Genomic DNA, 57,671 nt, shown 5'->3' on the forward strand with positions numbered 1-57,671 from the left:
ACGCTAAACGACGGTTTGCTACGCTGTCAGTCTTAGCCAGTGTGATTAAAGGTTCAATTACACGGCGCAGCTCTTTTGCTTTAGGCAAAGTAGTTTTGATGATTTCGTGCTTCACCAAAGAACCAGCCATGTTGCTAAACATCGCTTTGCGATGGCTGCTGTTACGGTTTAATTGACGACCACTCTTACGATGGCGCATGACCCTATCCTTCTAACTAAACTAATATAGTAACTTAGATTACTCAGCTAGACTTGCAGGTGGCCAGTTTTCTAGGCGCATACCTAGAGATAGACCACGTGAAGCTAGCACGTCTTTAATTTCAGTTAGAGACTTCTTACCAAGGTTTGGTGTTTTCAGAAGCTCAACTTCAGTACGCTGTACTAAGTCACCGATATATTGAATTTGCTCGGCTTTCAGACAGTTTGCAGAACGTACAGTTAGTTCTAAGTCATCAACTGGACGAAGTAGAATCGGATCGAACTCCGGCTTCTCTTCTTTCTCTTCTGGCTCAGAAACATCACGTAGGTCTACGAATGCATCTAATTGCTCAGCAAGGATAGTTGACGCACGGCGGATCGCTTCTTCAGGATCTAAAGTGCCGTTCGTTTCCATATCGATGATTAGTTTATCTAAGTCTGTACGCTGCTCAACACGAGCTGACTCAACCGAGTACGCAATACGCTCAACCGGACTGAATGATGCATCTAGCAACAAACGGCCGATTGGGCGCTCATCGTCATCAGAGGATAAACGACTAGACGCCGGTACATAACCGCGACCACGCTCAACACGAATGCGCATGCTGATTTCGCTATTGTCAGCAGTTAAGTGACAAATGACATGCTCAGGGTTGGCGATAGTCACATCTCCGTCGTGCTGGATATCAGCCGCAGTCACAGGGCCTACACCAGACTTAGTCAGGGTAAGGAAAACTTCATCTTTACCTTCTAGAGATACCGCTAGACCTTTAAGGTTTAACAGAATTTCAATGATGTCTTCTTGTACGCCTTCTTTCGCGCTGTACTCGTGCAATACGCCGTCAATTTCAACTTCTGTCACAGCACAACCAGGCATAGATGAAAGAAGTATACGACGTAGAGCATTACCTAGTGTGTGGCCAAAACCACGCTCTAGAGGCTCTAAAACTACTTTAGAACGCGTTGAGCTTACAGCGTCGATATCGACTAATCTTGGTTTTAGGAATTCGGTTACAGAACCCTGCATTTTATCCTCTCTTAACTCTTAACTTTACTTCGAGTAAAGTTCGACGATTAGTTGTTCGTTAATGTCCGCAGACAGATCAGAACGCTCTGGTAGACGCTTGAAAGTGCCTTCCATTTTCTTACCGTCAACTTCAATCCAAGTTGGCTTTTCACGTTGCTCAGCCAACTCTAGAGCAGCGATGATACGCGCTTGCTTTTTAGACTTCTCGCGAATTACTACTACATCTTCAGGAGTAACTACGAAAGAAGGGATATTAACAACACGACCATTAACCATAACCGCTTTGTGGCTTACTAGCTGACGTGCTTCAGCACGTGTGCTTGCAAAACCCATGCGATATACAACATTGTCTAGACGTTGCTCTAGAAGCTGTAACAAGTTTTCACCTGTGTTACCTTTAAGGCGAGCAGCTTCTTTGTAGTAGTTACGGAATTGCTTTTCTAGTACACCGTAGATACGACGAACTTTCTGCTTTTCACGTAGCTGTAAACCGTAATCAGATAGACGACCTTTACGTGCGCCGTGCTGACCAGGTGCTGTTTCTAGTTTACACTTAGAGTCAATTGCTCTTACGCCGCTTTTAAGGAACAGGTCAGTACCTTCACGACGACTCAGCTTGAGCTTAGGGCCCAAATATCTTGCCATGTTCTTTCTCCTAACCTATTGTTATACGCGACGTTTCTTCGGTGGACGACAACCATTGTGTGGAATTGGCGTCACGTCAGTGATGTTAGTGATACGGTAACCAGCAGCATTCAATGCACGAACAGCAGACTCACGGCCTGGACCTGGACCTTTGATGAATACTTCTAGGTTCTTAAGACCGTACTCTTGTGCAGCAACACCTGCACGCTCCGCAGCAACCTGTGCAGCGAATGGAGTAGACTTACGAGAACCACGGAAACCTGAACCACCCGCAGTCGCCCAAGAAAGAGCATTGCCTTGACGGTCAGTGATGGTCACAATCGTGTTGTTGAAAGATGCATGAACGTGAGCCATGCCGTCAACAACCTGCTTTTTGACCTTTTTACGACGAATTGGTGCTTTTGCCATAACTTACCCCACCTTATTTCTTGATAGGCTTGCGAGGACCCTTACGAGTACGCGCGTTAGTCTTAGTACGCTGACCACGTAGTGGTAGCGAACGACGGTGACGTAAGCCACGGAAACAACCAAGGTCCATAAGACGCTTGATGTTTAGTGTAACTTCACGACGAAGATCACCTTCAACAGTGTACTTGCCAACTTCTTCACGAAGGATGTCAAGTGTTTCGTCATTTAACTCGCCGATTTTAGTAGTTTCAGCGATACCTGTCGCAGCTAAGATCGCCTTAGCGCGAGTTTTACCTACACCATAGATGCTTGTTAAACCGATAACAGCATGCTTATGATCAGGAACGTTAATGCCTGCGATACGGGCCACTAACATATCTCCTATAAATAAACTTGATTATCATCTTGCTGGAAAGCCCGTATAGGATACCCAACCGACATTCAAGTTTTACCAAAGAAACAGGCTAAGTAAAGTTACTCAGCCTGCACGACTTAATTTGCTTAGCCTTGCCTTTGCTTGTGCTTTGGCTCACTGCAGATCACACGTACAACACCTGCACGCTTGATTACTTTGCAGTTACGGCAAATTTTCTTAACGGAAGCACGTACTTTCATTACTCAACTCCGTAAACTGACCTTAACGGCCGTAGCCTTTAAGGTTCGCTTTTTTCAGCACAGAATCATATTGATGTGACATCATATGAGTCTGTACTTGTGCCATAAAGTCCATGATGACAACAACGATAATCAGAATCGATGTACCGCCGAAGTAGAATGGCGTTTGCCATGCCATAGTCATAAACTCGGGCACCAGACAGATAAAGGTTATATACAAAGCACCTGCCAATGTCAGGCGTGTCATCACTTTATCAATGTATTTAGATGTCTGCTCACCTGGACGAATGCCTGGAATAAAAGCGCCAGATTTTTTCAGGTTATCTGCTGTCTCACGCGGGTTAAACACCAACGCAGTGTAGAAGAAGCAGAAGAAGATAATAGCCGCAGCTAATACCATCGCATACAGTGGTTGACCTGGAGTCAATACTGCTGAGATAGCTTGTAGCACATCAGCGACCGGACCTTCACCTTGGCCAAACCAGCTTGCTATTGTACCAGGGAACAAAATGATACTGCTAGCAAAGATTGGTGGAATAACACCCGCCATGTTAACTTTTAGTGGTAAGTGCGTGCTTTGAGCAGCAAATACCTGACGACCTTGTTGACGCTTCGCATAGTTTACAACGATACGACGTTGACCACGTTCGAAGAACACAACTAGGTAAGTTACGGCGAATACGATTACCGCAATCAATAACAATGCTAAAATATGCAGATCACCTTGGCGCGCCATTTCTGCTGTCGAACCAATTGCAGACGGCAGGTTAGCTACAATACCAACAAATATTAGAACTGAGATACCGTTACCGATACCACGCTCAGTGATTTGTTCGCCCAACCACATAAGGAACATAGTTCCTGTGACTAAGCTCACTACAGCTGTGAAATAAAAGCCGAAGCCTGGATTCACAACTAGGCCTTCCATCATGTTAGGTAGACCAGTAGCGATACCTATCGATTGGAATGTAGCAAGCACAAGCGTACCATAACGCGTATACTGGCTGATTTTCTTACGCCCTTGCTCACCTTCTTTCTTAAGCTCTATCATCGCAGGATGTATGTGCGTTAATAGCTGCATAATAATCGAAGCCGAGATGTACGGCATAATACCTAGCGCCAATACCGATGCACGCTCAAGCGCACCACCGCTGAACATGTTGAACATCTCAACAATGGTGCCCTTTTGTTGCTCGAAGAATTCGGCAAGTACAGCGGCGTCAATCCCAGGGATTGGCACAAAAGAGCCCAGACGGTAAATAATGATAGCACCCAATACGAATAGTAATCGGCGCTTCAGTTCCGCAAGCCCACTTTGTGCACTTTGCATATCTTGACCTGGTTTAGCCATAGCGTACTTCCTTAGTCTTCTACCTTGCCTCCGGCAGCTTCGATAGCTTCGCGTGCACCTTTAGACACTTTCATGCCTTTAACAGTAACAGCGCGTGAAACTTCGCCAGATTTTACAACTTTTACGAACTGGATGTTCTTTTTAACGATACCAGCTGCCTGTAACGCGTTTAGATCTACCACATCGCCTTCAACTTTAGCGATTTCGAATAGATTCACTTCTTTAGACACAAGAGACTTGCGTGAAGTGAAACCAAACTTAGGTAGACGACGTTGCATAGGCATTTGACCGCCTTCGAAACCAACGCGTACTTTACCGCCAGAGCGTGACTTTTGACCTTTGTGACCACGGCCACCAGTCTTACCAAGACCAGAACCGATACCACGGCCAAGACGCTTACCAGCTGTTTTTGAACCTGCAGCAGGTGAAAGTGTATTCAAGTTCATCGAATTACCCCTCAACCTTAACCATGTAAGAAACTTGGTTGATCATACCGCGAACTGCTGGCGTATCTTCTAGCTCAACAGTGTGGTTGATACGACGTAAACCAAGGCCACGTAATGTAGCTTTATGCTTCGGTAAACGACCGATTGAGCTACGTACTTGAGTTACTTTTACTGTGTTTGCCATGGTGTCTTACCCCAAGATTTCGTCAACGCTAAGACCACGCTTCGCAGCAATACCTTCTGGAGAATTCATATTCTCTAGCGCTGCGATAGTTGCGCGAACGATGTTGATCGGGTTAGTTGAACCGTATGCTTTAGATAGTACGTTCTGTACGCCAGTTACTTCTAGTACTGCACGCATCGCACCACCTGCAATGATACCTGTACCTTCAGATGCAGGCTGCATGTAAACTTTAGAACCCGCATGGCGACCCTTGATTGGGTGCTGTAGCGTGTTACCTTTAAGTTCAACAGTGATCATGTTACGACGTGCTTTTTCCATTGCTTTTTGAATAGCAGCAGGAACTTCACGTGCTTTACCATAACCAAAACCTACTTTACCAGCGCCATCACCAACTACTGTTAGTGCAGTGAAGCTAAAGATACGACCACCTTTAACCACTTTAGACACACGGTTTACCGCGATTAGCTTTTCAGCCAATTCAGGCTGTTGTGCTTTTGCTTCTACGTTAGCCATTGTCTACTCCTAGAATTGCAGACCGGCTTCGCGCGCAGCATCAGCTAGCGCCTTCACACGGCCGTGATATTTAAAGCCACTGCGATCAAAAGCGATTTTTTCAACGCCTTTGTCAGCTACGCGCTCAGCGATTGCTTTACCAACTGCTTGAGCCGCTTCGATGTTGCCTGTGCCTTTAACTGTTTCAACAATTGCTTTTTCAACAGTAGAAGCAGCAGCCAGTACATTACCCTCAGCATTGATTACTTGAGCGTAAATGTGACGTGGCGTGCGGTGGATAACAAGACGTGTTGTGCCTTGTTCGATAATATTTCTACGAGTGCGCTTAGCACGACGTAGACGAGCTGTTTTCTTATCCATCGTCTTACCTTACTTCTTCTTAGCCTCTTTACGACGCACGTGCTCATCAGCGTAACGTACACCTTTACCTTTATAAGGCTCTGGTTCACGGTATGAGCGGATGTTAGCAGCTGTTTGACCAACTAACTGCTTGTCTGCGCCTTTAACAACAATTTCAGTCTGGCTTGGAGCTTCGATAGTGATACCTGTTGGGATCTCGAAGTTCACTGGGTGAGAAAAGCCAAGGGTTAAATCTAATGAATTGCCCTTAACTGCCGCACGGTAACCAACACCTACTAGCTGTAGTTTCTTCTCATAACCATCGTTAACACCAACAATCATGTTGTTGATTAGCGCACGTGCAGTACCAGCTTGAGCCCAAGCATTAGCAACTTCACGAGGAGCTGTAGTGATAACGTTGTCGTTTAGTGAAACTTCAACCGCATCGTTGATTGTGCGAGTTAATTCACCGTTCTTGCCTTTAACTTTGATGTCCTGGCCGTTAATTGTAACTTCAACACCGGCAGGAACATTGATTGGAGCCTTCGCTATACGAGACATAGTTCCCCTCCGATTAAGCTACAAAGCCAATGATTTCACCACCAACGCCAGCGGTACGCGCAGCGCGGTCTGTCATCAGGCCTTTAGAAGTTGATACGATAGCGATACCTAGACCACCCATTACCTTAGGTAATTCGTCACGTCTCTTATAGATACGTAGACCAGGGCGACTAACACGCTGGATGTTTTCGATTACAGCTTTGCCTTCGAAGTACTTAAGTTCGATAGTCAATTCTGCTTTTACGTCACCAGATACTGCGAAGTCAGTGATATAACCTTCGTCTTTAAGTACCTTAGCTACAGCTACTTTCAGCTTTGAAGTTGGCATTGAAACAGATACCTTCTTCGCAGACTGACCGTTACGGATACGTGTGAACAAATCCGCAATTGGATCTTGCAAGCTCATGTCTTACTCCCGTGATTCTATTACCAGCTAGCCTTTTTAAGGCCAGGAATTTCACCGCGCATCGCTGCTTCGCGAACTTTAATACGGCTTAAGCCGAACTTGCGAAGGTAACCATGAGGGCGGCCCGTGATGTTACAACGATTACGTTGACGTGAAGGGCTAGAATCGCGTGGTAAAGACTGTAGCTTTAACACTGCATCCCAACGCTCATCATCAGATGCATTAACATCGCTGATGATAGCTTTTAACGCAGCACGCTTTTCAGCATACTGAGTAACTAATTTAGCACGTTTTACGTCACGTGCTTTCATTGAATTCTTTGCCATAACCCTACCCTTACTTTTTGAATGGGAAGTTGAACGCTTCTAACAACGCACGGCCTTCGTCATCTGTTTTCGCAGAAGTAGTGATTGTGATATCCATACCGCGAACGCGGTCTACTTTATCATAATCGATTTCTGGGAAGATGATTTGTTCACGTACGCCCATAGAGTAGTTACCGCGACCGTCAAAAGACTTTGCGCTAACACCGCGGAAGTCACGAATACGTGGCATCGCGATAGAGACTAAACGCTCTAGGAAATCCCACATACGCTCGCCGCGTAGGGTTACTTTACAGCCAATTGGGTAACCTTCACGGATCTTAAAGCCAGCAACTGATTTGCGTGCTTTAGTCACTAGAGGCTTCTGACCAGAGATTGATTCTAGGTCTGCTACTGCGTTTTCTAGAATTTTCTTGTCAGCTAGGGCTTCGCCCACACCCATGTTAAGTGTGATCTTTTCGATCTGAGGGACTTGCATGACAGAGCTGTAACCGAACTTCTCTTGAAGCTCTTTTACCACTTTGTCTTTGTACACTTCATGCAGTTTCGCCATCGTCTACTCCAACTATTAAATAGTTTTACCGGTAGACTTGAAGAAACGGACTTTTTTACCGTCTTCAAATCTAAAACCTACACGATCCGCTTTGCCAGTTTCGGCATTGAAAATCGCTACGTTTGATACGTCGACTGACGCTTCTTTCTCAACAACACCGCCAGCTTGCTGTAGTTGTGGTACAGGCTTCTGGTGTTTCTTGATGATGTTAACGCCTTCAACAAATACTCGGCCAGTTTCAGTAACAACTGAAAGCACTTTACCGCGCTTACCTTTGTCTTTACCGGCTAGTACGATTACTTCGTCATCACGACGGATTTTTGCTGCCATGATCGACTCCTTATAGTACTTCTGGTGCTAGTGAAACGATCTTCATGAACTTTTCAGTACGAAGTTCACGAGTCACAGGGCCGAAGATACGAGTACCAATAGGCTGTAAGTTATCATTTAAGATAACAGCCGCATTGCTATCGAAACGGATTAAAGAGCCGTCTGGACGACGTACGCCTTTTTTAGTACGCACTACTACTGCGTTTTTAACATCACCTTTCTTCACTTTGCCGCGAGGAATCGCTTCTTTAACAGAAACTTTAATGATGTCGCCAACCGCTGCGTAGCGACGGTGCGAACCACCAAGGACTTTTATACACTGCACTTTGCGAGCGCCGCTGTTATCAGCAACGTCCAGCTGAGTTTGCATTTGGATCATCTTAATGACCTCCGGTGTAGTTACAACTCGCCTAGATTTCGTTCAAAATCAAGGCATTTAGGTTAAATTCCACTCAAAAAACTGTGATTATGTCTTTCAAGGGCGGGCAATTGTACCAGCAATGTCGCATCAAAGATAGTTCAATTTTTAATTAATTTAACGCGTTAACATGACGTACCAATTACAGTTTGGGGATATAGCGACAAGCAATCGAGAATTCAACCACTTGCGCATATATTGAACAAATTTTACAGCGGAAATTTTGTTTCGATTATTATTTACTCAGATGCTTTGAGCAAAAACATCTCGAATTTTAAATCTGAGAAACTCAAAATTTAATCAAAAACGATATTTAAAGAAAATAGTCGAGATAAATCTCGACCTACGGCTCTCTTTTACTTTTGATGTAATCACCCACATTGCTTACGGTGTCTAACCAATAACTGTTTTTAGGGTCCTGTAAGTAAGGAATAAGCTGGTCTAACATTTTGGTATCGACGGTGTACATGCCTTTTTCGCCCACTTCATGTCCAGCAAGAATTATCCAACTGTTATTTGCCCTAAGGTGCTCCAGTAACCCTTTTAGCTCTTCAAAACTAACACCGTCCATCCTAATTCCTGTGAGCTGCGCAAAGTCAGTATAAGTTGGGTGGTTAGCGGTTTCATCTAACCACGTGCGGCCACTGTCAAAATGCTTCGCAATCATCGGCACATAACTTTTTACTTCAGCGCCGCGACCAACAAAGGTATTACCGCAAGGATATGCAAAACTTCTGGGGGTTACGCCTAAATGCTTTTCAATATATTTTGTAGTGCTTACTACATCGCGTTCTATGTAGGCCAAATCAACCTGTTCGAGTCCTTTGTCCTTTTCCCTCAGCCAAGCAAAGTTGCCCGTACATAAGTGTTCACTGGTGTGATTACCTATTTCATGCCCCTGCTTCACAGCGGCTTGCCACAATGCGAGCTTTTCCTTCACCTGTGGTGGCATAACATAAAATGTGCCTTTCACCTTATGGCGATTGAGTAGCGGCACTCCCACATCAACTTGGCTTGGCCTTGCATCATCAAACGTAAGGCTTATTGCGTTACGAGCATTATTGGGGTAACTAAAGGTTTGTTTGTTATCTGCCGCTATACTAGACGTATTTACGAGCAGAGCGCTTGCCATCATGGCGGCCAAACTGAAGTGAGAAACTAAATTAGAAGATAACTTTGCCATTTGCTTGTCCTTATAGTTGTTTATCCTTATAACCTACATGCGGCTGTGAGTATGACAAAGTGTTAAATTTTCAACTTGTTATTTGCGACTAAGCCCAACGCAAATGGTACTAATTTAGTATTTTTAGCGATACACTAACCCCAATAATAAAAGAGAAAGACAGCGCTGTGTTGAAGTTAGAAGAATACTATCAGGACGTGATCTTGCTCGCCGAAGGCGGAATGAGCAAAGTGTACCTTGCTACCGACAAAAAATTAGGCCGCCGAGTGGCGGTAAAGGTGATGTCACTAACTCAGCACACGCAATCAGATGCACTCAACGAAGCCCGCCTGTTAGCGCGTTTTAACCATCCAAACATAGTACAAATTTATGATGTCTTTGAAAGCGATGGGCAAATGGCTTTGGAAATGGAATATGTGCAAGGTGCAACTTTACAGCACTACACAAAAACACACGTATTAACTACCGAGCAAAAAGTAGAGCTACTAAGCCATGTCGCCGATGGCCTGGCCTCAGCTCATGGCCAGAACATTCTTCATTTAGACTTAAAACCTGGCAATATACTAGTTAATGAACAGAGCATAGCCAAAATTGCCGATTTTGGTATTTCACAATTAGAAGACAACCAAGCCTCTCGTCCACATACCAGTTACGGTAGTCTCACAGCAATGTCACCAGAGCAACTTCGTGATGAAACGCTAGACAGTCGCAGTGACTTATTCTCATTTGGGCTAATAGCTTATCAACTGTTAGCAGGACATCATCCTTATTTCGAACAAGCTGACGATGGCAGTGACAAGTCTATTGCTGAACAGATCAAGTTCCAGCCGTTAAAAGCCAGTGCTAAACGTATTTTAGATATTCCCCCTGCACTGGCACAGCTCATTGATCGCTTATTGCAATATGACAAAAGCGCTCGTCCAAGCAGCGCTAATGAAGTCAGTCAGCAGCTAAAGCAAATTTTACACGCCTTTAGCTACGATAACAGCGAAGCGACAGTGTCACTTGAACAAATAGAGCTACGAGATAGAGCCAGAGAGAAAGCCAAAGCACGTAAAAAGCAATTAGGTATTGCAGCACTTTTCACCTTTTTAGTGTGCTTAGCCGTTGGTGGGTACTGGTATTGGCAGGAAACCAAACCCAAGATCTATATTGCAGCGCTACCAGTAGAATTCAGTGAAAGCACGCAAATATTGAATGCTCACAAACAAATTATTGAATTGGCTATCCAAGATGCAATAAAGCAGTACTTTCTCGACGATTCCAGTTACGTATTGATTGCTAATAGCGAAATAAGCCAAACACAAAAGCTACTTGGTGATACCGCGCCTTTAAAAGAAATCGGCGCAGCTTTGAATGCTGATATTCTAATATCATCCCAGTTAGTCTGTGATGTGAACAGCTGTGACATTGAATTAAGCACCATCAATGGAGCCAATGCAGCGTTAACTAATAGTGTTCGAAATGTCACTTCTAGTGAAAGTTACGGCGATGTTTTTAATGTCACATTATCCTCCTTATACTCATTAGCAAAAGAAAAGTCTGCACCTGAATTGAATGACAGAAACTTTTTGAATCAATACGCAGAGCTCTATCGTGAAGCACAGTCTGTTAATATTGAAAATCGTACAACGATTAAAAAAATAGAGTCATTAATCCGAATCTCCCCCGACTTTCTTCCTCTTTATTCGATATATACAAAGACTGCCATCAACGCGTTCAAAAATAGCTCAGACAATTTAATCTTACATTCGCTGAGTGAAGTGCTTGAATCAGCCCCTGAAAAGCTCAAAAATACGCCACTTTACCAAACACATCTTTTGCAACTTTATCAATACTCTCAAAATAATCGAGAAGCCAGAAAAGTATTAGAAGCCATCCACCGCTCCTCATTAGATGAGTTCGAAAAGCAAGGACTTATCAGCTTTTACTTGGATTTAAAAGGTGACTACGAAGCGGCATTAATACATACCACTAATGCATTCAAGCTAAGACCGACTTTGAGTATCACAAGAAATGCCGCTTTTCTAAACATACGCTTGGGTCGCTACGAACAAGCACTTAGCTATCTCGAAAAAGCACAACAATATGCACCCAATGATTTTAAAACACTCAAAACAATTGCGGATATTTATTCATTCTTGGGCAAACTCGACGAGGCAAGTGCAGCGTATAAAAAGCTAATAGAAAAAGAAAAAATCAATACGGCTACCCTGAACAATTACTCCGTTGTTTTAATGCTAAAAGGAGAGCTTATCTCCGCATTAGAATATACATCACAAGCCGTTGAACATGCGCCTAGCAAAGCTGAGTTTTTGATAAATCATGCTGATTTACTAACTTTAACTAACCAACAGCAAAAAGCGGAAGAGGTTTATTTACGGGTGCTTACTCTAGACGACTCAAAAGTCACAAAATTGGTAAAAGCACAAGCACTGGCACATTTGGGGAATTTTCAAGAAGCATTATTACTGGTAGAACAGCAAATTGCGTTAGAGCCAAATTCAGCGGAAGCCTACTATGTTAAGGCGTTGATACAAACTTTATTGCACGAAACCTATTCTGCTATTTCTTCATTACAACGTAGTTTAAATTTAGGCTGGAGTGCCGTATTTTATAGACTAGCGTGGTTCAAACCACTTTGTAACCAACCAGATTTAGCAGCACAGATAGGTCAGCTAAACTATTCCTATCTATGCCAAAAAACTTAAATCAAGAAGGTGGATCAACGTCTTCGATTACAATAACTGGATCTTGAGAAAAATAACGCATTTGTGAATCATTCTTATGTTTTGCTATGAGTCGATAAGCAACCTTAAAGTTATTGTTAGGCTGCAGGGGGATTGCAAACCCAGAGTCTAGGTGACCCGCCATTTCCTGAGCAGCGCCCTCAAGAATCGTTTTAGACGACTCAATGCTACTGATACTTACAATCATACTACGACCATCGTTAGCAACAATGCTGCTCACTTGATAGTTAAAGTTGTCTTGTGCATTAACAAATAGCGTACCGTTATCAGCGAATTGCCAACCGCTATCAAAGCTTCCAGAGTCAAGTTCATAATATAAGTTGACCGACTTTCCTGATAACTCAGAAATGTCTATAACAACTTCTTCTACATCCTCGTGTTGAAGGTTAGTGATTTTCCAAGGGGCAGTTTTCGCCGCCTCTTCAGAGTGTTCTACAGGTGGTAAAAAACCAGGAGTAACTATATAACTGAGCGACTGTTGCGTCATCTTTAATATCCTTCGTTTGTTTGCAGAGCTATTCGCACTTAATATAAGCACATCAGCTGCACCAATGCCATTACAATAGGTTACAGCAAGCAAAGCGACTACAGTGATTCACCAAAGCCGAAACCATAATCAGCAGGCTCAACTCGATGAGAAGTACTATAAAAGTCATCCGCAATACAGCCTTGCCCAATATGAAGCAAACAAACTCTACTAAGCTCTAGTTAATCGCTCATATACAAGTACGGCTACCTTTAATAATTATGCCATTGTATTGATGCTCTTAGGTGATTTAGAACGGGCACTCGCATTTGCTGAAAGAGCCACTCAGTTGGCGCCCAGCAATGTAGAAATCTTACTTAACTATGCAGACATTTACTCCCTAATGGGTGAGAAGGCGAAAGCCAGTGAAGTGTATCTGCAAATTTTAGCCAGTGCTCCAGCAAGCCAAGTTGAAGTCGTGCGCATTCAAGCTTTGGCACACCTAGGTCGGAACCAAGAGGCATTAATAGCAATTGATGAATATTTGGCAGAGTATCCCGATTCAGCTGAGGCTTTTTACGTAAAATCGCTAATTCAAACGCTGATAGAAGAAAAGTATTCCGCGATGGCTTCACTGAAAAAAAGCATTGATTTAGGCTGGAGCCCGTCTTTTTATCGCTTGTCATGGTTCAGGACACTATGTCACTCGCCATCACTTGAATTAAGAATTGGCACAGAACACTTTACCTATCTGTGCCAAGTGCAAATTACGAATTAGACTGGAGCATCTGGCTCGTCAATTATCACCCTTGGATCTTGAGAGAAATAGCGCACGGCACCATTTGCAGAATCATTTTGAGCAACAAGTCTGAACTCAATATTTGAGCTGTTATTCCTCACTAGTGTAACAACCCTCGCACCGGGGTTAGCTGAAAGCCCTTCGATATCATTTTCACTTAGCGTATTCGCAACATTCAATGCCTCAATCTTAACCTCAACCGTTAACTCATCTTTTAATGTGCTTGTAAGGTTATAATTGAAGTTATCTTGCGCCTCGATAAAGTAAGTACCGTTTTCAGCAAAGCTCCAGCCAGCTTCATCGGTAACGAGCTTATAGGTTAGAACAGCGCTTTCACCCTGAGCTAATTTAAGTTTAACTGGCTTATCGTCATATATCCAGTTGCCCTCAGCTTTTGGGGTCACCATGTATTCGAGTAAATAAGTAGGTGTACTCATTATTTTATCCTTCCTTTGTTTGTAGAGCTATCCGCATCCATTTAAGCACATGAATAGCAGTAATCCTATTGCTGTAGATTACAACTTATAGGCATAAGCCAGTCATAAGCTCACTATAACCGCATATAGATAATTAACTCGCGATGAATATAGAACAAGGGCTACCATCGGCAAGCCCTTGTTAAGCTGAAATTGATTTAAAACAAACAGATGAGCTGTTTATTGAAGCGTCATAAAGATCTATCCACCAAACAAACCTTTAAGTTTGTCTTTTACCTTATCCTTAACCTTGTCTTTGGCTTTGTCTTTTGCCGCTTCTTTTAGGTCTAGGTTAGTTTCAACTTTGTGGAATGGACCTTTGATCCGCACTGGAATTTTAAAACCAGTACTGTCATCGCTACTGGCTTGCCCCTCAATGGTATCAACAATTCCAGTCACCACACGGTAATCAACTAAAGTTTGTGGTAAATCAACGGTGCCCTTGCCTGTCACTCGAAGTAACGGGCTTGCCAATGAGAAGTCATCGTTTTGACCTACGCCTTTGGTAAAGATAAAGGTGCCAGTCATGGCTGAGAAGTCGGTTTTTTGATCTGGGTCGAAATTGGCATTGAGCCCTTGCGATACCGAAGAGAAATCGCCTTTGAGCATCTCTTTGCCCTTACGGATCATCTCAGCAAGGTTTGCGCCTTTTACGCCACCATCTTTGAACTCAAAACCTAATTTACCACCTAGAGCATTCACAAATTGCTTTTGACTAACGCCTTGTGTGTTTAACGTCCAATTAAGACTACCTTTACCCAATACTTTGTCAAAGCCAATGGCATCAGTCAGTAGTGGCTCGGCATTAATTGCCGTTAACGCAAAGTCAGTACTGATGGCATAAGGTTTTGTTGCCGCATTTACAACAACCTTACCTTTACCCTGACCTTCATAGGCTTGGAATTTATCTAGGCTCAGTGTCGCCTTACCTGAGTTAAGTACTAGACTGATTTGGTTTTCGCCAAGCTTAATTTCTCTCGCACGTAGCCCTGTAGAGGTGATCTTCACATTCGCATTGAGGCTATTAAATGCTGACAAATCAATTGCAGTGTCATCCCACACGATAGGCTGTGCTGGTGCGCCTTCTGACTCAGGTTGCGTTTGTGGTTTTTCCACAGGTTCTGGCAAATAAGGGTTAAGATCTAACATGCCAAGGTCAACACTCGCGGTAATATCAGGCTTACCTGAGAGGGTGACTTTACTTTGACCTTTTATTACCAATTCGTCCAAGGTTGCCTCTAAGGCATTGAGAGTAAAGACTTGCCCTTGCATCGTCATTTTGGCGTTTAGGCCAAAGTCGTTGAACGCATTTTCTTTGGCTTTTAGGTCAACGCCCTGCCACTTAGCTAGCGCTTTTACCGAGTCGCCAGTCAAGGCTAATTGACCGCGAATGGTTTTACCTTGCTCTGCAATTTCACCTTTATAGTCAAGGTTGAACAGCGCTGATTTTACTTGTTGTTCAACATTAAAGGTTTCACCTTCGATCGCCTTTGCGGGGTTATCGAGTGTAGTAACTAGGTTAAAAGTTTGACCTTGAAAAGTCAGCTTGCCGTCGACTTCTAATGGTTGATACAGTGACGATAACATCACGCTAATGTCTAAATCAGTTACCTGATATTCAGCGCCTGTCACACCATCAAGGTAAGTCACCGAACCACCATAAATCGCCACTTCGCCAAGGCTAACATCTAAGCCTTCCGGTAACTGCATATTACCTTGTGAACTGGTTTGCGCCGTTGGCGCGCTTTCTGCACTGGTGGGTAGCAACTGCCAGTTAGCATTACCTTGTTTGTCGGTTTCTAGAATAATTTTAGGATTATTGATCACAAAGCGCTCAAGCTTAGCTTCACCAGACAGCGCACTTAACCACGGAATATGCACGGCAAGTTGCTCCATGGCAAACATATCTGGGCGACTGCCCGTTGCCATGTTGGCAAATCGCACTTGGTTTAGCTCAATGTGCAGCGTTGGGAAAATACCGATGTCAGAGTCGCCATCGATCGACAGTTTTCTACTTGTCACTGACTCAACCTGTGACGTGACTTGGTCAATAATTGCCTGTTTGGGGATTAAAAACGGGGCTGCGATAACAAGAATAATAATAAGCGCGACAATGGCGCCTACGATTTTAACTAGCCGGTTCATTGCTTTTCCTTCGTAAGGCTTGGTTCTCTTTATGATAACGGCTGTAGTCGAATATACCATGAATAAAGGCAAATAATTTGTACTGAGCGATTGCAACCTTTTGACTAATCGGTATGATCCTCGCCCTTGCCAGTTTTTAGCGTCATTAGCTATATTTTACTGGTTGGTTTATTAATCAAACTTGGAGTATCTAACCCGCATGAAGAAACTGCTCATATCACCGTCAAACATGGCCTTGGGCGAACAAGAAAGTCAGATCTATCAAAATATCCTCAAACAGGCCACGGAGATCAGCCTTAATCTGATGGCGGTTAAGGTGGAAAATCACCCTGAAGATTTTCTTGGTTGGTGTTATGAACTGCTTGATGTGGCGAAAAATCGTATCAATTTTGATTTACTGGATGACCATCAATTACCCACAGTGAAAAAGCTACAAGATCTGCTCATCGCAGCGATTAGCTTTTTACAACTCAAAACGTTACGCATTGCGCCTTGGCCTATGGTGGCTGCATTTATTACCAGTCACAAAGAAGTGATTGCACTAGATGAGCAATTAAAACTGATTGAATACCTTAAACCAATGCGCAGCACCCCACTTAAAGACATGATCAAAGAAGATCGCCTTGCCTTTAGCGGTAAGCATGCTGCAAATTTAGATACCAGCGTGTATCAATTTGACGTAGAGTGGTTTGCCTCCACCAAAAGTGCAAAAGGCTTTCACCAGTTATTAGACGACCTTCCGGGTGCTTTTGATGAAGCGCTAGCCGCAATCCCGGCAGAAGGTGACGTGACGCTCGAGCATTACCAATCATTTATGGTCGGGTATTTAAGTGCCTTTGCTGGCAGCGAGGAAAAGCCAACGCTTGCACCAGCTACTCGCCTATTAGCAATGCGTCGCCCAGATGTGTTCACACCAATAACCTCGAGCAAGCTTGACGCTTTATGCCAAGCGCTTGGTGTTGCTAAGCTAAACAATCGCGATTTTGAGCGTTACTGGACCGATGTCGTCAGCACCATTAAAGCAATGCCATGGTATACGATGGCCGCTCCTGTGGATGAGTTTGAAACGCAACTTGCTGAAATTAAAGCGCTGCTACCATGCCTGTTTTATTACGCGGATAAAGACACCGCCACTAACTCCAATTACTTTAAGCTACTGCATAAACCTCAGCGCAGCGGCACCAGTGGTGGCAAAAAAACACTACGCCGCGGTAAAGAGTCAGCAGAAGTGTTAGTCGACCGCGCACTCGCGGATGAGTCTATTCCAGAGCATATTCGCACCAAACGTGACTCGATAGTCGCTGAAGTGGAAAAAGGCCGCAGTGTTGATGAAACCATCAGCTTAATGCGCACCATCTTTGGATAACGACTGACTCCAAACACAGCTTGCATTATTACTGTGCAGGCTGTGGTACTTTGCACCAGCCATGTGCAACACTTATGCAAATCATTATGTCCTACTTTCGAAACTCAGAAATTAAATTCCAATATTTTTAACAACATAGAATAAATTCTCCGCCATTTCCTGACATTGGCCTCCCTCTTGCACTTACTCTTTGCAGAAAATGCAATGACAACAACCGAATAATAACTCTGTGTTCAATGGGGAAAACAGAATGAAAAACAAACCTTTGCTTATGCTACTCGGCGGCCTGACTGCGTGCTTTTGTGTCTCTGCTCAGGCGGAAGTGACCGCGAATATTGCGGCAAGCTCAAATTATTACTGGCGTGGTATCACCCAGACTGATGACGGCGCAGCGGTGTCTGGCGGCTTGGATTATAGTAATGAGTCTGGGTTTTATGCAGGCACTTGGGTCTCTAACATCGACTTTGGCGACTCCGCCAGTTACGAAATGGATCTGTACGCGGGTTACGCTGGCGAAATCAAGGGCATGAGTTTTGATTTCGGTTATATCCACTACGCCTATCCCGATGCCAGTGGAGATATTGATTTTGGCGAGATTTACGCCGCGCTTGGCTGGCAATACTTTACGTTTAAACTCAGCCACCTAGCTACAGCGCAAAGCGACTCAACCACAGAAGAAGACATGCTATATGCCGAAGTGTCGGCCAGCTTCCCCATTTTTAAAGACAGTGAATTAACTCTACATATTGGTCGCTCCAGCGGAGACACAGTGCTTGAGTGGACAGGTGAAGACGATGCTTATATGGATTACGGGGTGAGTTTATCTACGCAAGGCTTTACCTTTGGATTAGTAAAAACCGACCTAGACAGTAATGACGATATCAAAGCATACGTAAGTTATGGATTAGATTTTAATCTGTGATGACCAAAGGTGAGCGGTCCTGTGACAGCCGCATCACCTTATTTTTACTTGCTGCAACACGTAGGGCCGAAAGGCCCTTTTTTTGTGGCTGAATTTATAAGGCTGTCGCGTAAATTGGCTTTAATCCACGCAGATAACACTTTATGGTACGCTATGCCCAGTAGACGCTGTCCAAATGCGATACCACTGCTCGCGACTCATGCTAAGTGACTGTGAAGCAAACGCGCTGGCAACTCGAGTAATGTTTCCCGTTCCAAGCACAGTGGCGGGTTTCGATGGATGCATGGCAAGCCATGCGTAGATCACTTGATCAATTTCAGTGCAACCAATCTCTTCACCCACTTGCTGTAGCACCGCACGCAGGCGTTTGGCTTTTTCATCTTCACTGGAGAATATTCTGCCCCCTGCTAGCGGCGACCACAGCATAGGGTTCATGCCTAGTTGTTGGCACTGATCAAGCGTGCCATCGTCAAGCGCTTTCATCTCATAAGGTGAAAACTCAATTTGGTTAGTCACTAAAGCGAAATCGAGTCTCGATTGTAATAAGGCAAGCTGGCTGGGTGTAAAGTTCGAGACCCCAAAATGCAGCACATCGCCGTTTTGTTTGAGGGTATGAAACGCATCGGCAACTTCATCAGCATCCATCAGATAATCCGGGCGATGGATCAACAGCACATCTAGCCTATCCGTGCCGAAATGCTTTAGTGATTGCTGCGCTTGGGCAATGATATGCGTCTTACTCGAATCGTAGAGGTTCGCCTTTCCCGCTAATCCCAAGCTCGGAAATGCGGGCTTAATGCCACATTTAGTGATGATCCGAATGTGCTCTCGAATACTAGGCTCAAGCGCTAAGGCTTTGCCAAACTCCGCCTCACACCGATACTCACCGTAAATATCAGCATGATCAGTATCGCGTATTCCAAGCTCAATCGCTTGCTTTAAAAAGCGTAAATTTTCTTGCGGCGTAATTTGCCAATCTAATAGCCGCCAAAACCCCAATACTAATGGGTCAAGTACGCGGGTATTTGCGTTCATAACGTAATTCCTACTTGTGCAACCACTTGCTTTGCTTTCTCGACAGCACTTTCAGCCGAGTCTGAGCGCGCTAACGCCACACCCATTCTGCGCTTGCCACTCACCTCTGGTTTACCAAATAAACGAATATCCGTTAGTGGCTCTGCAAGCGCTTGTGCAAGATTGTTGAACTGTAATTGTGTTGACTCCCCTTCGACAAGGATCACGCTAGATGCTGATGGCCCATTGAAGTGAATGGTAGGAATAGGCAAACCTAAAATTGCCCGAGCATGCAGCGCAAACTCACTTAAGTCTTGCGAGATAAGCGTGACCATGCCGGTATCATGTGGCCTTGGTGAGACTTCGCTGAAGTAAACTTCATCACCCTTAATAAAGAGTTCAACGCCAAACAGACCCCGACCGCCCAGCGCTGCCGTGACTTTTTCAGCCATCGCTTTGCTGCGCTCTAGCGCGAGTGCTGACATCTGCTGCGGCTGCCAGCTTTGCTGATAATCACCGTCTTGTTGCACATGTCCAATTGGCTCACAAAAACTCGTACCATCGATATGGCGTACGGTTAGCAGCGTAATTTCGTAGTCAAAATCAACAAAACCTTCCACAATCACTCTGCCCTGACCTGCACGCCCACCTTCTTGAGCATAGTGCCAAGCCGCTTCGATATCCGCGGCACTTTTAATCACACTTTGCCCTTTACCTGACGAGCTCATGATAGGCTTAACCACACACGGCATGCCGATACGCGCGACAGCAGCATTAAAGTCTGCCAAGGTGTCAACGAATTGATAGGGTGAAGTCGCAAGCCCAAGCGTTTCAGCGGCAAGACGGCGGATCCCTTCTCGGTTCATGGTCAGTTGAGTCGCTTTGGCGGTTGGCACAACCGTGTAACCTTCAGTCTCTAATTCCACCAGCTTATCCGTCGCAATGGCTTCGATTTCCGGCACGATATAATCAGGTTGTTCTTGTTCAATAATCGCTTTGAGTTTTTCACCATCCAACATAGACAAGGTATAGCTGCGATCTGCCACTTGCATCGCTGGCGCATTGTCGTAGCGATCTAAGACAATCACTTCTGCACCCAAGCGCTTAAATTCGATAACGACTTCTTTTCCTAACTCGCCACCACCGCAGAGTAATACTTTGCAAGCAGTTGCCGAAAAGGGCGTGCCCAGAGGTTTGATTTTCATGATGATTCCTTGGTTGGTTTGATGCCCCATGGTAGCGACTTTTTGTCATATGCAAAAGCTGAGAAGACGGCAATCCAACTCAAAATCACAAAATACACATTTCAAACACATTCTTTACATATTGTACACAAAGAGCATTTTTATATTTAAAGGATTACTTCAATGACCGCCCAGTCTCCTATTGATTACAGCACTCAGCCGCAGATCTTATTAACGCAAGCATTCAGCCAATACGCCAATAAAGTTGCACTGGTATTTAACGGTACGCAAGTCACCTATAAAGCACTTGAAGAGCAGGTAACACGAGTCTCCGCGAATATTCAGCAACAAGCGAACCTGAGCCAATCTCAATCGCCTTATGTGGCACTATATCTCGAGCGCGGCATTGATATGGTCGTGGGGATCTTAGCGGCAATCAAATCAGGATTGGGTTATATCCCTATCTCCACTGAGGCACCCAAAGCTCGCTGCGAGTTTATTCTTGAAGATAGCCAACCGGCGCTTATCGTCACCCATGGGCATTATCAAGCGCTGCCACAATTTGGCAACACACCTCAAGTGTTGATCGAATCTCCTGCAACGCAAGCCTTTGTTACTCCTGATTATAAAATGAGTGATATTGCCTATGTGATCTACACCTCGGGCACCACTGGCACGCCAAAAGGCGTAGAAGTACCTTACCAAAACTTACTTTATTTAGCCGAGTCACAAATTGGCCGCTTTGAACTAGAGCAACTTGACCGCGTTATGATGTTTGCCTCTTATATTTTCGATGCCAGTGTATTTGAGCTGCTCGTGCATATCATGTTGGGCCAAACTGTATTTGTAACGACAGAAACCGAGCGACGCGATGCCAAAGCGCTAAGCCAATTGATCTCAAAAAATGCGATTCAATTTGGCGCTATCCCTCCTGCATTGCTGGCTTTGATGGATCCCCGAGATTTGCGCTCTATGCGCAAATTAATCGTCGCAGGAGAAACCCCAAACCTAGAAATGCTTTCTCGACTTTCAGAAGTCACGCGAGTGTTTAACGGTTATGGTCCTACCGAATATACCGTGTGCACCTGCGCCAATGAATATACCAATGCCGACTCCGAATTTAATATTGGTCAACCTTTTGTGAATACCAGACTTTATGTGCTAGATGAGCAATTGCAACAAGTAGCCAATGGCGCTATCGGTGAGCTCTATATTAGTGGTGCAGGTTTGGCTAAAGGATACTTGAACCGTCCTGAACTCACAAAATCTCGATTTATCGCCAACCCCTATTATCAAGCAGAAGTCGACCCTGCGCACTTCGCTAGACTTTATAAAACTGGCGACTTAGTAAGTTTTGACGGTGATAATTATCATTTTGTTGGTCGTAATGACAACCAAATTAAACTACGCGGATTTCGTATTGAGTTAGGTGAAATAGAAAAAGTAGTTGCCCAACATGAGGCGGTAAAACTTGCAAGCTGCCAAGTAGTACAACGAGGTAATGCTAAGTTCTTGGTAGCATTTATCGTTCCTCATAGTGAACCTACAGCAGACCTTGGACAACACATCAGCCAGTTAGCAGAAAAGCTACTGCCAGACTATATGCTGCCTGATCACTATCAATGTTTAGACGCATTACCCATGACCGAAAACGGGAAGGTAGATAGCCGCGCACTCGCTAATTACGAATTAAGTAGCCAACAAGACCAACCGCAAGATCAGCTTAGCCAAGAACAGCAAGCTTTTTTAGCGCAGTTTCAAGGTTTCTGTTTGCCTGGCCTTGGCTGGCAACAAGATTTTTTCCAACAAGGTGGAGACTCCATCTCCGCAATCAACCTTAGCAACCAGTTATTTCAGCAGCTCGGCTTAAGCGTGCCAACACATCTAATCTATCGCTATCGTAGTGCTGGACAAGTATGGCAGGCAATGCAAACTCAACACTTTGAAACCATTGCGATTCCAAAGCGCGGTGCTGATTTTGAGGAAGTCGCCCCGCTATCACTGCAACAACGCGCGATTTGGTTTTTAGCCAAAGCCGATCCAAGCGATAAAGCCTATCATGCAAAGTGTACAATCACCTTCAGTGGCGATTTAAATGTACCTGCACTACAAGGTGCATTACAAGATATCGTTGATAACCATGCGATTTTCCGTACTAGCTACGACTTACATGAGCCGCTGCAGTATATTGCAAAGCACTACCAGCAAGACGTGCCTTACTTTGACTTTAGTGAGTATCAAGAAGCACAAGCATTAGCTGAGGTCGATAAACTCGTTAATGGTCATATGAATGATATTTTTGCGATTGACCAATTACCGCTGGCACGCTGGGCAATTGTAAAAATTAGCGAATGTAAACATGTACTTATTCATATTGAACATCACTTAGTACATGATGGTTGGTCTTCTAACATCTTCCTTGATCACCTATTTAGTTGTTATAAACAGCGCTTGAATGGCGCAAGCCAAGGTACTTTGCCAAAAATCACACAATACGCCGATTACGCAGCCTATCAGCATCAATGGTTGGGAACAGAGCAAGCCGAGTTGCAACGTCAATTTTGGAAGGCACAACTTCAAGACGCACCGAGCCGTATTAACTTGCCTGTTTCTCGTCTCAGCGAAACCGCAACCGAACGTGGTCGCGCACACCGAGTTAAACTGCCTCGTTCGCTATGGAACAATTTAAAAGCCTACAGCCAAACGCATCAGATCACGCCATTCGCCGTTGCCCTTGCGGCATTAAATATTGTCCTTTCGCGCTTTAGTGGCGATCAGGATATTTGTATTGGTTCTGGCGTTGCAAACCGAGGCTACACCAATGTGGATGATACCATTGGTATGCTCGTCAGCACCGTAGTGGCGCGAGTTCAGCAAACACCAGAAATGTCTGTTGAACAACTGGTACAGCATTGTTTTGAAGTCAGTAACGATATGCTGGCCAATCAAACCCTACCATTTACTGAAGTCGTTGCGGACGTAAACCCTGAGCGCATCAAAGGCGTCAACCCGTTATTCCAGATCTGTTTTAGCTTCCATGATTCACCACTCCCAGAGCTCACGCTTCCGGGATTAGGTGATATTGAGTATTTCGAGGCGATCAGCAGTCAAGCGGCTAAGTTTGAGATAAATATCGTGGTGCTTACCCGTATGGGGCAAGATCAGGATGATTCGGTCACTATGTTATGGGAGTTTGACTTAAATCGCTACGATCCTTGGTTTATCGATGCCTTAAGTGACAACTTTAGTCATATTCTCGCGCAACTTATCAGCGTTGATGGGCAATTACCACTTGAGCAGTTGAGTTTACAAAGCCATGTTGAGCGCGATGTTCAAATAGCGCAGCACCAAAGCCAAGATTTACTGTCACTATTTACGCATCACGCGCAGTCTCGCAACCAGCAAACTGCACTTATCACCAGTCAAACGGAGTTAAGCTATCAGGAGTTAAGTACTCGATCAGACAGCCTTGCTGCACATATTCTTAAGCAGTATGGCACGCTTGAGTATATCGGCCTATATCTGCAGCCCGGCATTGACACTGTGGTTGCAATGCTCGCCATCATGAAAGCTGGCACCGCTTATGTGCCGCTATCGCCAAGAGCGCCAGCTGCCCGCAATGCTTTTATTATTGACGATGCTCAGCTCAAGTTAGTATTAACTAACACCATAAGTCAGCAAAGCTTGAGCGAAAATGAGCAATCAAATTGGCCACTGTTAAACTTGGATAATACATTCGCGCCTTGCGATATTGCACTTTGCCAACCGTCGCCTGATTCTGCAGCCTACATAATTTACACCTCAGGTACGACGGGCCAACCTAAAGGCGTTATTCAAAGCCATAAAAATGTTGCGCGCTTGCTATCTGCCAGTCAACCGCTTTACCACTTTAATAGCGAAGATACTTGGGTGCTTTATCACGATACGATTTTTGACTTTAGTGTTTGGGAAATATGGGGAGCACTGTGTCATGGCGGTCGGTTGTTTATTCCAAGCTACGAAGAAGCAAGAGACAGTTTTGGTTTTGTAAAGCAGTGTGAGCAATTTGCTGTCACCGTGCTTAACCAAACTCCCAGTGCATTCTATAATTTTAGTGACGTTGCCATTTCTGCGGCGGCGTCGCTCGATAGCCTTAGCACTGTGATCTTTGGTGGTGAGCAGCTCAACTACGATAAACTGAGTCCTTGGTGGCAACGCTTTGGTCAGCGTATTCAATTGGTCAATATGTACGGTATTACTGAAACCACGGTACATGTCACCTATCAACCTTTACACCCTAACATGAATACCCAGATTGCTGACATTGGCGTGCCGCTCAATGATATGCAGGCTTGGGTGCTGGATAGTCAGTTACGTCCCGTACCTGTGGGTTGTCCTGGAGAGCTGTTTATCTCTGGTGCAGGTTTGGCGATTGGGTATTTGAACCAACCAGAGCTGAGCGCCACTCGCTTTTTCGAGCTAACGCTCAATGGCAAACTCACCCGCGTTTACAAAACCGGTGATAACGCCAGATTATTACCAAGCGGTCATTTAGAATACCTAGGTCGTTTGGATAACCAAGTGAAGATCAGGGGTCATCGTATCGAGCTTGGTGAAGTCGAATCCCAATTGCTCAGCTGTAGCGGTGTTAAAGAAGCAGCAGTGATCACCTATACACGCCAAAATCAAACGGCGCTAAGTGGCTATGCTGTGATGGAAAACCATGCTTATTTTGACGCCGAGCTATTACTTAACCATCTACGAACGCAGCTGCCAGCATATATGGTACCGGATAGCATCATCCAACTCACGGCGATGCCACTCACCGTAAACGGAAAGCTAGATAGCAAAGCACTACCGCTACCGCAGATGTCATCATCAAACCAATACGCCGCGCCGCGCACAGCACTTGAACAGACGCTTTGCCAAATTTGGCAAACCACATTAGAACTGGAACAAGTCGGTATCCATGATAATTTCTATCGTCTAGGTGGTAACTCCATCTTAGCAGTGCAGCTCGTGCGCAATGCCCAGAAATGGCACCAGATTGCGATCCCGTTATCAGCGATCATTGCCAACCCATCGATTGCGGCTCTGGCGCAATACCTAGACACCATAGAGCTGGGTGATATCACCCAATCTCAAGACGCACCTGCCACCACCTCTTCGCAGGTGATGGAGCTATAGTCATGGAGTTAACATCTTTACTGAACGACCTTCACGCGCAGCAGTTGCGCGTGTGGGTGTCTGAGCAAAATACCTTGGCACTGGGATATGAGGGTAACGTAGCGCCAACTTTGCTCACGACACTCAAAGCGCATAAAGCTGAACTATTGGCGCTACTAAGCGCCCACCAGATCTGCTCCGAAGCCGCCTTTTTAAGTTGGCCATTATTAAAGCCAGTGCCGCTTTCCAATGCCCAGGCAAGGTTGCTGTATGTAGACAAACATGCACCAAAGTCCTGTGCTTATCATATTCCAATGCTGGTTGAGCTGAATGATCCAGCGCAGCAACAAGGCATAATCTCGGCACTAGCACAGCTGCTTGTCCATCACCCTATCCTAACGAGTGTGATTGAAACCGATGCTGAGCATTTTAACTGCCGAGCAACCTTACAACCTCTTGCGGTCGAGTACCACCGAGCAACCACTTTGGCTCATGTACAAACACTGGTAAGAGAGCACATTCACACGCCGTTTGATCTCCATACTCAAGCTCCCTTTAGAGTCTGTATTATTGAGCTTGAGCAAAGGCGTTTTATGCTTTTCCTTTGGCATCATATCGTCTTTGATGCTTGGTCAATGCGAGTCATGTTGCGCGATCTAGTTAGCTTGCTACGAGGAGAAAGCATTAAGCCATTAAGCTATTTTGACTTTGCCAAGTGGCAACAAAGGCAAGAGCAAAGCGCTGCACACAATTATTGGCAAACGCAACTTGCAGGCGCTCATGCCACACAAATTGCACCACTGTTCGCTACACAAACACACGAAACCGAATCGCTCACGCACTATTTTGCACTTTCACCACAGCAAAGTCAGGCATTGCGTGCCCTAGCAAAATCATTAAATACCACAGTGTACAGCGTGTTGCTTGCCCATTACTGTTATATTTTGGCACTTCATAGCGGTGAAACAGACATTGTGATTGGTGCGCCATCGGATAATCGAGATCACCCGCAAACGCAAGAAATGATTGGCTTTTTTGTCAACACCTTAGTGCTTAGAGTGAAGCTAGATTATCGCCAAAGTTTTGCCAGCCTCGTGCAGCAAGTTCATGAGACCGTGCGCGCCGCAAAACAATACCAAAGTTATCCTTATGATCAACAAGTTGCCTGTTTGAGTGAGGGAAAACACTCACCTCAGCCAAGCCTGATGTTTAGTGTACAGAGATTTGCCAGCGAGCTTATGGACGAGTTTGCGTTACCTTTTTCAGCGGTTGATGCTTTTACTAACGAGTCTTTATATAACCCGATTAAATGTGATTTCCGTCTGGCATTTGATGATAGCAATACAAATTTGCAAGGACAGATAAGTCTTGATCCCAATAAGTTTGATGATGCGTTTGCACAGCAATTTGCCCACACCTATCAGCAATTATTGGTACAGCAGGTAGAACACAGCGACGTCGCCCTTGAGCAATTATCAACGTCTCACCCAAGTACAAAGCCACCAGCGACCACCGTTAAGCAAACTTCAACCCTATCACTATATCAACAATTTTTGGCCTGCGCCTCAGCAACTCCAGATGCACCAGCATTACAAATCAACGATGAGGTCATTACTTACCAAACACTCGCTGCGCGTGTTCAGCACCTGGTTTTGCAACTCCAAGCACAGTTAACCCACGAGCAAAATCCAGTTGTCGCGCTGATGTTTGAGCGCAGTCCAGAGATGATAGTCACCATATTAGCAACGCTTGGAGCGGGTGCTGGATATCTACCGCTCAACCCAGAGCAAGGCCAAGCACGTAGTGAGTTTATGTTGCAAGACAGTGGTGCCAACCTGCTACTTTGTCATCAAGCAACCTTGAATACGGCTATGTGTTTTAGCGCAATCACAGAGGTGCAAAACATTGACGAGTTAGCGCAACAACCAGCTCCTGTTTTCAATTCAGATCAAGCACACTCACTGTGTCATTCATCACTTGCATATATTATTTATACTTCTGGAAGTACCGGCAAACCAAAAGGCGTTATGGTAGAGCAGCGGCAAGTTCAGGCTTTGATTCAAAGCGCAACTGCGGCTTACAATTTTAACTCAAGTGAAAAAACACTGAGTCTGGCTCCGTACTTTTTCGACGCGTCCGTAGAGCCACTCTTTTTAACACTGCTCAACGGCGCTTGCTGGGTGATCATGAATGAGGCAAGTGCAAAGTCGCCAGCTATGATAAGCGATACGCTCGTTAGCCAAAAGATCAGTCACTTAGTCTCAGTTCCGGCATTTTTAAGTGCCATCGGTACGCCGCCTGACCACCATGCCCTACGGCGTGTTATCACGGGTGGCGAGCCTTGTGACCGCAATCTCATGGAGGCATGGACGCCTCTTCTTCATATTGAATATGGTCCAACCGAAACCACAGTAACCGCAACAGCAAACCACCAGCCGCTACATTCACGCTATTTCAATAATATTGGCGCACCGCTGGCTCATGTTGATATTCAGATCGTTGATGCCAACCTCAAGGCGCTGCCACCCTTTTGTCAAGGAGAGATCCTTATTGGTGGCGCGAGTGTCGCACGAGGCTATGTTAACCTTGCAGAGCAGACGGCGTCGCGCTTTATTAACTGGCACGGAACACGTATGTATCGCACGGGCGATCAGGCGCGGTATCTGGCAAACGGCGAGATCCAATTTTTAGGACGTGCCGATGAGCAGGTAAAAATTCGTGGCTATCGCATCGAGCTACAAGAAATAGAACACCTACTTAACCTGCACCCGCAAATCAACCAAGCTTGCGTCAAAGTACAGCAAAACAACCATCTCATTGCTTATTTTACTGGTGAGCAAACCCTCTCTCACACCGAGATTGTGAAGTGGCTACAACCGCAATTACCAGATTATATGCTGCCAAATGCCATTTGTTGGCTCGAACAATTGCCTGTGCTCGCCTCTGGTAAAGTGGACAGCCGCAGCTTACCGAGCGTCGCACTAGTATCACAGACACCATACCGAGCACCGCGCACGCCATTAGAGCAGCAGCTTTGTGCTTTATGGCAGGCACAGCTTGAAGTTGAGCTCGTAGGCATTGATGATGACTTTTTTGCCCTGGGCGGCCACTCTTTAAGTGCAATGACATTGGTGGCTAAAATGCACTCTAGCTGTAACGTTGACATCAGTTTGAGTCAATTTTTGCAAAGCAAAACGATAGCGCAACTGGTATCACAACAAGCTAGCAACACCAACGAGCCTTTACCGGTCGCATCAACATCACAATCACTTGATGAAATCATCGTGCCCGCGCAGCAGCAAGCGATGCTCACCAGCGAGCAATTAGCAACACAATCTGGCGCTTTTCATATCCCCCTACAGCTAAAATGCCAAAGTGGGCTACAACAGCAAACGTTACAACACGCAATCTATCAGCTGGTTGAGCGTCATGCTATTTTGCGCACCCGCTATACTCAACAGCAACAAGGTCGCTGGGCATATAAAGATGAGCAAGGCATGCCAACATGCGAAACTCTAATAAACACGCCGCATAGTGAATTTATCGCTCAGACATTTGACCTTGAAAATGATGCGCCGCTGCGGCTCGGACTGTATCACCAAGATGATGAATTTGGCGTGTTACTGGTATTTCATCACATAGCCTTCGACGGCTGGTCTACACAAGTATTGTTGGATGAGCTGAACACGCTGCTATCGGGACACACGCTTGCCCCAACCTCACTGCAATTTCGCGACTATGCATATTGGCAATCAACACAACAATACGATGAAGCCGCTGCATTTTGGCAGCAACACTTGATTGATATTGATGTCACCCCATGGCCAACCGATGAGCCAAGACAGGCTTTGTTTGATCACCAAGGTGAAGCATTTCCCTTTACCCTCTCAGCAACACTAACAGCTGAGTTAAGGGAGCTGGCAAAATCACATCAGGTATCTATGTACAACTTACTACTGTGCGCTTTTCAGCTCGCATTATGTGCATGGGATAGTCGCGAAAGTATTGTCGTTGGCTCCCCCACTGATAACCGCGATTCGGCATTTAAAGATACGCTAGGTTACTTTGTTAATACCTTACCGATGCCGCTGCATGTCGACTTAAATAAGAGTTTTTCTGACTATCTAAGACAAAGCCAAACGCTGTTACTTGCGGCAAAATCTCACCAACAGTTACCATTAGAGTCAATTGCAGCACAGCTTGGGTTGATCCGAGAAGTGGGTGTATCCCCATTGTTCCAAGTGTTTTTTACCTTTGATCAGTTCTCACTACCAACAGCGCAATATCAACATTTTGAAGTCGCCAGCGACACCGCCCAGCAAAATCAATATCACCCAGCCAAGTTTGACTGGAATTTGGTGATTAAAGATATGCCAGACCAACTGATTGGTCAGCTTATTGTTGCTCGCAGTCGTTATCAGTCTTCCCGCTGCCAACAATTTGTGCACTTTTTCTGCCGTTATCTTGAAAATCTCTGTCAGTACAACGAGAAACCTTTACTACAATGCCCTTTAGTTAGTACTGAGTATCTACAGCAAGTCATCTCAGAAACTCGATTATCACAACCAAATGACGCTTTTTTAGTGCAATTTGCGAAGACAGTAGCAGCGTATCCAGAACGCACTGCATTAAGCTTCACCGAGCAAACCGTGAGTTACCGCGAGCTAGACTTGTTTTCTGATCACTTAGCAGCACAGTTGAGTGCAACCAATGACGAAGGCTCGCCAGTTGCACTTTATTTTGATAAAGGTATAGAAGCCCCCATTGCGATGCTAGCGGCGCTAAAGGCGGGCATGCCCTTTGTCTCGCTCTCAGCCAATCATCCAGTTGCTCGGCGCCAAGAGATTATGGCAAAAGCGCAGGCAAAACTGCTCCTTAGCCGCACACCACTCAGCTGGAATACGTTGCCAACACTGACCTTTGATGTACAGACACTACAGCAAACTACTCAACTACAGCCATACTCAGTCAACAATCATGCGACAGACAAACTGGCTTACCTCATTTTTACTTCGGGGACGACGGGAGAACCAAAAGGGGCGATGCTGTCTTACCAAGGTCTTGCTAACCTCTGCACTGAGAAGCGCAACACCCATAAATTAGAGGGAAATACTCAGGTAGTCACCAGTCAATATGCTGAATATGTTTTTGATGCCTGTATTTGCGAGATATTTCCTGCCCTAGCAGCCGGCGCCAAACTGGAAATCATTCCAGAGCCAATACGCAAAGATCCACAACAGCTGTGCCGCTATCTCAAAGCTAAACAGGTCAACGTCGCGTTTATTCCTACGGTATTTATCAATCAGTTTCCAAATTGGATAGCGGATATTAATTTAACCGTATTGTATGCCGGTGGTTCTCGTTTAGACCCTGTCAGCCACAAGTTGGCAGAGCATCATTTCAATGAATATGGGTTAAGTGAAACAAGTGTTACCGCAACACTTAGTGAAGTGTATCCCAATACACCTATCACTATTGGTAAGCCTATTCGTAACACTCGCTGCTATGTGTTGGACTCTTTTATGCGGATTTTACCGGACGGTGCGTTGGGTGAGCTATACATCGCCGGTGATTGCGTCGGTTTGGGCTATTGGCAGTCACCAAAGCAAACGGCAAAACACTATATTGACTATCGCCTTCGCTGTGACAACAACCACTTTTCTGATGAAAAGCTCTACCGCAGCGGAGACTTAGTGCGAAAAAATCAGCAAGGTGAATTCGAGTTTGTTGCCAGAGCTGACAAACAGTGGGATTTACATGGTCACCGCGTCGAGCCAGGCGAAATCGAGTATAAACTCAAAGCGCATCCAGATGTTGAGCATGCCGTTGCACACTTACATTTAAGTGAAACAGGCAAAGTGCTGTTGGGCTATGTAGTACTTAACGCTAATACTGAGTGTGATGTGAACGACCTTCGCCAATGGTTGAATCAACAACTCCCAAGCTATATGCAGCTTGCTGCGATATCACAGATTGACACACTTCCAATGACAGTAAATGGCAAACTTGATACCGCTCAGCTCATCATTCCAACGCTGCAAGATAGTATTACCTATATCGCGCCAGAGACGGAACTACAACAACAACTCGCCAATGCTTGGCAGCAAGTACTTGAAGTCTCAGAGATTGGCCTACAACACGACTTTTTTGCTTTGGGTGGCTCATCCATACAGGCAGCACAAGTTACCGCTCTGTGTAGTCAAGCGCTCGGCAACGAAATTGCCGTTGCGACCTTACTGACTTACCCACAACTTGACGCATTTGCCACGCAAGTAGAACAACAGCTAAACGCGCTCGCCAGTAGCGAAGACTGCGAATTTGAAATGGAGTTATAACGCATGATCGAATCATTTATTTATGAACTAAAACAAAGTGGGATAAGCGTTTGGCAGCAAGAGGATAAATTAAAAATTGCTAGCAACGTGAATTTACAAGGCCAAGCTATTGTCGAGCAGTTAAAACAGAATAAGCCACAATTGTTACGCTACCTCACAAGGCAAGGCATAGATAGCAAAGCTCGTTTTGATGAACTGTCTATCTTGCCGTTGGAAACGCGATGTGCTCCACTTACACTTGGGCAGCAACAACTTCTGTTTACGCAAGAAGTGAGTAACGCGGCAAGTACTTATCATATTCCATGCCTACTCAAAATCGCCAAGCACTGCGATATTGAAAAACTCACAGCAGCAATAGAACAGCTGGTGATCCGTCACAGTGCGCTAGATATGGTTGTGGCCTATGATCACCAAGGAAAGACGATACAGCAGCCTGCCAATGAGACGTTTGTCGTGACGCATCATGAGCTTGGTAATCTAAACTTGCATGAGCAGTGCGAGCATTTCTTTAACGAGCCGTTTAGCTTACAGCATTCTCGACCAATTCGTGCCTATGTCATCACCTCAAAGGAGCAGCAACATGTGTTTTTTGTCTGGCATCATATCGCCTTTGACGGATGGTCTTTGGGACTGTTTTTACAAGAATTAACGTCACTCTATGAGGGGGAAAATCGACCTCTGAGTCTACAATTTAGTGATTATGCTTATTACATGGCAACACCCGGCCAACGTGAGCGACAAGCAACAAGTCAACGTTATTGGCAAACTCAATTGGCTGATTACGAACCATTAAAACTTGCGCAAACTCAGTCGCGCCCAGCCACCTTTGATCATCGCGGCGCGATACAGAGCATTGTGCTAGATGAAAGTACGACGCTAAAGTTACAACAAACAGCGAAAACGCACCGCATTAGTATTAATACACTTGGGCTTGCGGCTTGGTATCACACCCTTGCGCTACTCAGTCATCAACGTCAATTTGTTGTTGGTATTCCAAGCGAGAACCGTCCAACGGCACTGCAGCAAAACATACTTGGATATTTTGTTAACTCATTGCCGATTAAAGCGGATATCGACATGACGATGTTACTTGAGCGCTGGTTCACTCAAGTTAATCAAGTCGTTAATCAAGCCAAGCAACATCAGGCCTTACCGTTTGAGGCCATTAAGAATAGCTTAGACGTGCCGCTCGACACGAGCATGCACCCGATATTTCAAACGTTGTTTAGCAGTAGTCAGTTTGCTCCTGAGCAACATCATACCTTATGGCAAAGCGTTGACCTTGATCTTAGCCAGCAGTGCCAAGCGAAGTTTGATTTAACATTACACTTGAGTGCAGGGAAAACCACTGAGTTAGGGTTAACTTATGCCACGGCACTTTTTTCCAGCTCATACGCGCAGCAGATCCTCGAGTTATATCAAACGGTTTTACAGGCATATCTAACAGCTGAAAACGCCCAACAGCCTCTCTATAGCCTACCTTTATTGAGTAACACGGCGCAGCAAAAACAATATCAATTAAGTGGAATGCAACACGCCTATCCGAGCGTGGCAAGTATCACCGACCAGTTTGCTGAAATAGTAGCGCGTTATCCAGATAAAGCCGCTATCAGTAATCGCCATAAAACCTTGAGCTACCAAGAGCTTGATAACCAAGCCAAGCAACTTGCCAATGCAATCTTGACAGTCTGCCCTGAACCCAAAGTCGTCGCACTCTACATGCGAAACGACATTGAGTTTGTGATTGCCATGTTGGCGGTACTAAAAACCGGCGCGGCATACACAACACTATCGCTCAAAGACCCAGTGGCGCGTCATCAATATCAACTGAGTGATAGTAATGCCGATGTAATTGTCACCTTGCGTGAACATAGCCAAACATTGGCAACTCTCAACCACAACAATATCGCTGAAGTTTTCTGTGATACCAGTCTGGCAGATACTGATATCACGGTGGATTTTGAGCCTATGTGCATCGCACCTAGCGAAGTCGCGACGATTATTTATACCTCAGGTACGACAGGAAACCCTAAAGGCACATTGCTCTCTCACGCCGCAATTAGCTCTTTGGCACTCGATAATCATAGCTACCAGCATCAGCCCCAAGATAGCTTTATTCAACTCGCAAACCCAGCTTTTGATGCCACTCTATTTGAGATATGGAGCGCATTACTCAACGGTGCCGAGGTGCACTTAGGCTATCAGGACAGCCTTAATTCTGCAGCGCAGCTCAGTGCAACATTGCAGACGCTGAATATCACTTCGATGTTTCTAACCCGTTCACTGTTCGACACTTTATTGCTGCAAGACGAGCATATTTTCGCTTCTCTGACTCATTTACTCGTGGGTGGTGAAGCATTAACAGAGTCGATGGTAAATAAATTGCTGGCGTCCACATCTTGTCCAAAACACTTTATCAATGGTTATGGTCCGACTGAGTGCACCACGTTTACCACAGTGCAAACGATGTCTAAACAGCAGTCTGAGATAGCAATCGGCAAGCCAATCCCAGGGCGAGCAGTGGCTGTAGTCGGTCGCAATAACGAATTACTGCCACTTGGCTGTCCCGGCGAGTTAGTGGTTTGTGGACATGGCGTGGCTGCACGTTACCTCAATAACCCAACACTCAACAGCGCAAAGTTTGTATCCCTAAATCTGTTTGGCTCAATGCAAAAGTACTATCGCACGGGCGACTTAGTGTATTGGAATGCACAACAGCAACTGTGTTATATCAACCGTGGCGATCAACAAGTCAAAGTGCGAGGCTTTAGAATTGAATTGGCAGAGATTGAGCATCATCTTAATCAGCTGGCGGATATAGATAGTTGTGCGGTTATTGCTAAAAAGCAGCAGGCTCAGACCTTGCTGCATGCTTATTTGGTCATCAAACCCGCAGCCGATCAAGCTGCGGCACTCAGCCACTGTAAAACTCAGCTTACCAAGTTACTTCCCAGTTATATGATGCCACATAGCTTCACTGTCCTTTCGGCGTTACCGTTAACGCTCAACGGCAAACTCGACAAAACTAAGTTGCCAGAACCTGAGCTAAAGCAGCACCAACTCGTTGTGCCACAAACCAACACAGAGAAGGAAGTGCAAGCCATTTGGCAGGATGTTTTAGGCCAGAGTCCACTTTGTTGTGCGACGGCAGTGACTGAGCAAGGTGCCGACTCCATTAGTTTATTAAGCTTTTGTGGTGCAGCAAGCAAGCGTAATTGGCAGCTAACTCCACAACTTATCCTTGAACACCTATCAGTGCAGCAACTGGCAAGATTTATTGATAATCAGACCCGACTTGATTTTGCCACCATGAGTGAAGATCAAGCAATTGACGCTGCGCTTGCCCATGAGCATTTCGCTCCTTCACGTTTTTTCAATGCCCCACAGAGTGAGTTTCTGCTTCACCTCATGCCCGCAGCAGCAACCGCTGATAGCTTTGCACCTCTGTGTGAAAAACTTGCGCCCGACCTGCGCATTCACGCATTAGAAAATATCAAACTGTTCACAGGCAAACATATCAGCTTGCATACTATGGTGCGCTATTATGCTCAGCGTATCACAGAGGTATCGCCAACTGGCCCACTTTACTTGGGCGGCTTTTGTGAAGGTGCGGCATTGTCACTGGAAGTGGCGCGTTACTTGGCCGAAATGGGTAGAGAAATTGTCCACTGCTTTTTGATTGACCCCGTCTTACCAAGACTTACTTCAGCAGCGCGTCAGGCCGCCGAAGAAGAGTATATCCGTTCGCAAGACGATGACGCTAAACCTATCGCCCGAGCATTTTTAGACTTTACTCAATACTTTCAAACCGCGACGGCGTTTACCTTCCCTGTGAGCTTCTTTATCGCCGATCATGTCAGTGATGAGGCCATTCCACTTCCGGCACTGAGGTTGATCCATCAAGTGGAAGACATACCTGCGCTGTATAAGCGGACGTTTGCAAGTGACAGAAATGGTTTTGAAAATTTACTTGCCAATGCAGACTATATTACGCTTGAAAGTGCACACGATGAAATCATGACCGACGCTAAAGACTTATCCATCATCGCGTCACATATTAATGCGTTAATGCGGCAAACGAATAGTGCCGCAACCACTGTGGAGCAACGCGCATGACTCGTTCACAATTTGCTACACGATACGGCATCCACCTTGGGTTAACTATGTTTGCCAGTATGCTGGTGCTCCCTATTTTTACACCTTACATGCTGAACTTAGGCCTAGCATTGCAAGATGTGGCCTTGGCTATGGTGGTCATGGCTATCACTATCGTGGTGTTTGAAGTACCAAGTGGTATTGCGGCAGATGCCATTGGTCGCCGCAAAGTATTTTTAGCTTCTTTGGTGTTTGCCGCTGTATGCAACTTACTTTTATTGTTGAGTGAAGACTTTTGGCACGTCAGCTTAGCCATGGCATGTTGGGGATTAAGTCAGGCATCGTTAACTGGCACGCTCAACGCATGGTTTGTTGAAACTTATCAAAAGCTTGAAGGAGACGAACCACTGAATAAAGGGTTCGGTAAAGTGTATGGTATTGGCTATCTTATCGGCGCCAGCGCCGCTTTATTTGCCGCCCTCTTTTTGGCGTTTGCGACTAGCCCGACACAACAGCTCAACCACTTGTATCAAGCCTTAATCTTGGTTTCGATAGTGGTATTGTGTGTGGTATTTGCATGTACTTTTGTCGTGGTGAAAGAGTCAACGAGACCTCAGCAAGAGGTGGTTGAGAAAGGCCTGATTAGCCAAGCTAAGACCATGCTGGCAACTTGTAAGCAAAGTGGTATGCAAAGGCTGCTGTTGGTGATTGTTTTTGCAATTCCTGTTGCCAGTAGCATAGAGAAGTTTTGGCCTGCTCTAGCAGAGCGCTATAGTAGTGCACCAGTTGACTCTATTGCGTGGATATTCCCAGCAATGATGGCAGCTGGATTTGTATTAAATGGCGTCGCTGCTGCGATCAGCGCTCCGATCTGTTCTCTATTTGGTCAACGCTTAGGGTATGTTATGGCGTTCGCTCATTTCGCCAAATTAGCCTTTGTGCTGTTACTTGCTTGGGTTACGTCACTACCATTACTGATTGTAGTCCTGCTGTGCTTTTATCTTTGTATGGGACTAGCGCAACCGGCACAACTGCAACTACAACATCAACTGAGTAGCGATAACGTGCGAGCCAGTGTGGAGTCAATTATGTCACTGACCACTCGCTTTGGCGGCTTGCTCGGCTCTGCGTTAACCGCTTTACTGTTGGGCTACGTCAGCCTGGCTATCAGCTGGATAATATTAGGCGCAATTTCACTCGTTGCTATCATGCTGTGCTGCTCGAGCACAATCAATCAACCGGAAGCTGAGCTCATTGCTGCGCAGTCGTAACAGACTACGCAGCGATGTACATAAAAGCGAGAATCTAATCTATCGCAACTTTGCCATGCCAAGGAGTATGGCTTTTCAGCTGTAGCGTAAGTTCATCGCCATGCGCTAGGCTCCCCACCCCTTTTGGTGTTCCTGTTAAGACAATATCTCCTGGCTGAAGCGTAAAGTAGCGAGCAATGTCCTTTAGCAACTCAGTGATTGGAAAAATCATTAAGCTAGAATCGCCATGCTGTTTAAGCTCTCCATTTTGCCAAAAACGATATTCAATACACTCAGCAAAGGTGTTTTCATCACATGGTACAAAAGGCGTCATTGGGCAACTATTATCATAGGCCTTTGCCCGCTCCCATGGGTGCCCTTGTGCTTTTAGCTCACTTTGCAAGTCTCGTAATGTCAAATCGAGTGCCAGCCCAATTCCAGCGATATGCTTGAGAGGCGCAGGGGTTTTTGCATCAATTTTGGTGCCTACTAATAGTGCAAGCTCGGCCTCATAATGATGTTCGCCAAGTGCGGCGTCCAACATCATTTTATTATTAAATGGTGCTAAGCTCGTTGCTGGTTTGATAAACAACAGCGGACTGCTTGGAATGGGATTATCTAGCTCTTTGGCATGCGCTACGTAGTTTCTACCAACACAAACGATTTTTCCCGCTGGTAGACTTATTTTATTGTTTTCATTATCAATATGTTGATACATTTTACCCTCTCTGTACTGCCATAAGCTCCGGTTATGGAGCGTACCATAACCAAAGCGTTGTGCTAGCAAGTTATCATATAAACTGTATTATTCCGGTTTACAGACCCAGCGCACCATATCCTTAATTGAGGGTTCCTTGCCATACATCACCATACCCGCTTTAAACAATCGTCCCGCAGCGACACGGATAAGGTAGCAACCAAGTAATGCGCTGACCAACGCACATAACACTTGCCAAATGGGTACTTCAATTAACGCCATTTTTACTGGCATCACCACAAATGCGGTAAGCGGGAAAAGACTCAAAATATCCACGGCAAGGCTGCTTGGACTATCAACAATCATAAACGCGATAACAATTGGCAATATAGGGATCATCATAAATCCTGTCTTGCCACTATGGTTAGGATCGTCAATAGCTGCGGCTATTGCTGCCATAAAGGCTGTTGCCATATAAAGACCTACTATCGCAAACAGGGTAAACCAAGGCAACATTGCAAAGTCTATCATCGTAAAGTCCAAGGCTTCGTTTTTTACAACGACTTGTATAAAAGCCATCGCCAACAAAAATGAAAATAACGTACTTAACATAGCCTTTAGACAATGGAGCATTTGACCAAATATTTTGCCGTCAATCCAAGTTTGCGCACTCATACAAGAATATAATTGCTCGGTAACACGCTGCTGCTTTTCTCCGGTGATAGACACGAAGATCTGTCCAAATGACGTAAAAATACCGATGAACATCAATAGCATCACGCCAAATGCGGTCATCGAAGACTGGTTGTGCGCCTCCTTAACCGCATCCTTTGTGTATTGATTGGAAACGCTCACAGGTTGCTGTAACAAGGCAAGCTGAGCCGCAGATAAATTAAAGCTCTGTGCGAGTTCGTTGCTGTAAAACTGCGTAAGCGCTACCTCAACTTCATTCTGCCAAGACATCTTACCTGTGGTAATCAGTTCAAACTGTAACGCCTCACCCGCTTGGGCTTGAAGTATCAAAATACCGTCAATTTCCTCTTGTTCTAACTGAGTCAGAAGTTCAGCTTTTGAAGCATCAACTCGCTTTAGAAGCAAAGGCTCAGGTAACTGAGTTAAGTTCATGGCGGACGGTGTTGCGATAACATATTGCTCAGGTTCAAAAAACGAAGTGCTTTGCCAAAAATAGATAAGCAAGCCTATCGCCAGCATAATTGCTTTACCGATCAGCTCCTGCTTGAGTTTAAAAAAGTACATAAACTCCCATTTGGTCACTTGCAGTATCTGTTGCAGCTTATGAGACATGGGCATGCTCCTGAGATTGCACTTTGCCTTGATGAGACTCGATTGCTTTAAGATAGAGTTGATGCAAGTCCATCGTTTTGGTTTCTATTCCTTGCAAAGTCGTTGATTTAGACAAATCGGCGAGCAGTAAATTAAGCTCTGAGGAGTCACTCAACTCAAACTTAATTTTACTCTGACTTAATTGAGTACACGCGACCTTGTAGTTACCAAAATTGAGCGCTGCGTAGTTCGTTGCCTCACTGAAACTCACTGTGATATCGATGCCAACACCAACGTCCTGTTTTATTTCGGCTAATGTGCCATAAAGCACAGCTTGCCCGTGATTCATTAACAGCATTCGATCGGCAAGCTTTTCTACCATCGCCATCTGATGTGCGCTTAAAATAACGGTCATGCCTTGCGCTTTTAACGCTTCTAAAAACACCACCACCTTTTCTTGGTTGATGGGGTCAAGACCAGAGAAAGGCTCATCAAGCAATACAACCTTGGGTTTGTGCAACACTGCCGATATTAACTGTACTTTTTGCTGATTGCCTTTTGACAACGATTTCAACCGCTCATGCGCTCTATCACTTAAGTCAAACTGCGTTAGCCAAGACTCAATCTGTGCTAGCGCTGCGTTTTTCTCAACACCGCGTAGCTTGGCAAAATAGAGCAAATTCTGCTGCACAGTTTTTTCAGCGTACAGCCCTCGATCTTCAGGGAGATAACCTAAACTTTGATGGGGGATTGATTGATATGCTTGCCCATCAATATTCACAGCGATTGTGCCGCTATCTGGATAGGTAAATCCAACCAACATTCTCACAAGGGATGATTTACCCGCACCATTGGGACCCAGTAATGCAAAGATCTCACCTTGTTTAACGCTAAGACTTAGATTGTCTACTGCTTTTACCGAAACATATTGCTTCGACACTCCTGTTACTTGCAATAAATCTGGCATAACTTTCCTTTAAAAACAAATGAGGGCTTTCGAAAAAGCCCTCTCCTACCATGTATCGATTAGAGTGCCTTGATGTTATCGGCGGTTTTCTTATCAATCAGTTTTACAAACGGATCAACTCCCGCAAATTTCGGTAACTCTGTTACTTTCAACTCAATCTTATTTTCACCCGATGTGATCGCGTGCTTTTGTAGATATAACAGCGTTTCGTCACTTTGAATGTTGTTAGGATCAGCAGAGAATAAAGCTATATCAATCTCTTGATTAAGCGGGATTTCTTCTTCGTTACCTTCACCATCTGCATGCTTTTTCGCCGCCTCAACCGTTAAGGTCACCGTATGTAGCTCTCCCGCTTGCGTCGCTTCTTGCACTTCAACACCCGCAAGCTTAAGCTCATACAACGTAATCGCATTGAATTGATCTTCGATAAATACCTGTTCTTGCTCTGAAGCCCCCGCTTTCAAGTAAGTCAAAAAGTCGAGTGTCGTTGGGTAGATATCTGTTCTAAAACGATAGTCATTTAAGAAGCTTCTTAATGCGCTATTGAGTCGCGTTTCTCCAAGTAAATCGTGCAGCGCTAACATCACAACAGAGCCTTTATTGTAGTGAATATATTGCTGACCGATTGTTCTGGATAACGCCCGCTCTTCATACGGATCAGAACCTCGTCCACTTAAATAGGTGTCTAGTTCATACTTCAAGAATTTACGGAGATTATGCTCGCCGTACTTTTCTTTCATCACCATAATGGCAGAATACTGCGACAACATTTCCGACAGGATATTTGACCCCTCCACATTAGCACCAATCACCTGATGCGCCCACCACTGGTGTGCCAGCTCATGTGACGTCACATAGTAAGGTACATTGATATTGTCAGTATTACGGGTGTCCGTTAAAAATCCAATATTTTCCGAGTACGGCACTGTATTGGCAAAACTTTGCGCAAAGTCTCGGTAACGAGGAAACTCAATTATACGCATTTGCTTATGTTGGTAAGGCCCAAACTCTCGAGTGAAATAATCAATAGAGTCTTTAGTCGACTGCAGCATGGTGTCTACATTCCAAGCATGATCTTTATGGTAGTAAACCTCGAGCGCAATGCCTTTGTATTCTTCCTGTTTCACCTCAAGATCCATCGACAAGATGTTATAGAAGTGCAGCATTGGAGCATCCATTTCATAGACATAGGTCGTGCGGCCGTCCTTGCTGTGTTTCGATTGCAAATAGCCTGGCACCATCGCAACTTGCGATTCATCCGTCGTCACCGTTGCGGCGAATGTGACGAAATTTTCCGCAAATAATGGTTCATGATGATAGTGTGTTTCTTCAATCTTATTACCACGTTTTAGTGGTTCAAGGCCGCGCTGACGACGCTCACTTTTGTCTTGAATTTGCTTATAGATGCTATAACCAAATGTCGGGAACAAGGTCGTGTTATCGATGAAGGTACCATTATTCACTAAGGTTTCATCATTGCCTCTATCTACAAAGCCAAGCGTTTGCCGTACAACTGACATCGTAATTTCACGCTGCTCACCCGGTGTCATTGGTTGTGAAAGCTCAAGCCAAGCGTGCTTAAAGGTTTTATCCTCTTCACCAAGCGTAGCGCCAGCCATTTCCACTTGCCACGCTAAAGTATGATCAGGTTTATTGACCAAGAAGCGAGTAATCTCTTTATCTGAGCGGTTTTCAACCAACAGCTTTACTTGCGCTTCAATACGACGTGTCTTTGGAAATATCTCAGCATTGAGCTGTACATCTAACGTGACTGGTACAGGGTCATCTCGATACTGGGCAAATTGTTGCTCATATTGCTCTGCGATATCTTCAGCTTCATCTTGCGTAATAAACTCATTGACCACTTGCGTGTTGTAGTAAATGTAGCTGCCACTACCCACGAATATTAAAGCACCACAAGCTAATAATGCTTTACCTGCATTACCTAACTGATAGCCCATCAGTGCAATGCGTGCTTTCAGCGTTTGCCCCGCACCACGAGGCCAAAGTGCATAGCTTAGTGTCGCTAACATCATGCTAAAACCAAACCAGTACAAATTGTACCAATGTGCCGCACTAAGGAAATGACCATAACCATTAATATCTGAGTACGGCACTGAGGAAGTTTCACCTAAGTGGTACATATTGTGCTCAAAGCCAAAGTTGCTCAGGACTATCGAAATAATGAAGTAAACGACATATATTCCCATACCCATATATTTGCTTGGACTCATCACCTGTATCAAAAATGCTAAGGTGGTTTGGAAGGCAAAACCTAACACATATAAATATCCCAAGCGCACAATATACTGGGCGAGATCTATCTGTGTCACACCCGACAATAATTGATAGCTAATGGTTATCAAGCTACCAAATACACATAGCAGCGTCATCACCGCAACTAGAGCGATATATTTAGAGCCCCAAAATACCCAGTTTGCAACAGGATAAGAGTCAACAATATCTCCCATTCGCGAATCACGGTCATGCCATACCAGCTCAGCGCTGTAATACACCAACACAATGACCAACAATTGCCAGAAGCTGCCGTGGATAAGCTCCACCATTCTAAAGGTCACTGGCCATACTTCTGTGCCATACCAATTAAATGAGCCAACCAATGCAGGTATTAAGGTTGCCACCGCCAAAATTAATAACACTAAGAATGGATAGCTTTTAAGCACTTGCTTTACTTCAAAAGTGGTTCTGGTGCAAAAGTGCACCCAACTACTACCTACGCTCGCTTTAAAATCAAAACGATTCAGCAATGCCGACGCCTGGCTACCATCTTCTTTGGCTTTACTCTTGGTTTTTTGTTTTTGCGGTAAATAATGAGAAGTATTTAAGGCTAAAGCACCTAAACTGAGCAGTGCAACTGACATCCAAATTAAGCGGTTATAGAGCAGTTCATCAACCAGGCTTATGACTGACGTATTGCGATCTGCAATGGTCCAATATTCTGATTGCGCCGAAATAGCTGATAGGCCAAACATGTCTACATACGCAGCAATAGTACGGTATTCAATATCTGAAAAAATACTATTTGCCACAAGATAAGTCACAAACAAACCCACAGCAACTAAGTACATTGCTATCATGGTTCTAAATTTTTGCGCCACCAGCGCAAATAGGCTCGCCATAAAAAACAGTGACGGGGCCGCGATGACAAATAGTGGCGTTAGGTAATAGTTGAGTTTATTAGGCCCAATCAGTTCGGTATCCAACCAACCGACTAATCCGCCGATACCAGAACCTACCCAGATCCCCACTAAACACATTGAAAATACTAACAAGGTGACAAGATATGCACCGAGAAAACGACCCAATCGATATTGCGCTAAGTGCAAGGGCTTACTCAAAATAAGTTCACTGAACTTACTTTGATCGTCTCTTATCACCGCACTACCAACAAAGTTAACCACCAAAAAGATGGAAAAAATGGTCATGATGGCAACGGTTTGTAAGATGGCAAAGGGCGAGTTTACATTGACGTTACTGCCACCACCAATCTGTACCGAGTCCGAAACTGAGGCAAAAAAGGTGAGCAAAAATAGAATCAGAGAAGTCACATAAAAGGAAGGCTGACGGACAAAATACCGCAGCTCAAAACGCATCATTTTAAATAGCATCTGCCTACTCCTTACGCTGCTTGATTATTTCGATGAGTATGCAGAGTAGAAAAATAGACGTCCTCTAAATCGGCAGGTACCGCTTCAAAACCTTCAGGTGCTTGATCTGCAAATACGTTAAGTAAGGTCTGTCCCGCAAATAATCGCTTAGAAATAACCGGTAAGTTTTGCTCTACTTCTTTCGCTTCTGCAAGTGTGACCGACTTACGCCAGATTTTCCCCTGTAGCTGCTCGGTGAGCGCAATTGGATTACCTTCAAGTAAAATTTGTCCGCTCGCCAGTACGGCCATATTCGGACATAGCTCAGATACATCCTCCACGATATGCGTCGATAAGATAACTACTTTACTCTCACCTAAGCCAACGAGTAGGTTGTGAAAACGATTACGTTCTTCTGGGTCTAGTCCCGCCGTCGGTTCATCCACAATGAGTAAATCAGGGTCGCCAAGCAGTGCCTGTGCAATACCAAAGCGTTGACGCATACCTCCAGAAAATCCGCTTACCGCATTTTTACGGTGATCATATAAGTTAGTTTGTGCGAGCAATCCGTCCACGGCTTCTTTACGTTCTTTTTTATTATTCAACCCTTTTAAAATTGCCATATGATCCAATAAATCATACGCACTAACACGTTGGTAAACACCGAAATCTTGCGGCAGATAGCCTAGACGAGCACGGAGAGCTTTGGGCTCTTTTAAGACATTCACACCATCGAACTGTATGGTGCCAGCATCCGCCGACTGTAATGTAGCAATCGTGCGCATCAACGATGATTTTCCAGCGCCATTGGGTCCGAGTAACCCAAACATTCCCTTTGGAATAGTCAGGTTTACACCTCTCAAAGCATGAACACCATTATCATAGGTTTTTGAAAGTCCTGATATTTCGAGCATTTTTATTTCCTTTCCGGATTTTTATTATTGTCCTTTTTATAACATTTACCTAGGTTAGTGACAATTAACATAAACATATCAATTGCAAATAAAAGTAAACACTGAAACACTAAGAAACGTTCTTAGTTTACAAAACCCAAGGAAAACTAACATGCAAGATCACGCCAACCACCCACTGACGGATTTTATTGAATACCCTCACGAAGAAATGCTAAGTCGCGCGGAAGCATTCTTGGAAAACAGTAAGAGACGTCATAGCATCCGTGCTTTTAGCGACCGCTCAGTACCGCAAGAAATCATCGAAACCTGTATCAAAGCAGCGGGCACAGCCCCCAGTGGTGCAAATCATCAGCCATGGCATTTCGTAGCGATTGGCAGCGCAGAAAAGAAAAAGCAGATCCGAGCTGCAGCCGAAGACCTCGAGCGCTCGTTTTACCAAGGCCGTGCCGGAGATGAGTGGTTGGACGCGTTAAAACCTTTGGGCACAGATGCACAAAAGCCCTACTTAGAACATGCACCCTGGCTTATCGCTATTTTTAGTCAGAAAAAAGGTGGGATCCACGCGGAAGACAAAAATACCAACTACTATGTCCATGAATCGGTTGGGATAGCTACTGGGTTTCTTATCCAAGCCCTGCATAATGCAGGACTAGCCACACTGACCCATACTCCTAAACCTATGAGCTTTTTAAGCGAGTTGTGCGGCAGAGATAAAGATAACGAACGTCCTTATATGTTATTGATTGCGGGCTATCCAAGTGAAGATGCAACTATTCCAGAGCACGCAACAGTGAAAAAATCACTCGCCGAAATCGCTTCGTTTATTTAAAAGTTTGGATCAGCTAACTATCGCTGTACAGCTAGCTGATCGCCTTCGTTTAGGCCACTGATAACAATCGTTTTATTACCAGTCTCTTCGCCCAACCTGAGATAGCGTTTGTGAAGCTGGCCACTTTCTATTACTTCAACCATCGCCAATTGACCATACTTGCTGATCATATTCGTTGGAATTTGGATAACCGCCTGCTCGCCAAGCACAAGCTCAACCAGCGCGTACATGCCAGGCACCACATTTTTCAGCAAAGGCATATCCAATTTAATAATAAAGCTGCGCGCTTGGCTGTCGGCAATTGGCACCATTTCCGACACACGTGCGGTTTGGCTTATGTCTAGCGCAGGTATGCGCACCTTAATCTCGCTTCCTAACTGAATATACTTAACTTGGCTCTCGCGAATTGGCGCTTCAATCTGCAATTGTAACGGATTGAATAGCGAAATAATGGCGCCACCGGGGCTAACCATGCTGCCCGGCTCTTGTAAGCGCGCTACCACTTTACCCGAAATAGGGGCTGTGATTTGCGTGTAACCCAGCGCGACTTCTGCACTGCGATACGCCTCTTGCAATGCCTTATCTTGCGCTTGTAACTCGTTCACTGTGGCTTGCCACTCATCCACTTGGTTAATCGCAATAAGCCCTTTTCCATTAAGAGATTTATTGCGTACTAACTGCTTAGTTGCTTGATCTAGCTTGGCTGAATTCGCCGCTTGCTGCGCCGCCACTCTTTGCAGCTCTGCTTTAAGCTCGGCATCATCGAGTGTTGCTATCAGCTGTCCCGCAGTGACTTTATCACCAGCTCTGACGTTAAGCGTTTTAAGCTCCGCCAATAACCGACTGGACACTAACGTATTTTCTTTTGCGACTACGCTCGCAGGCACTTGTTCAATCATCGCAATCAGCGACTTTTGCACGGTATAACGTGCGCCTTGATAGGCTGGAAGTTCAGACTTATTACCAGGAGCTAGCTTATTTTGGAATCCACCAGCAAGCCATACGACCATCAATAATAGGCAAAAAATAGCAAGAACAGGAATAGCGATTTTATTACGAGACATGAGAAGACTCCTGAACTGATAAGGCATTAAGAGATTGATTAGGTGTCGATGATGATTTGAATACTAAGTAGTAAACGATAGGCACGACCAGCAGTGAAAATAACGTTGAAGCAATGATCCCGAAGATAATAGCAAGGGCGAGGCCACTAAAAACGGGATCTAAGATAATCACCAAGTTGCCTAATAACGTCGTGCCTGCAGTAAGTAATACCGGTCGCATTCTTACACTTCCCGCCGCAATCAATGCGTCGATAAGTGCCATACCAGCCGCACGAGACTGATTAATAAACTCCACCAAAATCAGGGAATTTCTCACCACGATTCCGGCCAGCGCTATCATCCCTATCATCGCGGTCGCTGTAAATAACACAGGCTCTGGCGCACCTGCAATCACACGCTCACCAAATTGATTGAGCAACCAAAAGCCCGGCATAATCCCTATCATAGTGAGTGGAATAGCCGACATAATGATAAGTGATAAGCTACTAGATGCCGTTTGTATCCGCAGGATGATAAATATCGCCACCAGTGCAAATGCAAATGCGATCCCCATATCCCTAAATACATCTATGGTAATGCGCCACTCACCTTCGCCTTTAAAGGTATAGTGGGTTCCTTCTAACATCGACCAAGTGACTCCACCGCCACTGTGTAAAAAGGTACGAGACGTCCAATTGCTCGGCGTTACCTGTTGGTTTTCATCCGCAACCACATCGGCAATCACCTCAGCTGGGGTACGGCCATTTAGCTCCGCAAACACATAAATCACTTCTTGTAGGTCTTTTCGAAGGATCACGGGAGCCGTAGGGATAGATGTTAATTCGCCCAGTTCACCAATCGCTACAAGGGGCCTCGCAGCCTGCTCTAAACCATATTCTTGAGTGGTTTTAGCCAACTCCTGACGACCACGAACTTGCATCGCCAATACGTTTTGCCATTGATTACGCTGCGCGTAACTCACACCTAACTCGATGGGCACCGTTGCGACCTCACCTTGAGTATATAAAAAGCCTGCTGACATGCCGCTGCTTGCAACCACTAAAGATTGATTAATATCCTCTGTGGCCACACCTGATAACGCGGCCTTTTGTTTATCAACTACAAACCGCTTTAACCATGTTGGCGAAACCATTGAGGTGTCAACCTCAACCACATGTGGCTCCTGCCTTAAACGATGCGCTAACCTCTGGGCTGCTTGCTCTTGCGTATCACGAGCAACAAACGGATCTGCATAAACCTCAGCAACGAGTGTACTTAATACCGGAGGTCCCGGTGGCACTTCCACCACTTTTACTTGCGTCAAAGTTTGGTTAAAAGGCTGAAGCTTTTCACGCAGTCGCATGACGATGGCGTGAGATTGATGTTCGCGTTCACGCTTATCCACCAGTAAAACTCTAAGTTCGGCAAGATGCGTACCACTACGACGATAATAGCCTCGCACCATACCATTAAAATCCATACTGGAAGGCTTACCGACAAAAGCGGCGATGTCGGTCACTTCAGCTTCTGACCAAACGATTTGCTGTACTTGCCTCGTCATTGCGGCCGTTTGCTCAAGGCTGGTTCCCTCGGGCATATCTATCAGTACTTGGATTTCACTTTTATTGTCAAACGGCAGCAATTTCAGTGGTACGGCTCTAAAAATAGGGAGGCTCACACTCGCAACAAATAACCCTAACACGCCCCATAATAACCACTTGGCTTTGCGGGGGTTTTGTAAAATTGGCAGCATGATTTTGCTGTAGTACGAGTCTTGAGGCGCGACTTCACTTGTTTTTGTATCCGCTTTGAGTAACTTTTTAGACAGCCAAGGCGTCACTAAAAAAGCCACTAACGTCGAGGCAATGACACTAATGGGGACGTTAAATGCCATGGGTGCCATATATGGGCCCATCATGCCAGTAATAAATGCCAATGGAATAAACGCCATGATGATAGTTAACGTTGACATCAAAAGCGCAGATTTGATCTCGACCATAGCAGCGACAATGTTATGATCTGTGTCAGCTGCCGCGCCGCGATGAATAAAGCGGCTAATATTATCGATCCCAGTGATTGGGTCATCGACTAACAATCCCAGCGACAAAATAAGCGCAAACAAGGTGACCCGATTAATGGTGTAACCAAACGCAAAGTCCAACCCAAGTGTAATGCCATAGCAAATTGGCACTGCAAGACCAACAACGATGGCAGGCCGCCAACCTAAAAATACACCGACAAATATCACAACGGTAAATACCGCAAAGGCCAAGCTAGAGGTAAGATTATTGACTTTGTCATTGGCCGTCTCGCCATAGTTTCTTAGTACTTTTACCGATACCTCAGCGGGAAGGATCTCCTGTTGTAGCTGGGTTACAAGCGCTAAACTTTGCTCTGCAACCGTTACCGCATTACTTCCCTTTTGCTTCGCCACGCCAATCGTCACTAATGGTGCATCAGCCTGACTGTCGCTGCTTGCTAACCACTGATAGCTATCGGGTTCACTAGGACCATCAATAACCTGAGCAACTTCTTTTAAAACAATGGCACGGCCATTGATTACATTCACCGTGAGACCTTCAAGTACCGACTTATTACGAAGGACATCACCAGATTCAAAGGCAATCGTGTTACTGCCTGCCGTCACTTGCCCGACTCGTGTCACTAGATTACTACTTTGGATAGCACCTAAAACATCCATTGGTGTTGTTTGATGTGCAGCAAGCGCAGCTAAGTTCAACTCAACCCTAAGTGCTCTCGTGCGCCCGGTAATAACTGAAACCTCGCTGGTGTCTGCGATGCTCTGTAACTGGATAGCTAGCTCTTGTGCAAAGCGCGTTAGCGCGTAGTCATCATATAGTTGCGGCTTGGAACTTGTCAGTCCAAGCATCAAAATTGGAACGTCATCGACTTCTATTGGACGGATCTGCCACTGAGTGACAATTCCCGGCATAGTATGCTGGTTGGCATACAGTTTAGTGTAGGTGTTGAGAATGGCTTTCTCTCTGTCTTCACCCACATGAAATCTTAAAGTAACAACCGTGCCGCCGGTTTGGGTCGTAGAATAGACGTGTTCAACGCCTGGAATTTGCAGCAGTAACTTTTCAAGTGGAGTGGTGACCAATCGTGCTACTTCTGGTGAGGCAGTATTTGGTACCGACACATGAATATCCAACATAGGCACCACTATTTGTGGTTCTTCCTCTCGTGGTGTCATTTGCAATGCAAATAATCCAAGTACCACAGCGCACAAGAAGATAATCGTTGGCAAGCTGCCTTGTAGAGCATACCGAATGACACCATCTAACTTTTGCATCTCATTCGTTCCTAGTTACTCTGCACTTGAGGCGCAGAACAGCTGATATAAACTATCGAGTAGTACAGCGACTCGGCTATCTTTAACATGATAATAAATCGTCGCCCCCTCACGCCTAGTCGCCACGATTTGTGCCTTTCTCATGCTGGCTAAATGTTGTGATAAGGCAGACTGCGCTAACGGCACCATTTCATTAAGCTGGCTAACACTGAGCTCTTGCTTTTGCAATGCACACAAAATCATCAAGCGATTTTTATTCGCCATAAGCTTTAACAAGGCTTCTGCCTGTTCGGCATTTTGCGCCATTTGCTGCAGTTCCATGTTGACTCCCAAAAAATAAATGCGCTTAAAGTATAGACACAAACATTAGCAATGTCTAATATTAGAAATATCTAATATTAAAGGTGACACTCATTATGACCTTACATCCTCTACTTAGATTAATCGCTGGTGTTATGTTTGCCATTTCTTTACTGCTCACACATTTTGTCAACCCACATTGGGTTTGGTTTAGCGTGTTTATTTGTGTCAATTTAGTGCAGTCTGCTTTTACTAACTGGTGCCCTATGATCGTTATATTGAAGAAACTTGGCATTCAGGAAAGGTGAGTCATAATGAAACCGATAACCCAATAAGGAGCTATATATGCTGATATCTGCCCAAGATGTATTAAAGACAGTAAAGCCTAATCAACGCTGCATTGACGCGGTACAAGCAAAATCAGAGATTGCACAAAACAATGGTCTGGTTATCGACGTGAGAGAGCCGGCTGAACATAGTCAAAAGGCAGCCAACGGCGCGGTAAATATCCCAAGAGGATTGCTAGAGTTTAAGCTTCCAGAGCTGGAAAAAGACGCAGACAGGCCAATTTATTTACACTGTGCTGCTGGTGGCCGTGCTATTTTTGCCGCAGAGCAACTAACACGTATCGGTTACACCAATGTCAGCGTAATTACCTGCAAAGCTGAAGTGGTGTGTGACACTTTATAAAAAAGGAGTGCTGTGCAGAGCACTCCTTGCACTTTTCTTATGCGCGGTTTGGAATAATTTTTATTTCTACTCGGCGGTTTTGTGCCTTACCTTGCTCAGTATCATTGCTCGCGATTGGCTGAGACTCACCCATGCCCTCTGCGTATAATCGCGCAGGAAGTACCTGCTGTGATAATAAATACTGCTTTACGCTATTCGCGCGCTGTTCAGACAAAGTCTGATTGAAGCTCGCTGAACCAGTAGAGTCTGTATGCCCGACAATCGTTAAGAATGTCTTATCGTACTGCTGCATCACACGTGCAATGCCTTGAAGCGTATTGTAAAAACCAGGGCTGATAGCTGACTTACCTGTCGCAAAGGTTATGTTTGATGGCAACACTAAGCGCATTTGATCGCCTTCACGAACCACCTCAACCCCCGTGCCCGCGAGCTCTTGGTTAAAAGCGGCTTCCTGCTTGTCCATATAGTTACCAATTGCGGCACCTGCAATTGCCCCAACCGCAGCACCAATGGCAAGACGCTTATCTTTGTGGTTACCAGTAGCCTTACCTAACACCGCACCAGTTGCAGCACCAATCGCCGCACCTTTACCTGTGTTATTCATTTCACATCCAGACAAAGCAACCACAACGGCTGCACCAATTAACATATTTCTTGCAATCATCTTCCCACCTGAGTTCGTTTCAACTTGATTGTCTATATTGTTGCAATAAATAATTAACTCTGGCTGAAGCCTTGTTGGTTTTTTTAAGGATGAGCAGGGACTAAGTCGCTTATATGCTCAGAAACTGGTGGCAGTTTATATTTTGCAACCACAGCATCAAGCTGCTTTCTCTCAGCCAATTGCTTCATCGTTAAACGAATGGTTTGCGCAAGCTCGGTGCCGCTGAAGCGTTTGCTCATTGCCATATGGCCATAAATCGGCTGAGCGTGGTGATAGGAGACTTTTTTCAACTTTTCAATGGGCTGACCAAGCACTTCCATCGCCACCTCAGCGGTGTCTTCAACTGCGATCACAAGGTCAACACGTCCTTTAAGCAATAAATCAAACGCCACTTGCTCACTAAACACAGGGACTTTATTGAGTTGACGGTCTTCATCAAAGCGAGGGTAAAAAACGCCGCCACGCATCACCGCAATCCGCTTGGTATAAAGATCCGTATATTGTTCCACCCGAATATCGCTGTCTTGCTTAGCATAGAACACAAACGAAGATGTCAGCGCCATGTAGGCGGGTTCGACAAAGTTGATTAACTTTTCTCGTTGAGGCGTACGGATCAAGCCACCCATGACGTCTACCTCACCTTGCGCTATCATCCGCATACAGCGAGAGAAAGGACAGGGAACGGCATTTATTTGATAATCAACACTAGCCTGAGCCTGCACCGTTGCCAATATATCTAAGATTAAACCTTGCACTTCACCATTGTCTTCAATAATGCTATACGGTGGCGCGTGATCAACAGCGACATTAATTTGCTGAGCAAAACAAGAGAAGTTCGCCAACAAAAAAAGTAAACACGGCGATAAAAAAGTCATTCGCATAATACTTATCCAACTGAGGCGCACTCGCGCCAAAAGTCATAAATATGTCATATAAAATTGTGAAGATATAAGGTTAACAATATCACAAGGTACACTATGTTTCTGAAAATATTTTACCAGTTTTTGTTATTAGGATGTACGAGCTTTGGAGGACCTGCAGCCCACCTTGGGTTCTTTAAAAAACACTTTGTCGATAACTTAAAATGGCTGAGTAACGAGCGCTATGCCAGTATGATCAGTCTGTCACAAATACTGCCAGGACCGGGGTCTAGTCAAGTTGGATTCGCGATTGGTTTAGAAAAAGCTGGAATACTAGGAGGGATCGCCGCCTTCTTAGGGTTTACGCTACCGTCTTTTTTGCTCATGATCATGCTGGCATTAACCACTGAGCAGCTTTCGGGCACTGCGTTGAATGTCATCGATGGGTTGAAATTGTTTGCCGTTGTCATCGTTGCCGATGCGGTAATGAGTATGGCGAAAAGCTTTTGTAAAACCACAGCACTCAAATTCGTCGCATTTTTCGCCACATTCACGCTGTTGATGCTGCCGAATTTAAGCGCGCAATTGGGTGTACTTATGACGCTTGTCATCGCGGGTTACTTTTACTCATTCAGCAATGCGCCAAGTAAACCGAGTCAATCAAAAAGTCAAATCAACTGGTCTGTATTTGCGCTCTTTATTGGCCTATTTGCGTTAACCTTTGCCGCGCTACCAAATCAACTATTTGCCGAGTTTTATCAGGCAGGTGCTTTAGTTTTTGGCGGCGGTCACGTCGTGCTGCCGCTACTACAAACTAGTGTTGAGGGAGTCGCGCAAGAAACCTTCTTAACAGCTTATGCTGCCGCGCAAGCCATTCCAGGGCCGATGTTTACCATCGCAAGCTTTTTAGGCGCCGTTGTCGATAATACCCATCCCATTTTGGGCGCAGCAATTGCAACGCTCGCTATTTTCTTGCCGGGCCTACTGTTAATGTGGGCGTTTAACCAACAGTGGCAATCACTTATTGCATTGCCAAGGTTTGCAAGCATCAGCGCGGCCTTAAATGCCGGTGTTGTGGGAATTTTAGCCGCTGCGTTTTATCAACCAATTTGGCTTTCTGCGGTGCATAGTTTGCTCGATATCATCGCGGTGATATTAGGTTTTGCAGCACTTAAATGGCTAAAGCCCGCGATATGGCAATTGCTTATTGCCTTTATGGTGTTTGGGGTTATCGCTGGAAGTGTGTAGGCCACCTTTCTGTGGCCTTGGTGATTATTCTACAGTTGCGTCAGGTTTACTACCGGCGCGCACTTTCACGCGGTGTGCGCCAAAGTAGTCACTCACACTTTGGTATGGACGTAACCCAAATGCTGGCATTACGCTTAGCATGTAGTCCAAAATATCGGCTTGTAGATGCTCATAAAACACCCAGCGTTTATCGCGACTAAAACAGTAAAACTCCAGAGGCAAACCATGCTGCGTGGGGGCAAGCTCCCTGACCATACATAAACAATCTTGATTAATGGCATCATGCTGCTTCAAGTAGGCCTCTGCATAGCGTCTAAATAAGCCTAAATTGGTGATATCGCTTGGTACATCGTCAAGCTTTTCCAGTAGTGGATATTGCTCGGTTAGCAACGCTCGCTTTTGCTCAGCCAACGACTCAATGCTAGTAAAATCAATATGAATGGCGCGTTTTATGCGACGTCCTGCTGACTCTTGCATGGCACGCCAGTTTTTAAATGAATCAGAGATCAACATATAAGTTGGTATGGTGGTGACGGTGTTATCCCAGTTACGTACCCTAACGGTATTTAAACCCAGATCTATCACCTCGCCGTCTGCACCAAATGCGTCAACTTGGATCCAGTCACCAGTGGTTACCAGTCGATTGGCTGCTATTTGAATACTCGCAACCAATCCCAAAATCGTATCTTTAAATACCAAAATAATGACTGCCGCGATAGCACCAAAACCAGAAAGAATATAAGTCGGTGATTTATCCACCAAGATACTGACCACCAATATAGAACAAACTATAAATATCAGTAACTTAATTACTTGAATAATCCCTTGGATCGGCACTTCTTTGGCGAATGGAAAGAGGTTATAAACGCCATTACCTAAATTGACTAAACTGCTAAATAAAAACCCAGATGCCACCACCAACATAACGTACACCAGTGTTTCCATCACGATAAACACCCAAGCTGGCGCGACAAATAGACGCTCGTGGTAGGCGGAAAAGACCAGTAAACACAATACAAAGGCAAAGCGGCCGCTAAATTTACTTAACTGAGGGGCAAGGTGACCAATTTTACGCGGTGAAATATGGCGCGCGAGGTTTTCTACATTGGGTAGCACTAAACGGCGGATCACCCAATATAAAAACAATAACCCAACAACCGCGACACCGTTGGTGAATAACGCACTGATCACAGTGCCTTGCGGTAACTCTTTTAACCACGGTTGAACGACATCATGAAGGTGATCAAACTTCATAGCTGTTTTAGCTCCTCATTGAGCGTGTCATTTGGCTCAGTCGAATGCAGCCAATGCGTTTCGAGTTGGCTATCTTTGCGTTGCCAAACTTCATTCATAAAAGATTGAAACTGTACACGATAAGCTTTATCGGCTTGATAGTTACCAAGTGGCACTTTCTCCATCGCAATGTAGTCTATTTTTACATCAATTGCATCCAAGCGTCCAAGCGTAAATGCACGGCAAATATGCTCACCCTCTAACTCATAAGCCAAAGTCGCGTTGAGCATGCCGTCAAGTTGCTCAGATAACACTTCTAGGGCAAACGCTACACCACCCGCCTTTGGTTTGAGCAGATGCTTGAACGGGCTATTTTGATGCGCATGTTTGGCTTTAGTATGACGAGTACCTTCCACAAAATTAATTACCGTTGTGGGATGATCACGAAAATTGCGACAACTGGCTTTGGTACGCTCTACATCCATCCCTTTAAGCTTAGGGTTTTTGGCGATCTGCGCTTTACTCGCACGTTTCATAAATGGCATGCCCATCGCCCATGCACCAGTACCAATGAAAGGCACGTACTTTAATTCATCTTTTAGGAAAAATTTAGGTGCAGGTAGTACCTCCATGGCACTAAGCACAACGATATCAAGCCAGCTAAGATGATTGGAAATTAACAAATACCACCCTTGAGCGTGTAATTCTTTTGGCAAGCTCACTTGTATTTTGTCGCACGCGATGCGCAAACCTAGATAGTTGCCTTTACACCACATACCGTAAAAAAAGTGCAGTGCTGTAGAGATAAACTTAACTGGCACAAGCAATTTTATGATGCCAAACAATAGCACCAATAAACCACACACAAAGGTATTCACCAGCAGCCACACACTGGCCGATAGCCCGAGAAACCACTTAGGTAGTATTTGTTTTAACATCACAACATCCTTCTACTACTTTTTATCGGCAAGCTCCACAAGTTGTGCATCTTTGGCTTGCCACAAGGCGTTTAATTCGGATTGGAAACGCACTCTAAATTCGGGATCATTCGTGTAGTCGCCGACCAAGTTTGCACTGACCGGCATTACTTCCACCTGAACATCTACTGACTTCACTTTACCAGCGATAAAGTCTGCAAAAGTTGGTACACCACCGGGATAATGGATGGTGACATTCACCACTTTGCTGATTTGCTCACCCATGGCCTGCATCACAAATGCGATGCCTCCCGCTTTTGGTTTAAGCAGGTGTGTGAATGGGCTTTTCTGCTTACTATGCTTGGATTCGGTGTAACGCGTACCCTCAACGAAGTTTACAATACTCACTGGCATTGTTTTAAACTTTTCGCATGCTTTTCGCGTCGTTTCTATGTCTTTACCACGCAATTTAGGGTTTTTCTTTAATTGCGACTTGCTGGTTCGCGTCATAAAAGGAAAATCGAGCGCCCACCAAGCAAGGCCTAGCACGGGTACGTACAGCAGCTCTTTTTTCAAAAAGAAATTCAAAAACGGGATTTTGCCATGAAGCACTCGCTGCAACACTAAGATATCCACCCAACTTTGGTGATTAGCGATAACCAAGTACCAGTCTTTGCGTTTTAGCTCATCCAATCCGCTAACATTGAGCGTATACGGCGCAATGAGGTTTTGGCTCACTGAATTACACGCGACCCAGTTACTCGCGCACGCTTTAGCAATATAGCTCATGGCTTTTTGCAATGGTGGGATGGGCAGGAGCTTAATCAAGCCACAAATAAAGATCGGTATAAACCAAAATATAGTGTTAACGGCATACAGCAAGATGCTGATCACTTTACGAATAAACGACATTCATTCCCTCATCGTGTTTTACGGCAGAGCTGTATCATACCTTGAAAATCACACACAATTAAGCCGACCAGTTGGTCGGCTATAATTTATTCCATTTCACTATTTGAAAATCAATCTTCGAAGTAAGTATAACCTTCAAGTCCAGCGTTTAACTCTTGTAGATACTGAGCTTTAATTGACTCTGGCAACGACAAGGCCGCGACTTGCTGTGCGTAGTTCTCAGATAGCACCACTTTGTCATAATGAACAAAGCGCAGTACATCTTCAACACTGTCGCCCTTGATTGCATTAGTGAGTTTATAACCCTCATCACAAAGCTCAACGTGTACTGAGTCTGTGTCACCAAATAAGTTATGTAAATCACCCAATATTTCTTGATAGGCCCCCACCAAGAACATCGCAACGTGATATTGCTCTCCCGGCACATACTCTGGAATGGGTAGACTTGACTCAATACCCGCACCCTCAACATAACTGTTGATTTGACCATCAGAATCACAGGTAATGTCCTGAATAATCGCCCTTTGCGTCAACGGTTGATTGAGCTTGTCGATAGGCATCACCGGAAATAGCTGGTCAATACCCCACACATCCGGCAGTGATTGGAACAACGAGAAGTTCACAAACAGTTTATCAGCCAGCTTTTCATTGAGGTCGTCTAATACTTCTCGGTGTGCTCTCGCATTCTCATTTAAGCACTCACGCACTTTATGAAGTGTCGTGAAGTAAAGCTGTTCAAGCT

49 protein-coding genes (2 of these 49 only partly in view) are annotated in these 57,671 nt (G+C 45.0%); 12 read left to right on the forward strand and 37 right to left on the reverse strand.

Translation table 11 applies throughout. The features are described 5' to 3' along the window. The 18 genes from rplQ to GSF04_RS22065 form a co-directional block, all read right to left on the reverse strand. Positions 1–199: the 5' end (the start) of a 50S ribosomal protein L17 gene (rplQ, locus tag GSF04_RS21980; RefSeq protein ID WP_211858792.1), read on the reverse strand. Its footprint begins 200 nt before the window's first position; 199 of the gene's 399 nt are visible here — the first part of the coding sequence; its start codon is at positions 197–199; its stop codon lies off the left edge, out of view. Positions 200–238: 39 nt separating this feature from the next. After that, positions 239–1,225 (reverse strand): DNA-directed RNA polymerase subunit alpha, encoded by a 987-nt coding sequence (gene rpoA, locus GSF04_RS21985; protein ID WP_010378288.1) that lies wholly within the window; start codon positions 1,223–1,225, stop codon positions 239–241. Between the two features lie 24 nt (positions 1,226–1,249). After that, positions 1,250–1,870, reverse strand: coding sequence for a 30S ribosomal protein S4 (gene rpsD / locus GSF04_RS21990; protein ID WP_010378286.1), 621 nt, complete (start codon positions 1,868–1,870; stop codon positions 1,250–1,252). A 21-nt stretch (positions 1,871–1,891) separates the two neighbouring features. After that, the gene (gene rpsK / locus GSF04_RS21995) at positions 1,892–2,278 is read right to left on the reverse strand and encodes a 30S ribosomal protein S11 (RefSeq protein ID WP_010378285.1); all 387 of its coding nucleotides are present in this window, start codon (positions 2,276–2,278) and stop codon (positions 1,892–1,894) included. A 13-nt stretch (positions 2,279–2,291) separates the two neighbouring features. Beyond that, complete coding sequence (gene rpsM / locus GSF04_RS22000; RefSeq protein ID WP_010378282.1) at positions 2,292–2,648, reverse strand: 30S ribosomal protein S13; 357 nt, start codon at positions 2,646–2,648, stop codon at positions 2,292–2,294. 131 nt (positions 2,649–2,779) lie between these two features. Continuing rightward, complete coding sequence (gene rpmJ / locus GSF04_RS22005; RefSeq protein ID WP_002959476.1) at positions 2,780–2,893, reverse strand: 50S ribosomal protein L36; 114 nt, start codon at positions 2,891–2,893, stop codon at positions 2,780–2,782. Between the two features lie 22 nt (positions 2,894–2,915). Further along, positions 2,916–4,244 (reverse strand): preprotein translocase subunit SecY, encoded by a 1,329-nt coding sequence (gene secY / locus GSF04_RS22010; protein WP_010606805.1) that lies wholly within the window; start codon positions 4,242–4,244, stop codon positions 2,916–2,918. An 11-nt stretch (positions 4,245–4,255) separates the two neighbouring features. Beyond that, entirely contained in the window at positions 4,256–4,690 is a 435-nt protein-coding gene (rplO, locus tag GSF04_RS22015; RefSeq protein WP_010378278.1) for a 50S ribosomal protein L15, read from the reverse strand. A 4-nt stretch (positions 4,691–4,694) separates the two neighbouring features. Beyond that, positions 4,695–4,874: a 50S ribosomal protein L30 gene (gene rpmD, locus GSF04_RS22020; RefSeq protein ID WP_010378276.1), complete on the reverse strand. Its 180-nt coding sequence runs from the start codon at positions 4,872–4,874 to the stop codon at positions 4,695–4,697. A 6-nt stretch (positions 4,875–4,880) separates the two neighbouring features. Beyond that, positions 4,881–5,387, reverse strand: coding sequence for a 30S ribosomal protein S5 (gene rpsE / locus GSF04_RS22025; RefSeq protein ID WP_010606806.1), 507 nt, complete (start codon positions 5,385–5,387; stop codon positions 4,881–4,883). Between the two features lie 9 nt (positions 5,388–5,396). After that, positions 5,397–5,747: a 50S ribosomal protein L18 gene (gene rplR, locus GSF04_RS22030; RefSeq protein ID WP_010378271.1), complete on the reverse strand. Its 351-nt coding sequence runs from the start codon at positions 5,745–5,747 to the stop codon at positions 5,397–5,399. A gap of 9 nt (positions 5,748–5,756) precedes the next feature. Beyond that, the gene (gene rplF, locus GSF04_RS22035; protein WP_010378268.1) at positions 5,757–6,287 is read right to left on the reverse strand and encodes a 50S ribosomal protein L6; all 531 of its coding nucleotides are present in this window, start codon (positions 6,285–6,287) and stop codon (positions 5,757–5,759) included. Between the two features lie 13 nt (positions 6,288–6,300). After that, complete coding sequence (gene rpsH / locus GSF04_RS22040) at positions 6,301–6,693, reverse strand: 30S ribosomal protein S8 (RefSeq protein ID WP_010378266.1); 393 nt, start codon at positions 6,691–6,693, stop codon at positions 6,301–6,303. A 20-nt stretch (positions 6,694–6,713) separates the two neighbouring features. Beyond that, positions 6,714–7,019, reverse strand: a complete 306-nt coding sequence (rpsN, locus tag GSF04_RS22045; RefSeq protein WP_010378264.1) for a 30S ribosomal protein S14 — start codon at positions 7,017–7,019, stop codon at positions 6,714–6,716. 10 nt (positions 7,020–7,029) lie between these two features. Beyond that, on the reverse strand, positions 7,030–7,569 hold the full coding sequence (rplE, locus tag GSF04_RS22050; protein WP_010378262.1) for a 50S ribosomal protein L5: 540 nt from the start codon (positions 7,567–7,569) through the stop codon (positions 7,030–7,032). A gap of 15 nt (positions 7,570–7,584) precedes the next feature. Next, entirely contained in the window at positions 7,585–7,899 is a 315-nt protein-coding gene (gene rplX, locus GSF04_RS22055) for a 50S ribosomal protein L24 (RefSeq protein ID WP_010378260.1), read from the reverse strand. Between the two features lie 10 nt (positions 7,900–7,909). Further along, the gene (gene rplN / locus GSF04_RS22060) at positions 7,910–8,278 is read right to left on the reverse strand and encodes a 50S ribosomal protein L14 (protein WP_010378257.1); all 369 of its coding nucleotides are present in this window, start codon (positions 8,276–8,278) and stop codon (positions 7,910–7,912) included. Between the two features lie 382 nt (positions 8,279–8,660). Further along, complete coding sequence (locus GSF04_RS22065; RefSeq protein ID WP_211858793.1) at positions 8,661–9,500, reverse strand: polysaccharide deacetylase family protein; 840 nt, start codon at positions 9,498–9,500, stop codon at positions 8,661–8,663. Between the two features lie 167 nt (positions 9,501–9,667). Here GSF04_RS22065 and GSF04_RS22070 point away from each other — a divergent pair, with 167 nt between their 5' ends. Then, positions 9,668–12,211, forward strand: coding sequence for a serine/threonine-protein kinase (locus tag GSF04_RS22070; RefSeq protein ID WP_211858794.1), 2,544 nt, complete (start codon positions 9,668–9,670; stop codon positions 12,209–12,211). Between the two features lies 1 nt (position 12,212). Here the strand turns inward: GSF04_RS22070 and GSF04_RS22075 are convergent, their stop codons facing one another. After that, a complete protein-coding gene (locus tag GSF04_RS22075) occupies positions 12,213–12,737 on the reverse strand; it encodes a hypothetical protein (RefSeq protein ID WP_211858795.1) in 525 nt (174 codons plus the stop codon). Between the two features lie 265 nt (positions 12,738–13,002). Here GSF04_RS22075 and GSF04_RS22080 point away from each other — a divergent pair, with 265 nt between their 5' ends. Beyond that, the gene (locus GSF04_RS22080; protein ID WP_349251741.1) at positions 13,003–13,494 is read left to right on the forward strand and encodes a tetratricopeptide repeat protein; all 492 of its coding nucleotides are present in this window, start codon (positions 13,003–13,005) and stop codon (positions 13,492–13,494) included. On the opposite strand, the gene GSF04_RS22085 is transcribed toward GSF04_RS22080, so the two are convergent. Together GSF04_RS22085 and GSF04_RS22090 are read right to left on the reverse strand one after the other, a co-directional pair. Continuing rightward, the gene (locus tag GSF04_RS22085; RefSeq protein ID WP_211858796.1) at positions 13,491–13,952 is read right to left on the reverse strand and encodes a hypothetical protein; all 462 of its coding nucleotides are present in this window, start codon (positions 13,950–13,952) and stop codon (positions 13,491–13,493) included. The two genes, GSF04_RS22080 and GSF04_RS22085, sit on opposite strands and share 4 nt — an antisense overlap. Positions 13,953–14,192: 240 nt before the next feature. Then, positions 14,193–16,136, reverse strand: coding sequence for an AsmA family protein (locus GSF04_RS22090; protein WP_211858797.1), 1,944 nt, complete (start codon positions 16,134–16,136; stop codon positions 14,193–14,195). A gap of 199 nt (positions 16,137–16,335) precedes the next feature. Here GSF04_RS22090 and GSF04_RS22095 point away from each other — a divergent pair, with 199 nt between their 5' ends. Both GSF04_RS22095 and GSF04_RS22100 read left to right on the forward strand, forming a co-directional pair. Next, on the forward strand, positions 16,336–17,502 hold the full coding sequence (locus GSF04_RS22095) for a hypothetical protein (RefSeq protein WP_211858798.1): 1,167 nt from the start codon (positions 16,336–16,338) through the stop codon (positions 17,500–17,502). Positions 17,503–17,752: 250 nt separating this feature from the next. Then, positions 17,753–18,424, forward strand: a complete 672-nt coding sequence (locus GSF04_RS22100; protein WP_211858799.1) for a TorF family putative porin — start codon at positions 17,753–17,755, stop codon at positions 18,422–18,424. Between the two features lie 141 nt (positions 18,425–18,565). On the opposite strand, the gene GSF04_RS22105 is transcribed toward GSF04_RS22100, so the two are convergent. Then, a complete protein-coding gene (locus GSF04_RS22105) occupies positions 18,566–19,459 on the reverse strand; it encodes an aldo/keto reductase (protein WP_211858800.1) in 894 nt (297 codons plus the stop codon). After that, positions 19,456–20,643, reverse strand: coding sequence for a formate-dependent phosphoribosylglycinamide formyltransferase (purT, locus tag GSF04_RS22110; RefSeq protein ID WP_010378237.1), 1,188 nt, complete (start codon positions 20,641–20,643; stop codon positions 19,456–19,458). Before purT ends, GSF04_RS22105 begins: the two co-directional genes overlap by 4 nt. 162 nt (positions 20,644–20,805) lie before the next feature. Between purT and GSF04_RS22115 the strand changes: the two genes are divergently transcribed. Genes GSF04_RS22115 through GSF04_RS22130 form a run of 4 tightly spaced genes read left to right on the forward strand, consistent with a single transcriptional unit; the run spans position 20,806 to position 37,468 of the window. After that, positions 20,806–25,788, forward strand: a complete 4,983-nt coding sequence (locus GSF04_RS22115; RefSeq protein ID WP_211858801.1) for a non-ribosomal peptide synthetase — start codon at positions 20,806–20,808, stop codon at positions 25,786–25,788. Between the two features lie 2 nt (positions 25,789–25,790). Then, on the forward strand, positions 25,791–32,102 hold the full coding sequence (locus GSF04_RS22120; protein ID WP_211858802.1) for a non-ribosomal peptide synthetase: 6,312 nt from the start codon (positions 25,791–25,793) through the stop codon (positions 32,100–32,102). Between the two features lie 3 nt (positions 32,103–32,105). Continuing rightward, complete coding sequence (locus tag GSF04_RS22125) at positions 32,106–36,218, forward strand: non-ribosomal peptide synthetase (protein WP_211858803.1); 4,113 nt, start codon at positions 32,106–32,108, stop codon at positions 36,216–36,218. After that, positions 36,215–37,468 (forward strand): MFS transporter, encoded by a 1,254-nt coding sequence (locus GSF04_RS22130; protein WP_211858804.1) that lies wholly within the window; start codon positions 36,215–36,217, stop codon positions 37,466–37,468. Before GSF04_RS22125 ends, GSF04_RS22130 begins: the two co-directional genes overlap by 4 nt. 34 nt (positions 37,469–37,502) lie before the next feature. On the opposite strand, the gene GSF04_RS22135 is transcribed toward GSF04_RS22130, so the two are convergent. The 5 genes from GSF04_RS22135 to GSF04_RS22155 all read right to left on the reverse strand — a co-directional run bounded on the left by GSF04_RS22135 (position 37,503) and on the right by GSF04_RS22155 (position 44,917). After that, positions 37,503–38,165 carry a fumarylacetoacetate hydrolase family protein gene (locus tag GSF04_RS22135; RefSeq protein ID WP_211858805.1) on the reverse strand — a complete coding sequence of 221 codons (663 nt, stop codon included), beginning with the start codon at positions 38,163–38,165 and terminating at the stop codon, positions 37,503–37,505. Between the two features lie 87 nt (positions 38,166–38,252). Then, a complete protein-coding gene (locus tag GSF04_RS22140) occupies positions 38,253–39,449 on the reverse strand; it encodes an ABC transporter permease (protein ID WP_211858806.1) in 1,197 nt (398 codons plus the stop codon). Continuing rightward, a complete protein-coding gene (locus tag GSF04_RS22145; protein ID WP_211858807.1) occupies positions 39,439–40,395 on the reverse strand; it encodes an ATP-binding cassette domain-containing protein in 957 nt (318 codons plus the stop codon). Before GSF04_RS22145 ends, GSF04_RS22140 begins: the two co-directional genes overlap by 11 nt. A 59-nt stretch (positions 40,396–40,454) precedes the next feature. Beyond that, positions 40,455–44,024 carry a M1 family aminopeptidase gene (locus GSF04_RS22150; RefSeq protein ID WP_211858808.1) on the reverse strand — a complete coding sequence of 1,190 codons (3,570 nt, stop codon included), beginning with the start codon at positions 44,022–44,024 and terminating at the stop codon, positions 40,455–40,457. A gap of 11 nt (positions 44,025–44,035) precedes the next feature. Then, complete coding sequence (locus GSF04_RS22155) at positions 44,036–44,917, reverse strand: ABC transporter ATP-binding protein (RefSeq protein ID WP_010378221.1); 882 nt, start codon at positions 44,915–44,917, stop codon at positions 44,036–44,038. A gap of 151 nt (positions 44,918–45,068) precedes the next feature. Between GSF04_RS22155 and GSF04_RS22160 the strand changes: the two genes are divergently transcribed. After that, entirely contained in the window at positions 45,069–45,746 is a 678-nt protein-coding gene (locus GSF04_RS22160; protein WP_069020419.1) for a nitroreductase family protein, read from the forward strand. A 17-nt stretch (positions 45,747–45,763) separates the two neighbouring features. Here the strand turns inward: GSF04_RS22160 and GSF04_RS22165 are convergent, their stop codons facing one another. The 3 genes from GSF04_RS22165 to GSF04_RS22175 are packed head-to-tail and all read right to left on the reverse strand — an operon-like array spanning position 45,764 to position 50,426. Then, a complete protein-coding gene (locus tag GSF04_RS22165) occupies positions 45,764–46,810 on the reverse strand; it encodes an efflux RND transporter periplasmic adaptor subunit (protein ID WP_211858809.1) in 1,047 nt (348 codons plus the stop codon). Then, complete coding sequence (locus GSF04_RS22170; RefSeq protein WP_211858810.1) at positions 46,800–50,105, reverse strand: efflux RND transporter permease subunit; 3,306 nt, start codon at positions 50,103–50,105, stop codon at positions 46,800–46,802. The genes GSF04_RS22165 and GSF04_RS22170 overlap by 11 nt, the downstream gene beginning before the upstream one ends. A 15-nt stretch (positions 50,106–50,120) precedes the next feature. Then, the gene (locus tag GSF04_RS22175) at positions 50,121–50,426 is read right to left on the reverse strand and encodes a metalloregulator ArsR/SmtB family transcription factor (protein WP_010378211.1); all 306 of its coding nucleotides are present in this window, start codon (positions 50,424–50,426) and stop codon (positions 50,121–50,123) included. A gap of 134 nt (positions 50,427–50,560) precedes the next feature. On the opposite strand from GSF04_RS22175, the gene GSF04_RS22180 reads away from it, so the two are divergent. Both GSF04_RS22180 and GSF04_RS22185 read left to right on the forward strand, forming a co-directional pair. Further along, a complete protein-coding gene (locus tag GSF04_RS22180; RefSeq protein WP_083229929.1) occupies positions 50,561–50,713 on the forward strand; it encodes a DUF2892 domain-containing protein in 153 nt (50 codons plus the stop codon). 37 nt (positions 50,714–50,750) lie between these two features. Then, the gene (locus GSF04_RS22185) at positions 50,751–51,095 is read left to right on the forward strand and encodes a rhodanese-like domain-containing protein (protein WP_010378206.1); all 345 of its coding nucleotides are present in this window, start codon (positions 50,751–50,753) and stop codon (positions 51,093–51,095) included. Positions 51,096–51,132: 37 nt separating this feature from the next. Here GSF04_RS22185 and GSF04_RS22190 read toward each other — a convergent pair whose 3' ends face one another. Both GSF04_RS22190 and GSF04_RS22195 read right to left on the reverse strand, forming a co-directional pair. After that, positions 51,133–51,759, reverse strand: coding sequence for an OmpA family protein (locus GSF04_RS22190; RefSeq protein ID WP_039493461.1), 627 nt, complete (start codon positions 51,757–51,759; stop codon positions 51,133–51,135). 83 nt (positions 51,760–51,842) lie between these two features. Beyond that, positions 51,843–52,634, reverse strand: coding sequence for a transporter substrate-binding domain-containing protein (locus GSF04_RS22195; RefSeq protein WP_249122427.1), 792 nt, complete (start codon positions 52,632–52,634; stop codon positions 51,843–51,845). Between the two features lie 102 nt (positions 52,635–52,736). Between GSF04_RS22195 and chrA the strand changes: the two genes are divergently transcribed. After that, positions 52,737–53,867, forward strand: coding sequence for a chromate efflux transporter (gene chrA, locus GSF04_RS22200; protein ID WP_211858812.1), 1,131 nt, complete (start codon positions 52,737–52,739; stop codon positions 53,865–53,867). A 24-nt stretch (positions 53,868–53,891) separates the two neighbouring features. Here the strand turns inward: chrA and GSF04_RS22205 are convergent, their stop codons facing one another. From GSF04_RS22205 to speA, 4 genes are all read right to left on the reverse strand, one after another. Then, positions 53,892–55,121: a mechanosensitive ion channel domain-containing protein gene (locus tag GSF04_RS22205; protein WP_211858813.1), complete on the reverse strand. Its 1,230-nt coding sequence runs from the start codon at positions 55,119–55,121 to the stop codon at positions 53,892–53,894. Further along, positions 55,118–56,038, reverse strand: coding sequence for an acetyltransferase (locus tag GSF04_RS22210; protein ID WP_211858814.1), 921 nt, complete (start codon positions 56,036–56,038; stop codon positions 55,118–55,120). The genes GSF04_RS22205 and GSF04_RS22210 overlap by 4 nt, the downstream gene beginning before the upstream one ends. 15 nt (positions 56,039–56,053) lie before the next feature. Then, positions 56,054–56,929, reverse strand: a complete 876-nt coding sequence (locus GSF04_RS22215; protein ID WP_010378193.1) for an acyltransferase — start codon at positions 56,927–56,929, stop codon at positions 56,054–56,056. Between the two features lie 110 nt (positions 56,930–57,039). Next, positions 57,040–57,671, reverse strand: the end of a protein-coding gene (gene speA, locus GSF04_RS22220; RefSeq protein ID WP_130165100.1) for a biosynthetic arginine decarboxylase. 1,249 nt of this gene lie beyond the right edge of the window; the window shows 632 of its 1,881 coding nt (coding positions 1,250–1,881); its start codon lies off the right edge, out of view; the stop codon is at positions 57,040–57,042.

Source organism: Pseudoalteromonas sp. A22, from assembly GCF_018141345.1.
Taxonomy (GTDB): Bacteria; Pseudomonadota; Gammaproteobacteria; order Enterobacterales; family Alteromonadaceae; genus Pseudoalteromonas; species Pseudoalteromonas maricaloris.

Coding starts and splice junctions, on each gene's coding strand:
- rpoA (WP_010378288.1), bottom strand. CDS start 1,225: ATGCAGGGTTCTGTAACCGAATTCCTAAAACCAAGATTAGTCGATATC.
- rpsE (WP_010606806.1), bottom strand. CDS start 5,387: ATGGCTAACGTAGAAGCAAAAGCACAACAGCCTGAATTGGCTGAAAAG.
- GSF04_RS22115 (WP_211858801.1), top strand. CDS start 20,806: ATGACCGCCCAGTCTCCTATTGATTACAGCACTCAGCCGCAGATCTTA.
- GSF04_RS22090 (WP_211858797.1), bottom strand. CDS start 16,136: ATGAACCGGCTAGTTAAAATCGTAGGCGCCATTGTCGCGCTTATTATT.
- GSF04_RS22215 (WP_010378193.1), bottom strand. CDS start 56,929: ATGTCGTTTATTCGTAAAGTGATCAGCATCTTGCTGTATGCCGTTAAC.
- GSF04_RS22075 (WP_211858795.1), bottom strand. CDS start 12,737: ATGACGCAACAGTCGCTCAGTTATATAGTTACTCCTGGTTTTTTACCA.
- GSF04_RS22155 (WP_010378221.1), bottom strand. CDS start 44,917: ATGCTCGAAATATCAGGACTTTCAAAAACCTATGATAATGGTGTTCAT.
- GSF04_RS22205 (WP_211858813.1), bottom strand. CDS start 55,121: ATGAAGTTTGATCACCTTCATGATGTCGTTCAACCGTGGTTAAAAGAG.
- GSF04_RS22065 (WP_211858793.1), bottom strand. CDS start 9,500: ATGGCAAAGTTATCTTCTAATTTAGTTTCTCACTTCAGTTTGGCCGCC.
- rpsN (WP_010378264.1), bottom strand. CDS start 7,019: ATGGCAAAGAATTCAATGAAAGCACGTGACGTAAAACGTGCTAAATTA.
- rplF (WP_010378268.1), bottom strand. CDS start 6,287: ATGTCTCGTATAGCGAAGGCTCCAATCAATGTTCCTGCCGGTGTTGAA.
- rplR (WP_010378271.1), bottom strand. CDS start 5,747: ATGGATAAGAAAACAGCTCGTCTACGTCGTGCTAAGCGCACTCGTAGA.
- rplO (WP_010378278.1), bottom strand. CDS start 4,690: ATGAACTTGAATACACTTTCACCTGCTGCAGGTTCAAAAACAGCTGGT.
- rpmJ (WP_002959476.1), bottom strand. CDS start 2,893: ATGAAAGTACGTGCTTCCGTTAAGAAAATTTGCCGTAACTGCAAAGTA.
- GSF04_RS22105 (WP_211858800.1), bottom strand. CDS start 19,459: ATGAACGCAAATACCCGCGTACTTGACCCATTAGTATTGGGGTTTTGG.
- GSF04_RS22145 (WP_211858807.1), bottom strand. CDS start 40,395: ATGCCAGATTTATTGCAAGTAACAGGAGTGTCGAAGCAATATGTTTCG.
- rpmD (WP_010378276.1), bottom strand. CDS start 4,874: ATGGCAAACACAGTAAAAGTAACTCAAGTACGTAGCTCAATCGGTCGT.
- GSF04_RS22120 (WP_211858802.1), top strand. CDS start 25,791: ATGGAGTTAACATCTTTACTGAACGACCTTCACGCGCAGCAGTTGCGC.
- GSF04_RS22195 (WP_249122427.1), bottom strand. CDS start 52,634: ATGACTTTTTTATCGCCGTGTTTACTTTTTTTGTTGGCGAACTTCTCT.
- GSF04_RS22190 (WP_039493461.1), bottom strand. CDS start 51,759: ATGATTGCAAGAAATATGTTAATTGGTGCAGCCGTTGTGGTTGCTTTG.
- GSF04_RS22160 (WP_069020419.1), top strand. CDS start 45,069: ATGCAAGATCACGCCAACCACCCACTGACGGATTTTATTGAATACCCT.
- GSF04_RS22165 (WP_211858809.1), bottom strand. CDS start 46,810: ATGTCTCGTAATAAAATCGCTATTCCTGTTCTTGCTATTTTTTGCCTA.
- GSF04_RS22175 (WP_010378211.1), bottom strand. CDS start 50,426: ATGGAACTGCAGCAAATGGCGCAAAATGCCGAACAGGCAGAAGCCTTG.
- secY (WP_010606805.1), bottom strand. CDS start 4,244: ATGGCTAAACCAGGTCAAGATATGCAAAGTGCACAAAGTGGGCTTGCG.
- GSF04_RS22085 (WP_211858796.1), bottom strand. CDS start 13,952: ATGAGTACACCTACTTATTTACTCGAATACATGGTGACCCCAAAAGCT.
- rplE (WP_010378262.1), bottom strand. CDS start 7,569: ATGGCGAAACTGCATGAAGTGTACAAAGACAAAGTGGTAAAAGAGCTT.
- GSF04_RS22180 (WP_083229929.1), top strand. CDS start 50,561: ATGTTTGCCATTTCTTTACTGCTCACACATTTTGTCAACCCACATTGG.
- rpsD (WP_010378286.1), bottom strand. CDS start 1,870: ATGGCAAGATATTTGGGCCCTAAGCTCAAGCTGAGTCGTCGTGAAGGT.
- rplN (WP_010378257.1), bottom strand. CDS start 8,278: ATGATCCAAATGCAAACTCAGCTGGACGTTGCTGATAACAGCGGCGCT.
- GSF04_RS22130 (WP_211858804.1), top strand. CDS start 36,215: ATGACTCGTTCACAATTTGCTACACGATACGGCATCCACCTTGGGTTA.
- chrA (WP_211858812.1), top strand. CDS start 52,737: ATGTTTCTGAAAATATTTTACCAGTTTTTGTTATTAGGATGTACGAGC.
- GSF04_RS22150 (WP_211858808.1), bottom strand. CDS start 44,024: ATGCTATTTAAAATGATGCGTTTTGAGCTGCGGTATTTTGTCCGTCAG.
- GSF04_RS22185 (WP_010378206.1), top strand. CDS start 50,751: ATGCTGATATCTGCCCAAGATGTATTAAAGACAGTAAAGCCTAATCAA.
- GSF04_RS22100 (WP_211858799.1), top strand. CDS start 17,753: ATGAAAAACAAACCTTTGCTTATGCTACTCGGCGGCCTGACTGCGTGC.
- GSF04_RS22095 (WP_211858798.1), top strand. CDS start 16,336: ATGAAGAAACTGCTCATATCACCGTCAAACATGGCCTTGGGCGAACAA.
- GSF04_RS22210 (WP_211858814.1), bottom strand. CDS start 56,038: ATGTTAAAACAAATACTACCTAAGTGGTTTCTCGGGCTATCGGCCAGT.
- rpsH (WP_010378266.1), bottom strand. CDS start 6,693: ATGAGCTTGCAAGATCCAATTGCGGATTTGTTCACACGTATCCGTAAC.
- GSF04_RS22135 (WP_211858805.1), bottom strand. CDS start 38,165: ATGTATCAACATATTGATAATGAAAACAATAAAATAAGTCTACCAGCG.
- GSF04_RS22140 (WP_211858806.1), bottom strand. CDS start 39,449: ATGTCTCATAAGCTGCAACAGATACTGCAAGTGACCAAATGGGAGTTT.
- rpsK (WP_010378285.1), bottom strand. CDS start 2,278: ATGGCAAAAGCACCAATTCGTCGTAAAAAGGTCAAAAAGCAGGTTGTT.
- GSF04_RS22125 (WP_211858803.1), top strand. CDS start 32,106: ATGATCGAATCATTTATTTATGAACTAAAACAAAGTGGGATAAGCGTT.
- purT (WP_010378237.1), bottom strand. CDS start 20,643: ATGAAAATCAAACCTCTGGGCACGCCCTTTTCGGCAACTGCTTGCAAA.
- rplX (WP_010378260.1), bottom strand. CDS start 7,899: ATGGCAGCAAAAATCCGTCGTGATGACGAAGTAATCGTACTAGCCGGT.
- GSF04_RS22170 (WP_211858810.1), bottom strand. CDS start 50,105: ATGCAAAAGTTAGATGGTGTCATTCGGTATGCTCTACAAGGCAGCTTG.